Genomic DNA, 57671 nt, shown 5'->3' with positions numbered 1-57671 from the left:
GATGCCGTCTTTTTCAATATCGACACCAGCTTTTTTCATTTCTGCAACTGGCCATACATAGCCGGCAGAAGAAGTTACGTCTTGCGTCGCGATTTTTTTACCTTTCAGATCTTTCAAGTCTTTGATTTTGCTGCCTTTTTTGACAATTACCATCGAACGGTAAGAGTCTGTTAATTTATCTGTCGATTTTCCGCCTGGTTGTTTGATACCGAAACGTTCTGCTTGAAGAAGCACTTTTGCATTGCTTTGTTCATGTGCTAAAACATAAGCATTTGGAGGTAGGAAACCTACATCGACTTGTTTTGAGTCCATAGCTTCGATGATTGTATTATAATCTGTTGAGACACTTACTTTTACTGGAATATCCAGTTGATCAGACAATAGTTTTTCTAAAGGTTTTGCTTTTGCTTCAAGCGTTTCTGCGGATTGCGATGGAACAAACTGCACCTTTAACTCTTTCGGCTCATAGCCGTCTTTGCTGCTTGCTTGTTTGTCGCCTCCACATGCTGTCAGCACGATGGCAAGGATTAATCCAAGCGCCATAATGGTTGCCTTTTTGAAACTATTCATGAATAAATTTCCCCCTTTGGAATGTAGGAAAGATTTCTTTCCCATTACAACTATGTAATTTTATGTAATAAAATCACTACTCAAATCTTACCAAAATTTAAAAGAGATAGCCAGTTTTTTATTGTAAATTTTCGATGGATAGTTCGTGTTTTTATGTAAATTATATTAATTATGGTAAATATTGAGCAAAGTAACCCTTTTCATTTTCTTCGGCGTGCGATATGTGATAAAAATAATGTATTTTAATGAATAATATAACATTGAATGTTCGCTTTTTAGAAACGGAGTTGGAGAAGCATGACATCTACACCACAAATACGCTGTCATCACAATGACATCTGCGAATATCATTTTCTTCTGTATTATGTGCGCAAAAATACGTTTATTCTGTTAAAATAAAAAAGGACATGTAAAGTTAATTCAACTTTTTTAAGTAAAATGCTTTTGCTAATGCTTTTTTTTTAGTAAAATAGATACGATGGATAGAGCGTAGCCTTATCTATGTAGTAGATTATAAAAATGGAGGTTATTATGGATACCCCGAAATACAAACGTGTAGTATTAAAATTAAGTGGTGAAGCCCTTGCTGGAACAGATGGTTTTGGAATCAACCCAGGTGTTGTCAATTCGATTTCAGCACAGGTAAAAGAAGTAGTGGAACTAGGTGTAGAAGTTGCCATCGTCGTTGGAGGCGGAAATATCTGGCGCGGCAAATTAGGCAGCGAGATGGGAATGGATCGTGCAGCAGCAGATTATATGGGAATGCTTGCAACGGTCATGAATTCCTTATCTCTTCAAGATTCCTTGGAAAATATTGGGGTAGCAACACGTGTACAAACTTCTATCGATATGCGCCAAATCGCTGAACCTTATATTCGCCGGAAAGCAATCAGACACTTGGAAAAAGGACGTGTCGTAATCTTCGCTGGTGGTACGGGAAATCCATATTTCTCGACAGATACAACTGCAGCGCTTCGGGCAGCAGAAATTGAAGCAGACGTGATTTTAATGGCGAAGAACAATGTGGATGGCGTTTACAATGCAGATCCGAAATTAGATGCTAACGCTGTTAAATATGAAGAACTTTCCTATTTAGATGTTATCAAAGAAGGACTGCAAGTGATGGACTCTACCGCTTCGTCGCTTAGCATGGATAATGATATCCCACTTATTGTCTTTTCGTTTGAAGAGAAGGACAATAATGTCAAACGTGTTATTTTAGGTGAAAAAATCGGTACAACTGTCAGGGGGAAATAAAAATGTCAAACGAAGTTATCACACAATCAAAAGCAAGAATGGAAAAAGCGGAACATTCATTAAGTAAACAATTGGGAACTATCCGTGCCGGACGGGCAAACGCTTCTTTGCTTGACCGTATCACAGTAGATTATTACGGTGCACCAACACCGATCAATCAAATCGCATCGATCAGCATCCCAGAAGCACGCCTCCTTGTGATCACACCATTTGATAAAAATAGTTTGGAAGATGTGGAAAAAGCGATCTTAAAATCAGATCTTGGGCTATCCCCAAATAATGATGGTACAGTTCTACGCTTATCGATCCCACAACCAACAGAAGAACGCCGTCGCGAACTTGTAAAAGAAGTGAAAAAAGAAGCAGAAGAAGCAAAAGTAGCGATTCGTAACATTCGCCGTGATGCCAATGAAGAGTTGAAAAAACTAGAGAAGAGTGGCGAGATAACAGAAGACGATCTTCGTTCTTACGGAGAAGACGTTCAAGCGATCACAGATGAAAGCATCAAACGCATTGACGAAATCGCGAAAAATAAAGAAGCAGAAATCATGGAAGTTTAATCTAAACAGATAGACGTGGTCCTGAGAAGCAAACAATTGATCACCGTAAAGCATTCCGGTTTCTTTCCATTAAATAATGGGAAGGGAATGCTTTTTCTTTTTTAGATTTCTCATAGAACTCTAATGGATCACAGCAAATTTTTAGTACATTAATCACTAGATTTTTGGTATGATAGGGTTAGACATGCTTTGAGAAAAAGTGGCGTAGCACGAAACGCTCAAAAAGATAGTGATGAAGCATTCTCTAATTGGAGGATATGAAATGTTTAAAAAGTTATTTCGACAAGACGATTTGATAAATATAGAGCTTTCCAATGAATTGCCGATGCCGAAACACATTGCGATCATTATGGACGGCAATGGCAGATGGGCAAAAAAGCGATTTTTGCCGCGGATAGCCGGACACAAAGAAGGCATGGAAGTAGTCAAACGGATCACGAAATTTGCAAGCAGATTGAAAATCGACGTATTGACGCTCTATGCTTTTTCTACGGAAAATTGGAAACGACCGGAAGAAGAGGTGGATTTCTTAATGAAACTGCCTGTAGAGTTCTTTGATACTTTCGTTCCCGATCTGATCGACCATAATGTTCGCATCAATGTGATGGGCTATCGTGAAAACCTGCCAGCCCACACGCTGCAAGCAGTGGAGAATGCGATTCGGGATACCGCTCACTGCGATGGCTTAACACTGAATTTTGCGCTCAATTATGGCGGCCGGTCAGAGATCGTTTCTGCGATGAAAGCAGCAGCAACAGAAATGCTGAAACAAGGGAAGAGCATCGACAGTCTGAATGAAGAAGACATTGAAGCGCATTTGATGAGCAATGGTCTTGGCGATCCCGATCTATTGATTCGAACCAGCGGAGAACTACGCTTAAGTAATTTTATGTTATGGCAACTTGCGTACAGCGAATTTTATTTTACGGAAACACATTGGCCGGATTTTTCAGAAGACGACTTGACGAAGGCAATCATGGAATACCAACAGAGGTCTCGCCGTTACGGCGGTCTATAGGAGGAAAAGGGAATTGAAAACACGAATTATCACAGCGGTTGTAGCATTGATTGTTTTTTTACCATTTGTGTGGATCGGGGACCTGCCATTTGAGATGATGAGCATTCTACTGGCAACGATCGCCATGTATGAAGTGCTTAAAATGGCAAAACAAACCGTTTTTTCAGTAAATGGTGTGTTAGCCTTTCTGTTGATGTGGCTCGTTACTGTGCCGGATCATTATCTCGATTGGCTGAAAGATCTTTATATCACAAAATGGGAAATCTTGTTTTTACTAGTTGCATTGCTTTTAGCTTATACTGTTTTTTCTAAAAACAAATTTCATTTTGATCAAGCAGGTGTTGTTTTTATCGCCGCTTTTTATGTAGGTTTTGGCTTCCATTATCTTGCACCAACAAGAGAGGCAGGGCTAAGCTACGTTATTTTTGCACTATTGATCGTTTGGTCGACGGATACAGGTGCGTATTTCATCGGACGCGCGATCGGGAAAGCTAAACTGGCGCCACATGTCAGCCCGAATAAAACAGTTGCTGGTTTTGTCGGTGGAATCGTTTGTGCAGTTGTTATCGCGGGTGGTTTTTATTACTTTGCTGATCTAGGTATCAGCTGGGTATTGATACTTATCCTACTCATTATTCTTTCTGTCTTCGGACAATTGGGCGACTTAGTGGAATCAGCACTGAAACGCTATTACGATGTGAAAGACTCCGGGAAAATACTGCCAGGTCATGGCGGGATCTTAGACCGGTTTGATAGTTTGCTTTTTGTATTGCCGCTATTACATATACTTCAAATTATCTAAATGGAGCGATGAAAAATGAAAAAAATTATTTTACTTGGAGCAACAGGTTCGATTGGCACCCAGACACTAGAGGTCATTAGAGAACATCCGGATCTTTTTCAAGTTGTCGCTCTATCATTTGGCGGCAACATTCTATTAGGAAGAAAAATCATCCAAGAATTTCGCCCCACATTAGTAAGTGTTCAAAATAAAGCGGATGCAGAAACATTAGCCAGTGAATTCCCGGAAATCAAATTCGTATACGGAATGGAAGGACTGCGCGAAGTAGCGGTTCATCCAAATGGCGATGTTGTCCTCACAGCAGTTATTGGAAGCGTTGGTTTATTACCAACGCTTGATGCGATCGAAGCCGGTAAACAAATCGCGATCGCCAATAAAGAAACATTAGTTACAGCGGGACATCTTATTACGGAAGCCAGCAAACGTAAGGGCGTGACACTACTGCCGGTAGATAGTGAACACTCGGCCATTTTCCAGTGTTTGCAAGGCGAAAATAATCAGTATGTGGAAAAACTGATCTTAACGGCAAGCGGTGGCAGTTTTCGCGATAAAACGCGGGAAGAGCTTAGACGCGTTACGGTAAAAGAAGCATTGCAACATCCGAATTGGCACATGGGAAATAAGCTGACGATCGACTCAGCGACAATGTTCAATAAAGGCCTCGAAGTAATCGAAGCCTATTGGCTATATGGGATTCCATATGATAATATAGATGTTGTTATCCACCGCGAAAGCATCGTGCATTCCATGGTCCAATTCGCAGGTGGTAGTATTATGGCACAGCTTGGAGCAGTGGATATGCGGGTGCCGATCCAGTACGCACTGACGTATCCAGAAAGAGCACCCTTGCATTTCGATTCCGAATTCGATATCACGAGTTTGACTGCACTGCATTTTGAAAAATTAGATTATCAGCGGTTTCCAGCGCTGCGATTGGCGATCGATGCTGGGAAAATTGGTGGCACGATGACAACAGTCTTGAATGCTGCTAATGAGATCGCAGTGGCAGGTTTCTTGAATGGCCAAGTTGCTTTTCATAATATCGAAGCATTGGTTGAAAATGCGATCCACAATCATCAAGTAATCGATTCACCAAATTTGGAAACGATTTTGGAAGTTGACAAAGAAACGAGAGCTTACGTGAAAACACTATTTTAGAGGTGAATTTATTTGATAACTATCATTGCGTTTATATTTGTCTTTGGTCTGATTGTCTTTTTTCATGAATTTGGTCATTTCTTATTTGCGAAACTATCAGGCATCATGGTGAAAGATTTTTCGATCGGTTTTGGACCGAAAATATTTGCTTACCGAAAAAAAGAAACCCAATATACGATTCGTCTTTTGCCGATTGGTGGTTTTGTTCGTATGGCGGGGGAAGACGGTGAATCTTTAGAATTAAAGCCAGGTACCAGAGTTGGCTTAGAACTTTCACCAGATGAAAAAGTTACCAAGATCATCGTTAGTGGACGCGATCAGTACGTGAACGCGCAACCTTTAGAAGTATCAGCGAGTGATCTGCAGAAGAACCTTTTTATTGAAGGCTATGAAGATTATGACGAAACGAAATTGGTTCGCTATTCGATCCAAGCAGATGCAACGCTTATCGACGGTAAATTAGAAGAGCAGATCGTTCCTTATGAACGCACGTTTGGCGCGAAATCGCTTGGCAAACGCGCAATCACGATTTTTGCCGGTCCGCTATTCAACTTTGTTCTTTCAGTTTTGATCTTCACGATTTTAGCCTTTGCACAAGGCGGTGTCGTGAAACAAGATAACGAACTTGGCAAGATCACGCCAAAAAGCCCGGCAGCAGCCGCGGGCTTGAAACAAGGCGATAAAGTCCTTGCGATCGATGGTAAAAAAACAAAAGATTGGCAGGCGGTCGTTACAGAGATCGCGAAACATCCAGACAAGCAAGTCGCTTTTGACATCAAACGAAGCGGGAACGATCAAACTATCGCTGTTACGCCGGAAAAAGTAAAAGCAGATGGCAAAGAGATCGGTAGGATTGGTGCGGAGGTTCCGATCGATCATTCTTTTGGAGCTAAAATCACGCATGGCGTTACGCAAACGATCTTTTGGATCAAACAAATCTTTACGATCCTGGGCAATATGATTACAGGCGGATTCTCCTTGAATATGCTGAATGGACCAGTTGGTATCTATACCAGCACGCAACAAGTCGTCCACTACGGCTTCTTGACCGTACTAAATTGGACAGCCGCTCTGAGTATCAACTTAGGGATCGTCAACTTGCTGCCTTTACCGGCACTAGATGGCGGAAGATTATTATTTTTCTTGTATGAATTGATCAGAAGAAAACCGGTCGATCCGAAAAAAGAGGGAATTATTCATTTTGTCGGATTTGCTTTACTGATGATCCTAATGATATTGGTGACCTGGAACGATATCCAGCGAGCCTTCTTTTAAAAAGTTAGCTAACAAAAAAATGGGGTGTGAACATGCGTCAGTCAATGACATTTATTCCGACGTTAAAAGAGGTACCAGCAGATGCTGAAGTGAAAAATCACCAACTGCTTTTACGTGCGGGTTTTATTAGACAAACTGCCAGTGGTGTTTATAGTTATTTACCGCTTGCAACATTAACATTACGAAATATCGAACGAATTATTCGCGAGGAATTAAATAAAGTAGGTGCATCGGAAATTTTGATGCCGGCATTACAACCCGCTGAATTATGGGAAGAATCAGGACGTTGGGCGGATTATGGTCCGGAACTCATGCGTCTGAAAGACCGTAACAATCGAGATTTCGCTCTTGGTCCGACCCACGAAGAAGTGATCACTGCATTGCTGCGCGATGAGATCAAATCATACAAGCGTTTACCACTGACACTTTATCAGATTCAAACAAAGTTCCGGGATGAAAAACGTCCGCGCTTTGGTTTGCTCCGTGGGCGCGAATTTATCATGAAGGATGCCTATTCCTTTCACGCTGACCTTGAGAGCTTGGATAAAACCTATCAAGATATGTATACCGCTTATTCCAATATCTTTACGCGTTGCGGGCTTGATTTCCGTGCGGTAATTGCTGATTCTGGTTCAATTGGCGGAAAAGAAACCAAAGAATTTATGGCTTTATCAGCAATTGGCGAGGATACGATCGCATACAGTGATACGTCGGATTACGCAGCTAATATCGAAATGGCGCCTGTTCTTTATATGGAAAAGAAATCGCACGAATTACTGGCAGACCTAGAAAAAGTGGCTACACCGGATCAGCGTTCGATCGCAGAAGTCGTAACGTATTTAGAAGTGCCGATCGAAAAAACGATCAAAACACTTGTTTACCAAGTAGATGAAGAAGTCGTAGTGGCGCTTGTGCGAGGGGACCATGAAGTAAACGATGTGAAAATCAAAAACGCATTGGATGCAACAACAGTGGAAATCGCTTCCGAAGAGGCTGCCAAAGCATTGTTTGGTGCTGATTTCGGATCACTGGGACCAATCGGCCTACCGGAAGGAACCAAGATCCTTGCAGATAATGCTGTCCGTGATATGACAAATAGCGTAGTGGGTGCTAATGAAAATGGCTATCACTATAAAAATGTTAACCTGGATCGAGATTTTACAGTTTCCAACTTCTTGGATCTACGAATGATCCAAGAAGGCGACCTTTCTCCAGATGGCGAAGGAGTTATTCGATTTGCGGAAGGAATCGAAGTAGGCCACATCTTTAAACTAGGAACGAAATATAGTGACGCGATGAAAGCTAACTTCTTGGATGAAAACGGACGTGCTAATCCAATCATCATGGGTTGCTACGGAATCGGCGTTTCGCGTGTGCTTTCTGCGATCGCCGAACAAAATGCCGATGAAAATGGTCTGGTCTGGGATCGTGAAATCAGCCCGTTTGATCTGCATTTGATCCCAGTCAATATGAAAAACGAAGAGCAGGCTTCTTTCGCGGAAGAACTATATGTTTCCCTACAAGAATCTGGATTTACCGTCTTATTCGATGATCGTGCAGAACGTGCCGGCGTCAAGTTCGCCGACGCTGATCTAATCGGTTTGCCGATTCGTATCACAGTAGGTAAAAAAGCTGATGAGGGAATCGTAGAAGTGAAAATTCGTAAAACAGGCGAAATGATCGAAGTGAAAAAAGAAGAACTGCTGAACACATTACCAATTTTATTTAGATAACAGGACATTATAGATGCCAGATGCTTTCCAGCTTTTTTGGAGATCATCTGGCTTTAGAAATAATTCGTCTTATGCCGATGAAAAAGGAGTGACAGAGATGGCTGCCTCAGAAAATGAAAAAAAAGAACGTTTTAAGCTGCTCTTACAACAGATCGGCTTATCAGAACTGACGACTTATCAAGATTTCACGGATGAAATGAAAATCGACAAATTAGTGGCTGATAAAACAAATAAAAGCTGGGAATTTCATATCGATGCTCCGCGTATATTGCCAGCAGATTTTTTCCAAATGTTGGATCTAGGTATTACACAAACATTTCGGGAGATCGCTGCAACAACACTTAAACTGCAAACTGCTGACAGCCAATTATCCGAAGAATTGATCCAGTCTTACTGGAATATGATCGTCGAACCGATCTTCAAGCAGTCGCCCATGATCGGCCAACTGCTTTTAAATCAAAAACCAGAATTTGTGGAACCGCATTTTATTCAGATCGCGGTGCATAATGATATGGAAGAAGATACGATCAAGCAACGCTTTCAAGCTACCTTATTGGAAAGCTATGGAAGAATGGGCTTCCCGCGATTAGCATTGAAAGTAAAGAAACTAGATCAATCAGAGACTGAGGCTTTCAAAGCATTTGCAGAAGCGAAGGAAGCGGAAGATGCTGCCAATGCTGCCAAAGCGGTGGAAGTCATGCAAAAACGACAGTCTGAAGTACAAAATGGCGATCTTGCAATCAAAACAGGACCATTCCAAATCGGCTATAAGATCAAAGACGATGAAGAAATTAAACGTCTTGGTGATATTTATGATGAAGAACGGCGCATAACCGTGCAAGGCTATGTTTTTGCCACTGAAATACGTGAACTTCGCAGCGGAAGAAGTTTGCTGCAATTTAAGATCACTGATTATACTAGCTCGATCATTATCAAAATGTTTTCCCGGGATAATGAGGATGCTGCGATGTTTGCCCAAATGAAAAAGGGAATGTGGGTAAAAGTCCGAGGCAGTGTCCAAAATGATACCTTTGTCCGTGATTTGATCATGATGGCGCAAGATATTAATGAGATCAAAGGCGAAATGCGCCCAGATACCGCGGAAAACAAACGTGTGGAATTGCATTTGCATACGCCAATGAGCCAAATGGATGCGACCAGCTCGGTAGATAGTTTGTTCAAACAAGCGGCTGATTGGGGACATAAGGCAATCGCCATAACGGATCATGCTGCAGTGCAGTCTTTCCCGGAAGCTTATAATGCTGGTAAAAAATACGGTTTAAAAGTAATTTACGGGGTAGAAGCAAATTTGATTGATGACGGTGTTCCGATTGCGTATAATGATCAGTCTATTGATTTAAAGGAAGCGACCTACGTTGTTTTTGATGTCGAAACCACTGGTCTATCAGCTGTTTACGATACGATCATTGAACTTGCGGCTGTAAAAATGGAGAACGGACAAGTCGTCGATACATTTGAGTCTTTTATCGATCCTGGGCGTCCACTCTCGGCAACAATCATTAATTTAACAGGGATCACTGATGATATGCTGAAAGGTTCGGACGATATCGAAACCGTTTTAAAGCGGTTTAAAGAGTGGTGCGGCGATGCTGTCCTTGTTGCGCACAACGCATCCTTTGATATGGGGTTCTTGAACACAGCGTATTCCAAAGCAGGAATCGATAAAGCAGAAAATGCCGTTATCGATACACTAGAATTAGCACGTTTTCTATACCCGCACTTTAAAAATCACCGTTTGAACACATTGACAAAGAAATTTAATATTGTATTAGAACAACATCACCGTGCCGTTTTCGATGCGGAAGCGACTGCTTATTTGGCTTGGAAACTGATCAAAGATGCGAATGAGATGCACGAGATCACCAACCACAATCAATTGAATAACTATATGGGAGAAGGCGAGGCTTATAAACGAGCACGACCTTTCCACGCAACAATCTATGCACAAAATGCAGTTGGCTTGAAAAACCTATTCAAGCTGATTTCACAGTCGAATATCAATTATTTCTTCCGTGTACCACGAATCCCGCGTTCGCAGCTTAAAAAACTGCGAGAAGGCTTGATCATCGGAACTGCCTGCAACCAAGGGGAACTATTCGAAGCGATGATGCAAAAAGGGATGCAGGAAGCAGAGCGTGTGGCCGAATTTTACGACTTTATCGAAGTGCAGCCCAAACCAGTCTATGCACCATTGATCGAACGCGAATTAGTACGCGATGAAAAGGCGTTAGAAGAGATCATCAAAAATATCGTAAAAGTAGGCGAGAAAACAGGAAAACCAGTTGTTGCGACGGGAAATGTCCATTATAAAGATCCACATGACAAAATTTATCGCAAAATCTTGATTTTCTCGCAAGGTGGGGCTAACCCGCTGAACCGCGCCGAACTTCCAGAAGTCCATTTCCGTTCGACAAGCGAAATGCTGGAAGAGTTTGCCTTTCTTGGCGAGGAAAAAGCAGAAGAGATCGTTGTGACAAATTCTAATTTGGTCGCTGATTGGATCGAAGACGTCAAACCGATCAAAGACGAACTTTACACACCGAAGATCGAAGGAGCCGAAGATGAAGTAAGGAATATGAGCTACGACATGGCGCATCATCTTTATGGAGAAAATTTGCCGGAGATCGTTGAAGCAAGGCTTGAAAAAGAACTGAAAAGTATTATCGGACACGGTTTCTCCGTTATCTACTTGATTTCGCATAAGTTGGTTAAAAAATCACTGATCGATGGTTATTTGGTTGGTTCACGGGGATCAGTTGGTTCTTCTCTAGTCGCCACGATGATGGAGATCACCGAAGTAAATCCATTAGCGCCACATTATTTATGTCCAGAATGTAAACATGCCGAGTTCTTTGATGACGGCTCGATCGGTTCTGGTTTTGATTTACCGGATAAAAAATGTCCGCATTGCGGAGCAGAATATCAAAAGGAAGGACAGGATATTCCGTTTGAAACTTTCCTTGGATTCAAGGGGGATAAAGTTCCCGATATCGATTTGAACTTTTCAGGCGAATACCAACCCGTCGCCCATGCCTATACCAAAGAACTCTTCGGGGAAGATTATGTTTATCGCGCTGGAACGATCGGAACAGTTGCCGAAAAAACTGCCTTTGGTTTCGTCCGCGGTTATGAACGCGATAATGGTCTCACGATCCGCGGCGCAGAAGTTGATCGGCTAGTGGCTGGTTGTACAGGAGTAAAACGAACGACAGGACAGCATCCGGGAGGTATCATTGTTATTCCGGATTACATGGATGTTTATGATTTTTCGCCAGTCCAATTCCCAGCAGATGCCACTGATTCTGAATGGAAAACGACCCACTTTGATTTCCACTCGATTCATGACAATGTATTGAAACTCGATATTCTGGGACACGATGATCCGACCGCTATCCGGATGCTACAGGATCTAAGCGGTATCGATCCAAAAACGATCCCAACTGATGATGAAGAAGTGATGAAATTATTCGGCTCCACTGAATCGCTTGGTGTAAAACCAGAAGATATCGACTCGAAAACAGGTACACTTGGGATCCCAGAATTCGGGACGCGCTTTGTCCGACAAATGTTGGAACAAACAAAACCGACGACTTTCTCAGAACTCGTTCAGATCTCCGGATTATCGCATGGTACTGATGTATGGCTTGGAAATGCAGAAGAATTGATCAAAAATAAGATCTGTGAATTACCGGATGTTATCGGTTGTCGGGATGATATCATGGTGTTCCTGATCTATCAAGGACTTGAAAGTTCTTTAGCCTTTAAGATCATGGAATCTGTCCGTAAAGGGAAAGGCTTAACAGAAGAAATGGAACAAGCGATGATCGAGAATAAGGTGCCGGATTGGTACATCGATTCTTGTAAAAAAATCAAATATATGTTCCCGAAAGCCCATGCAGCAGCTTATGTTCTAATGGCTGTTCGGATCGCTTATTTCAAAGTCCATCATCCACTGTTTTTCTATGCTACTTACTTCACCGTTCGTGCAGACGATTTCGATCTGACCGCGATGGTCAATGGTCGGGAAGCGGTCAAAGCACAAATGAAAGAAATCAATAGCAAGGGAATGGAAGCTTCTACCAAAGAAAAAAACCTGCTTACTGTTCTTGAAATCGCCAATGAAATGCTAGCACGTGGTTATCATTTCAAAAAAGTGGATCTTTACAAATCATCCGCAGATGAATTCATTATCGATGGTGATGCACTTATCCCGCCATTCAATGCTGTTCCAAGCTTAGGGACCAACGTTGCTAAGCAAATCGTTGCAGCTCGTGAAAATGGTGAGTTTTTATCGAAAGAGGACTTGCAACAACGCGGAAAAGTTTCAAAAACAATTATTCAATACTTGGATGATCAAGGTTGTTTGGAAGGTCTGCCAGATCAAAATCAACTATCCTTATTTTGATCATTTAAAAAGAGCCAGAAGGCCAAGTTAGCTTAAATCTAACTTGGCCTTCTGGCTTTAAATTGGTCTGCATGCAATCTTTTCTTGGTCGAATGAATTTTATGGTTCTGGTATGAAACCAACATCTGTGGAGAGCGTGTAAGTGATAACAGTATTTGGTTGTGTGACTGTCCCACTAACATTAGTGGGGACTCTACTGCCATTACTTAAACTAAAGATCTCGTGACCAGCACTATTTTCATCGTAATAATGTAATTCCTCTACACGGTTCCCATTTGGATCCAAGATATAAAATCTTACTTTATCAGGAAGGGTATAGCTGTCACCGATTTTTGTAGGCACAGTTATATCTGGAATCGTGCTGTTTTGTAGATGAATGGATTGATCATAATCTAATTGATAACTGTATTGTTCTAGATTTGGATATTCCGCAGAGAGGCTTCCATCGCCAAACGTGGTCAAGTCATATGCTTGGTAAGGATTGCCGTTTACATCCGTAAATCTGATCGTAATAGTAGCATCTTCGGCCTCATACACATAAGTGACCGTTTGCGGCTGATCTGTCAATGTGCCAGTTGCATTAGTAGGCAATTGAGTTTGGTCTAGCGTATAGCCGTCGATTGCAAGTTTATACTCAGAAGTGGAGGCATCATAGTTATCCCCGACATTTCCGCTGATAGTTTTAGCATCATGGATCGTATTGCCGTCACCGTCAATGTAGCGAATGGTGACATCGCCAGCAGGAACAGGATCTTGCTCATACACATAAGTGACCGTTTGCGGCTGATCTGTCAATGTGCCAGTTGCATTAGTAGGCAATTGAGTTTGGTCTAGCGTATAGCCGTCGATTGCAAGTTTATACTCAGAAGTGGAGGCATCATAGTTATCCCCGACATTCCCGCTTATAGTTTTAGCATCATGGATCGTATTGCCGTCACCATCAACATAGCGAATGGTGACATCGCCGGCAGGAACAGGATCTTGCTCATATTGTGGTTGATCCGTCAATGTGCCAGTTGTATTAGTTGGTAAACGATCTTGATCCAATGTATAACCATCAATGATCAATTTGTACTTGGAAGTAGAGACATCAAATGCTTCGCCGATATTTCCTTTCAAAGTTTGAGCGGCATGGATTTCTACCCCGTTTTCATCGACATAACAAACGGTGATACCTGCAGCTGTGACTGGGTTCTTTTTGTATATATAAGTAACGGTTTGTGATTTATTTGAAAAAGTACCTGTCGCATTATTTGGCAATTTGTCTACATCCAATGTATAACCATTGATTTTCAATTTATAGGCAGTAGTAGAAGCATCGTATTTCGCTCCGTATTCGCCCTTCAGTGTTTGGGGGTCATGAATATGTTTGCCATTTTCATCCACATAGTTGATCGTAACAGGTGCAGCTGTGTCTTTGTCACTATTAAATATCGGGATATAGCCAACATAATCAAAACCGTTTATTTTTTCTGGTTGATGGGTGAAGGGTTGATTTTGCGGAACCGATGCGGATGTAGCTGATTTTATAGAGGAAGTTTTCTCTGCATCAGCAACTGGACTGATAAAAAAGAGACTGGAGAAAACAACGAAAGCAAGCAGAAAATGGAACCATTTTCCTTTCCGCAGTCCAATGAATAAAGCAGAGACGATGAAAACCAAGCTAAAAATAAGCAATGGAAGAGAGCGTGTGCTGTCTCCCGTAGCTGGTAAGAGATGGTGGCCATTTTGATTTGTACCAGCAGTGCTTCCTTGTTTTTGATACACAAGTTGATATGTTTCGTTCTCATGGGTGGCAGAAATCAACGGTTTTTTGGGGATATCTTGACTTTTTCTGCTGCCGTCAATTCTGCGTAATCTACATATTCATAGGTGAGATGTGTTGTTGCTGCCGAGGCATGGAGCGTTTGTGAGGTAGAGATACTAAGGAGTGAAAAAAGTAAAATAAAACCAACTAACCATTTTTTCATAGAGACCCTCCTAAACTTTTTTAGGGCTGCACGCCGACCACCTACACATGATAGGAGTAATGGTTAAAGTGTGAGTCATAACGAATGTTAAGAGTAGCCTGATTGCGATCGAAATAATCGATTTCCCTTACAGCATTAATACCCTAAATATTACTTTCAGAACAACGAAAATATAAAAATAATACTTTTTGTTTGCAGGAAATAGGCTTGTTTGCTAAAAAGGGAATAGTATGGTACTATAAATATAGAAAAACGTCGATAACTCAGCCAAGCGTGGGCCAAATGCCCACGCTTTCGTTATGCGAATGAGCATAGGAGTGCTTGATGTTATCCCCAGTAAGGAGGCCAGGTATGAGTAAAGTCACCGACCAAGTCGAAGCAATCGTCTTACCGATCACAGAGGAACTAGGTGTAGAGTTAGTAGATATCGCTTATGAAAAAGAAGGTAAAAATTGGTTTCTACGTGTATTTGTAGATAGACCAGGCGGGATCGATATCGATGAATGTGCTGCGGTTAGTGAAAAGCTAAGTGAAAAAATGGACGAACAAGATCCAATCTCGGAGAATTATTTTCTTGAAGTTTCTTCACCAGGAGCGGAACGACCATTGAAAAAAGAAAAAGACTTTGAAAATGCAGTCGGCAAGTATGTTCACGTAACCAGCTATGAACCAATCGACTCACGCAAGATGTGGGAAGGTACGCTGGAAGCTTATGACGGCGAATATCTCACAATTACTGTAAAAGATAAGACGCGCACACTGACATGCAAAGTGCCAAAAGAAAAAGTGGCGAAAGCAAGACTTGCAATTCAATTTTAAAATCGAGATAAGGAGTGGAAAAAATGAGCTCAGAACTTATGGAAGCTCTCTACGTATTAGAAAATGATAAGGGGATTTCGCGCGAGGTTTTAGTAGATGCGATCGAAGCAGCACTTGTGTCTGCTTATAAACGCAACTTTGATAAAGCAGAGAACGTTCGTGTCGATTTAAACATGGAAAATGGCTCGATCCGCGTTTTAGCTAGAAAAGACGTTGTCGATCAAGTATTCGATTCCCGCTTAGAAATTTCACCAGAAGAAGCGCAAAAAATCAATCCCGTTTATAATGTCGGGGACGTGGTAGAATTAGAAGTAACGCCGAAAGATTTTGGCCGGATCGCCGCGCAAACGGCAAAACAAGTTGTAACGCAACGTGTTCGCGAAGCAGAACGCGGCATTATCTACGATGAATTCATCGACCGTGAAGACGATATCATGACAGGGATCGTAGAACGTCAAGATTCCCGCTTTATCTATGTAAACTTAGGGAAAATCGAAGCGATCTTATCTCAAAATGAACAAATGCCGAATGAAACATACCGCGCACATGATCGTATCAAGGTTTACTTGACGAAAGTAGAAAAAACAACAAAAGGCCCGCAAATCTTTGTTTCACGTACGCATCCGGGATTATTGAAACGCTTATTTGAAATGGAAGTACCTGAAATTTATGAAGGCTCCGTTGAGATCAAGTCTGTAGCACGAGAAGCAGGGGATCGTTCAAAGATCTCTGTTTATACAGCAAATAAAGAAATCGACCCGGTTGGGGCATGCGTTGGACCAAAAGGTGCACGTGTCCAAGCGATCGTCGATGAACTAAAAGGCGAAAAAATCGACATCGTGGAGTGGTCAGAAGATCCATTCACATTTGTGGCCAATGCACTTAGCCCTTCTAAAGTACTAGATGTTATCGTGAATGAAGCAGATCAAGCGACGACAGTTGTCGTTCCTGATTATCAATTATCGCTTGCAATTGGGAAACGCGGTCAAAATGCTCGTTTAGCAGCAAAATTGACTGGTTGGAAAATCGATATCAAGAGCGAAACTGTTGCTAGAGAACTGGGTATCTTCCCACGCGAAGCTGCTGAAGAATTAGAAGTAGAAGAAGAACCGGAAGAACAAGAATAAAAGGAGAAAATTGTCATGCGAAGTAAAAAAATACCACTTCGGAAGTGTATCGTCACAAATGAACGGTTGCCAAAAGGTGAACTGCTTCGAATCGCGTACACAAAAGATGGAGAGCTAACAATCGATCCAACCGGCAAAGCGCCAGGACGAGGTTTTTATATCAAAAAAGATGTAGGAGTCTGTGAAAAGGCGAAAGCAAAAAACAGTGTTTTTCATCAGTTGAGAATTCCTGAACAGCCTGGCTTCTATGATGAACTCATTGAATATGTAAAGAAAATCGCAGGTAACGAAAATGACTAAGAAATTTCTTTCATTACTAGGACTTGCTAATCGAGCTAGAAAACTCACTACTGGTGAGGAGCTAACATTAAAGGCAATCAGAAATGAGCAGGCTAAACTTGTTATCATTTCAGAAGATATATCTGAAAAGACCGAGAAAACAATCCAAAATAAATGTAAGTACTACAATGTGACCTTGCTGAAAGTCGGTACCAGAGAAGAGTTAGGAGGTGCCATTGGCAAAGAGTCGCGCGCTATCATTGCAGTGCTTGATAAAGGATTTGCGAAACAATTAGTCGCATTACTCGGTTGAAATCTATCGCGGAGGTGTAAGACATGAGTAAAGTACGCGTATATGAATATGCAAAAAATAATCAAGTATCTAGCAAGAAAGTAATCGAAACACTTAAAGGTCTAGGTATCGAGGTCGCGAATCATATGTCAATGATCAATGAGAACGCGCTGAGACAGCTAGACAATACGTTTAAACAATCCAATAAACCGACGACATCTGAGAAGAAACAACCAACTACAGAAGCAGGTAAAAGTAAGGGGCAAGACAAACCAAATATGACGAATTCTAAAAATACAGGAACTTCAAAACCAGCAAATAAACCAAGCACGACAACGCCAACAAGCACAAATACGGCACAACGTCCTGCTGCTAAACAAGAAAATAAAAAACCAGCCGGAAACAACAACAATAAATCCAATTTCAACAATAAACGCGGTCAATCCGGTGGTAATCGCAACAACAATTTCCGTAACAAAGGAAAAAACACTAAGAAAAAAGGTAAAGTAAACTACAGTACAGTAGCGCCTACACCGCCAAAACCAAAAGAATTACCAGCAAAGATCGTTTTCAGCGAATCCTTGACTGTTGCTGAACTTGCGAAAAAATTATACCGCGAGCCTTCAGAAATCGTAAAAAAATTATTCATGCTTGGTATCGTAGCGACGATCAATCAAAGTCTGGATAAAGATGCGATCGAACTTATCTGTGCCGATTACGGTGTAGAAGTAGAAGAAGAAATCAAAATCGATATTACCGATCTAGATGTATTCTTTGAAAACGAAAATGAAGAAATCGATACTTCTAAATTAGTTGAACGTCCACCAGTTGTTACGATCATGGGACACGTTGACCATGGTAAAACGACACTACTGGATTCACTAAGAAATACCAAAGTGACGCTTGGCGAAGCAGGCGGTATCACGCAACATATCGGTGCTTATCAATTAGACGTAAGTGGCAAGAAAATCACTTTCCTTGATACACCAGGACATGCTGCATTTACGGCAATGCGTGCACGTGGTGCGCAAATCACAGATATTACGATCTTAGTCGTGGCTGCCGACGATGGTGTTATGCCACAAACGATCGAAGCGATCAACCATGCGAAAGCAGCTGGGATGCCAATCATTGTTGCAGTCAATAAGATCGATAAACCACAAGCAAATCCAGACCGCGTGATGCAAGAATTAACAGAATATGAATTAGTTCCAGAAGCATGGGGCGGCGATACGATTTTCGCTCCGATCTCTGCAAAATTCGGAGAAGGCTTGGATAACTTGTTAGATATGATCCTGCTTGTATCTGAAGTAGAAGAATTAAAAGCAAACCCAGAACGCCATGCAATCGGCACAGTCATCGAAGCAGAACTCGACAAAGGGAAAGGCCCTGTAGCGACCTTGCTTGTTCAAGACGGTACGCTCAACATCGGGGATCCAATCGTTGTCGGAAATGCTTTCGGACGTGTTCGTGCGATGGTAAATGACTTGGGACGCCGCGTAAAACGTGTTGGTCCAAGCACACCAGTGGAAATCACAGGGCTTAACGAAGTTCCACAAGCCGGCGATCGTTTTGTTGTCTTTGAAGATGAAAAAACAGCCCGCAGTGTTGGGGAAACTCGTGCGAGCCGTGCATTGGTCGCACAACGTTCAGCGACTAACCGCGTAAGCTTGGATAACCTGTTTGAACACATGAAAGCTGGCGAAATGAAGGAAGTCAATGTTATCATCAAAGCGGATGTACAAGGTTCGGTAGAAGCATTAGCAGCCTCCCTTCGTAAAATCGAAGTAGAAGGTGTCAACGTCAAGATCATTCATACTGCCGTTGGTGCGATCAATGAATCAGACATTACGCTGGCAGCTGCATCGAATGCGATTGTAATCGGGTTCAACGTTCGTCCAACGCCACAAGCACGCGAAGCAGCCAACAGTGAAAGCGTAGATATCCGAACTCACCGCGTTATCTATAAAGCCATCGAAGAAATCGAAGCAGCGATGAAAGGTATGCTTGATCCAGAATTTGAGGAAAAAATCATTGGTCAAGCACTTGTTCGTCAAACTTTCAACGTATCTAAAGTTGGTACGATCGCCGGCTGTTTCGTAACAGACGGAAAAATCACGCGTGACAGCGGCGTTCGCTTGATCCGTGACGGCATCGTCGTTTTTGAAGGCGAGCTATCGACATTAAAACGTTTCAAAGATGATGCCAAAGAAGTAGCAAATGGCTACGAATGTGGGATCACTATCGAGAACTTCAATGATATTAAAGAAGACGATACGATCGAAGCATTTGTAATGGAAGAAATCGAAAGAAAATGATCTATCACGTTGAGGCAGAATTTTTTCTGAGTACCCCTCAAAATTTGAAAGAAAAACGAGCAATTTTACAGCGAATTCTGTCCCGCACGAAGCAGAAATTTAATGCTTCGATCGCGGAGACAGGATTTCAAGATAAATGGCAACGCACAGAAATAAGTTTTGTGATTATTTCTGGCACCTCCACTCAGTCAGAAAAAGAGGCTTACCAGGTACTTGATTTCCTCGATTCTTTCCCGGAATGGGAACGAACAAATACGCATATGGAGCATATATAAACGAGGTGAAAGGTAATGAACGTAAGAGCTAATCGAATAGCTGAACAAATGAAGAAAGAACTTGGGGATATTTTGAACCGCAAACTCAAAGACCCAAGACTTGGATTCGTAACGATCACGGATGTAGAGATCACGGGTGATTTACAGCAAGCAACGATCTACATTTCCGTCTTAGGAGAAGAAAAAGAACGTGAAAACACATTATTAGCTTTGGAAAAAGCACATGGTTTTATTCGTTCCGAGATCGGCAGCCGAATCCGCCTTCGCAAAGTTCCTGAATTGCAGTTTGCACTAGATGGTTCGATCGAATACGGTAATCGTATCGATGAATTGCTACGCGATCTTCATAAAGGGGAATAAAACCACTAAGGATAGAGCAGCACTTGCTCTGTCCTTTCTTTGCGTCATGAATGATCCAGAATGGAGGAAAAGGGTATGGAAGGCATTATCCCCTTGTGGAAAGAGCCGGGAATGACAAGTCATGATTGTGTTTTTCGACTGCGAAAGATACTACACACTAAAAAAGTCGGACACACAGGCACATTGGATCCTGACGTGGCTGGCGTCTTACCGATCTGCATTGGTCGGGCCACCAAGCTGGCAGAATATGTGACAGCAGAAGGAAAAACCTATATCGCCGATGTTTCTATCGGCACAGCAACAACGACAGAAGATGCCTCGGGAGAAATCATTGCAGAAAAGGCCGTCTCCGAGATATCCGCCGAGCAAATAGAAGAAGCGATCCATCAGTTAGAAGGCGAGATCGCACAAGTACCACCAATGTATTCTGCGGTTAAAGTGAATGGCAGAAAACTTTATGAATATGCACGCAATGGGGAGACGGTGGACCGGCCCGTACGCAAAGTACAGATCCACGCCATCAAACGCTTAGACGCCCCGCAATCGATTACAGCAGAAGCGCCTACTTTTACTATTGAGATCAGTTGTGGGAAAGGCACTTATATCCGTACCCTTGCCGTCATGATCGGCGAGATACTTGGCTATCCGGCCCATATGTCTGCCTTAAAAAGAACCCGCAGCGGCTACTTTGAAACCGAACACTGCTTCCGACTAGCCGAGATCGAAGCAATGATGAAAGCAGAGGATCAGCATTTTCTGCTCCCACTTGAAAAGGGAATCGCAGAAATGCCCCGTATAGAAGTAAATGCAGCCGTTCATAGTGAGATCCTAAACGGCAAAGTGATGCCAGAATATTTATTCGCTGCGGTTAATAACGAAGCTCGTGTAGCCGTTTTCCATGAAGGAAAGCTCGTGGCGATCTATAAACCACATCCTGAAAAAGCCGCATGTTGGAAACCCGAGAAAGTCATCGAACTACGGCCAGGAAATTTAAATTAAAATAAAGGAATGTGAAAGCAAGCTATGGAAACGATTTATTTGCATGAACCTAATACGATTCAAGTAGAACAAGAACCAAAAGTCATCGCGCTAGGTTTCTTCGACGGTGTGCATCTTGGCCACCAAGCTGTTATTCGTTCCGCAAAAAGTATTGCAGATGCAGCAGGAATCAAAACAGCCGTATTGACGTTTGATCCGCATCCTTCTGTTGTACTGAGTAAAAAGCGGAATAAGGCGAAATACCTTACACCAATCGAAGAAAAAGCTCGCAAAGTAGAAGCAATGGGCGTGGATTATTTTTACGTCGTCCGCTTCACTACGAAATTTTCCGAACTCGAACCAAAAGATTTCGTTCAAAAATACTTACTTCCGCTCGGCGCTGTGCATATCGTAGCCGGATTTGACTACACCTACGGCCGCCTTGGAGCCGGAAAAATGGCAGATATGGAAACTTATGCAGAAAACAAACTGCAAGTTACGATCGTTGATAAGCAAGAAGCAGACAATCAGAAAATCAGTTCGACTGCGATCCGTCAAGCAATTGAAGAAGGTAGCATGGAAGAAGCAAACAAACTGCTAGGCGAACCTTATACAACTAAAGGAACCGTTATTCATGGTGATAAACGCGGTCGCACGATCGGATTTCCAACGGCAAATATTTTAGTGGAAGAAGACTATCTCATTCCCAAACTAGGCGTTTATGCAGTTAAATTCAAGATCGGCAACGAAACGCATCTTGGCATGGCAAGTATCGGCTATAATATTACATTCAAAGATGATCAATCCTTATCGATCGAAGTCTACATCCTTGATTTCAACCGTGAGATATATGGCGAAGAGGTAGAAATCGAATGGTTCCAATATTTCCGCCCAGAGCTAAAATTTAGCGGAATGGAAGGCTTGATCAAACAATTGGAAAAAGACGAACAAGATACTCGCGAATATTTCCAAAAAAACAAGTAAACAGAGATTAAGACTTGCTTTTAAGCAGCAAATAGTGTATCTTTAAACCTGTACGAAATGAACCTATACTTGGCTGATCTGCGAATCACCAACGCTTAGCTCAGTATATGGGGATAGAATAGAAGGAGGTGGAAAGAATGGCATTAACAAAAGAACGTAAAAACGAAATTATTGCTGAATACCGTGTACACGATACAGACACTGGTTCTCCAGAAGTCCAAATCGCTGTATTAACTGCAGAAATCAATAGTTTGAATGACCACGTTCGTGTACACAAAAAAGATCATCATTCTTACCGCGGATTAATGAAAATGGTAGGTCACCGTCGTAACTTACTTACTTATCTGCGTAAAAAAGATGTTCAACGTTACCGCGAACTTATTGGGCGTTTAGGTTTACGTCGATAAAAACCAACCAAAAGCGGGATGATATGTCCCGCTTTTTTTTAAAATCATCGGAAAGCTGGCACAGGCAGATAAACTTTATCGCATGAATCCAAAAACGTGACCCAAAGCAATTTGACTTAGGTTTTTGGATTTATGTGTGCCTTTGAATGAAGGTGTGCGTGAAGCATATTATGCAAGATAAAGTTTAGACCGTGAGCCATGCGTTTCCTAAAGGAGCGTAAAAATGACAAACGAAAAACAAGTTTTCAGTACAGAATGGGCAGGTCAGAAACTGTCTATCGAAGTAGGACAACTAGCAAAACAAGCAAGCGGCGCAGCACTTGTCCGCTACGGCGACACTGTTGTTTTAACAGCAGCAGTAGGTTCTAAAAAACCAAGACCGGGCGATTTTTTTCCACTTACAGTCAATTATGAAGAAAAAATGTATTCCGTTGGTAAAGTACCAGGCGGATTTTTAAAACGTGAAGGACGTCCAAGCGACAAAGCAACATTGACGGCACGCTTGATCGACCGCCCGATCCGTCCATTATTTGCAGAAGGCTTCCGTAACGAAGTACAAATCACTTCTACAGTTTTCAGTGTGGATCAAGATTGCTCACCAGAAATGGCTGCTATGCTTGGATCATCTATCGCCTTATGCATTTCCGATATTCCATTTGATGGTCCGATCGCAGGCGTTGATGTTGGTTTGATTGACGGGAAATACGTGATCAATCCGACCCCAGAACAATTTGAGAAAAGCGATATCAATTTAACAGTTGCCGGAACATACGAAGCAATCAACATGGTAGAAGCTGGTGCAAAAGAAGTTTCCGAAGAAGCAATGCTAGAAGCGATCATGTTTGGACATGAAGAAATCAAACGTCTATGCAAATTCCAAGAAGAAATCGTTCAAGCAGTCGGTAAAGAAAAACGTGAAATCGAACTTTTTGTCAGCGATCCAGAACTTGAAGCAGAAGTCAAAGCAGCGAGCGAAGCTAAAATGAAGACTGCTATCAAAACAGAAGAGAAAAAAGCACGCGAAGCAGCAATCGAAGACGTCAAAGAAGAAATTTTAGAAACTTATAAAGCAAAAGAATTAGAGGATGAAGCTGCTGTTCTTGCTGAAGTAGCTCACATTCTTGAAATGATCGAAAAAGACGAGATGCGTCGTTTGATCTCTCAAGACAAAATCCGCCCCGACGGCCGTAAAGTAAATGAAATCAGACCATTATCTTCCGAAACCGGTCTGCTTCCACGTGTCCACGGCTCCGGTCTATTTACTCGCGGACAAACCCAAGCGCTTAGTATTTGTACCTTGGCACCGTTACGCGAACATCAAATCATCGACGGACTCGGTACAGAAGAATATAAACGCTTTATGCACCATTATAACTTCCCGCAATTCAGCGTAGGGGAAACAGGACCAAGACGAGCACCAGGACGTCGTGAGATTGGTCACGGAGCTTTAGGAGAACGCGCACTTCAATACGTTATTCCTTCCGAAGAGGAATTCCCGTATACGATCCGTTTAGTATCCGAAGTATTGGAATCAAACGGTTCAAGCTCGCAAGCAAGTATTTGTGGCTCTACACTGGCAATGATGGACGCGGGTGTTCCGATCAAAGCACCAGTAGCAGGTATCGCAATGGGACTTGTAAAACTTGGTGATGACTATACGATCTTGACAGACATCCAAGGGATGGAAGATCACTTCGGCGACATGGACTTTAAAGTTGCTGGGACAAAAGATGGTATTACCGCCTTGCAAATGGATATCAAAATTGATGGTCTAAGCCGTCAGATCCTGCACGAAGCATTGGAACAAGCAAAAGAAGGTCGTTTGCACATCCTCGAGCATTTAAATGCGACAATCGCCGGCCCTCGTGAAACATTGTCACCATATGCACCGAAAATCGTTACACTATCTATTAAACCAGAAAAAATCAAAGATGTTATCGGACCAGGTGGTAAACAAATCAATAATATCATTGATGAAACTGGCGTGAAAATCGATATCGAACAAGACGGTACAGTATATGTAGCTTCTCAAGATGAAGAAATGAACAAAAAAGCCATCCAAATCATTGAAGATATCGTCCGCGAAGTAGAAGTAGGCGAAATCTACACCGGTAAAGTCCGCCGTATTGAAAAATTCGGAGCTTTCGTTGAACTCTTCAAAGGGACAGATGGCCTCGTTCACATCTCTGAATTAGCTCACGAACGTGTCGGAAAAGTGGAAGACATCTTGAAACTCGGCGACGAAGTCAAAGTTAAAGTCATTGAAGTCGATCACCAAGGTCGCGTCAATCTTTCCAGAAAAGCATTGATCGAGAAAAAAGAAGGCGAAGAAACAAAATCAGACAGTAAACCATTTACGAAAAAGCCTCCTTATAAAAAAGAATCGAAATAAATGTAAAAAAGCCTGCATGAAACAATTACGCTCATGCAGGCTTTTTTATAATGTTTGTTTCGACAATGAAAACCATAATAAAAGCTGCCAACAAACGGAATACTCCGTGCTCATTGGCAGCTTTTAATTAATTTTTATGCGCTAAGATCTTCGCGATTTTTTCATAACTCATATCACTGGATAGTTTATATTTACCATCGCGAACATATTTTTCATAGTCATTTTTACGCAAGAATTTATCGAAATCCTTAGCACTCTTGATGATTCCTTCACTTTCCAAAACTTCTCCAGCTTTAGAAGAAGGGTCACCTTTGGCAATTCTAAGGGTATATTTTTTCACTTTATTTTTTTCAGCTTGTTCTTTTTTTGACGCATCTTGCTTTTTAGCATCCGCTTGTTTTTGTTCTTCTTCTTTTTTAGCAGAATCTTCAGCTTGTTTCGTTTTTTCAAGCTCTTGTTTTGCTAATAAATCCGAATATTTTTGTTTCCATTTTTTAACTTCTGTACTATTAGCAGTATCTTTCTTTTGATTGGCTTGCGTATCTGTAGAGAAGAACTGCACATAGACAAACAGTAGCAAAGCAGAAATCAAAAAACCCAATGCTAGCATTTGTAGATTTTTTTTCACGCAAGGATCCTCCTTTTTAATATTTATCTTTTACTATCAATGCCGCAAATATTCTTCTATAATCTCATCTACTTCTTGCTTAGAAAGCTCGGATTGTTCAGCGATTTCAGAAGCAATCACGCCAGAAGTATACAAGGTAATAACTTGTTTTTTTAATAATTCACGAACACTTGGAGTGATTGGCGTCTTATCAGGAATAATTTCTTCTTGTGATTCCAATTTAAGCGCCTTTTCTAAATCAGTTACTCTTTTTCTGAGTTCAAAATTCTCAAACATCCATTGGCCAGCAATTTCATCTATCTTGTCATCTATATGTTTGTTCTCGTTCTTTTGGAAGAATGATAGAATGAAAAAGAGAACAGCTGCTACCAACAAAATAATGATTACGGAAGTCATTTTTATTTACACCTCTCTTCCTTAAACCCTAATAATAGTTATAGCATAAATCAGTAGAAAACGCTATCTGAAATCTAATTTATAAAAAAATTGAAAAGAAAGTTATAGAGTTCTTGCATGAACGCAATAAAAATGATATTATAATACAGGTTGAATAATATATACAGTCAGAGTTGGAGGGGAAAAGCATGCGTGTCAATATCACATTAGAATGCACAGAGTGTGGCGATCGTAATTATATCACTACTAAAAATAAACGTGAAAATCCGGAACGTATTGAACTTAAAAAATATTGTCCAAGATTACGTCGTGTAACATTACACCGCGAAACAAAGTAAGCAACAGGAGAACCAGCCTGTTGTTTTTTTGTAGAAGGAGATAATGATGAGCGAAAAACAAGAAATAAGAAATTCCGTTTTAGAAGAGCTGCATAAAATCGACAGGCATCTACATAGAACGCGCAGTTTACATTTAGTCGGGCAACTCTTCGCCACGGAAGAATGGAAAGAAGCACAGACAATTGCAACGACCCTAGCGAGACATCCCGAAATTGCGACAGAAGCTATTATTTTGAAAGCGCTACAAGAAGGAAAACAAATCGTGTTGCCAAGAACATACAACGCCACAAAAGAAATGATTTTTAAAAAATATAGCGAAAATGATGCTTTAGAAAAAAAGAAACTTAGCTTGCTAGAACCACTTGAAACAGCTGAAACAGTCTCCCCAACAGATATTGATCTCGTTGTGGTACCAGGAGTTGTTTTTAACGCCGAAAACTACCGCATTGGTTTTGGTGGGGGATTTTATGACCGTTTTCTGGCAGATTATCAAGGGACTAGCATATCTTTGTGTTTAGATGAGCAATACCATTCTTTTCAACCGGAAGCTCATGATATTCCTGTAACCTTTTTAATAAGAGAAAATCAGTAGATGAAAGTTTACAAGCCTGTTTTTTTTGCGTATAGTATTAATAGGTAAAGTAGCAATAATATAAGAAAGCAGGTAATTTTTTGAGCTTCCAAGATCAATATATTTTTTGGCATCTAACAAATTATTTTTTAACTAGTGAAAATTATCGTTTGATTCATTTACATGAAGAAAGCCAAGAATTATGGTTGGATAATCCTACTAAAAAGACGCGCCCGATTATTAGGATGCAAATGAAAGAGCTTAGCTGGGCAAACGCTGCAAATCGAGATGTTTTTCAAACGCTCCGTATTGCAGACAATATCCGAAAACAATTAGGCAAACCCAAGATCTCATTATTTAATGTATATATTACACCTTTTCCACCACACGGTGATACGGGAGAATTATTTCATACACAAGTGCAATCAAAAAATAAAAAAGTAACTGCTGAAAATATTTTGATAACCCAAGAGAACACCGACCAGCAATTAACTGACTTCGCTGAGAAATTAGGAATACCAAAAGAACAGCTCGCGATTCCTGAAACTATTACAGAAGAAATGGTAGAAGAGGCAAGAACACAAGTTATCAATTATATTACGATGCGTGTTCAAGAGGAACAGCATCAAGCACGGAAAGAGAAGCCTTATGTGACATATACCTTTATCGGCTTACTCGTGCTGATGTTCCTTGTTTTAACATTTACAGGCGGTTCCACTAATTCCTTTAATTTAATCAAATGGGGCGGTAAATTCAATCCTCTCATATATGCTGGAGAGTGGTGGCGACTCATCACGCCGATGTTTCTTCACAATGGTTGGATGCACATTGCCGCAAATGCAGTAATGCTCTATATCGTTGGACCTTGGGCTGAAAAAATCTATGGGAAATGGCGTTTTGCTCTAATTTTGTTGATCGGCGGTTTTGCAGGGAACCTTGCTAGTTTTGTATTAAATAACCATTTATCTGTTGGCGCAAGTACATCTGTATTTGCAGTCTTTGGAGCCTTGCTTTATTTAGTTGTTTTAAAACCCAACCTTTATGCCAAAACAATTGGTACCAATGTTGCAACACTTGTCGTGGTAAACATTTTGATCGGGTTGTTTTCAGCTGAGATCGATATGATGGGCCATATCGGCGGCTTAGTAGGTGGATTCTTGATCGCCGGCAGTATTTCCTTGCCAAATCAATATTTCAACTGGAAGCGGGCGTTATATAGCCTGAGTTCTTTGGTACTGATCGGGCTATTTCTTTATGCAGGCTATCAAAATGGTACAAAGCCATATGATCCAGCCCTGAGCAATGCTGTTATCCAAGACGACCTTAATAAAGGCGAGTATAAGAAAGCAGATAGACTAATTAATACATTGATCAGCAGCAACAGTGCAGATGAATATACGTATGTGTTTGCTGGTGCTATTGCCCAACATGAAAAGAATTTAGAGTCACTCGGGATTTATGCGAAAAAATCCATTGAGCTGAATCCAGAAATGCCAAATAGCCATTACTTGTTGTCGCTCCACTATTTAGAAACAGGTAACCGAAAAGCAGCATTACGCGAAGCAAAACGCGCAAATCAACTTGCTGATAACGATATCTATAAATCCTATTATGAAAGCTTAAAAAATACTGAAAAATGAGGCAATGCCAATGCGAACGGTTTATGATGTAGCTCAATTATTAAAAAAACATGGTATCATCGTTTATCTCGGAAAAAGAGAATATGATATCGAAATGATGGAGTTTGAACTGACAGAACTTTTTAAACATAATATTCTCGATCGAGATCTTTATGGTACAGCACGTGGTATTTTGAAACAAGAATTGTTAAAAGAGAAAAAGCAAAACAATCATATAAAACATTCATTAAAAGGAGAATAGTGGTATGGACAAAAAAATCATTGGAGTCGACTTGGGTGGAACAACAGCTAAAATAGCTATTTTGACAAAAGACGGTGATATCGAAAAGAAATGGACAGTAGATACCAATATCGATAATGGCGGCGAAAATATCGTAAAAAATATTGGGGAAAGCATCAATAAAGCACTTTCTGAAGCTGATATTGCCAAGGATTCCATTTACGGAATCGGGATGGGAACACCTGGAACTGTCAATTATGAAACGGGTACTGTTAAAGGTGCCTATAATCTTGGCTGGGCCGAAGAGCAAAATGTAACAGAAGATTTGTCAAAATTAACTGGACTACATGTACTGCTTGATAATGATGCGAATGTGGCGGCGCTGGGTGAACGTTGGAAAGGCGCTGGAGAAGGCGGCGAGAATGTCGTTTTTGTTACATTAGGTACAGGCGTAGGTGGAGGAATCTTTGCTGAAAATCAGATTTTGCATGGTGTTCGTGGTGCTGCTGGTGAAGTAGGTCATATAACAGTGGAAGCCCATAATGGTTACCAATGTACTTGCGGAAAAACGGGTTGCCTAGAAACAGTAGCATCCGCCACAGGAATCGTGCGCGTCGCAAAAGATATGGCCAAAGAATTTGCTGACGATTCTAAACTAAAGCAAAGTATTGAGAGCGAAGAAAAGATTACTTCTAAATTAGTATTTGAATATGCTTCTGAAGGCGATGAATTAGCCAAAAAAGTCATTGATCAAATCTCTTTCTATCTAGGATTAGCTCTTAGCCATATCGGCAACATGTTAAATCCTGAAATGATCGTTATTGGCGGCGGTGTATCTGCTGCTGGCGATGCACTCTTAGGACCAGTTAGAGAATATTATGAAAGCATGGTTTTCCCAACTGTACTTGAGTCGACAAAATTGTCCATCGCAACAAAAGGAAATGATGCCGGCGTTATTGGGGCAGGTTGGCTTGTATTACCTAAAGAATAAAATTTTCAAAAAGCGGTGATAGCGTTACAAGGCTATTGCCGCCTTTTTTTGTTTTATTTCCTCTTCTGACGGGTAAAAAAGAATAGCATCAAAATGGGGGGCGTAAGCAATGAAGAAGAAATGGCTATTACTTACGCTTGTTGTATGCAGTTGTACATTGTTTTTTGTTAGCGGGTGTTCCAAGGAAAGAGAGAAACCGAAGCCTTCGTTACCAAAAAAAGAAAAAAGAATACAATCTTTTAAGACGAATAATGTGAACTTTAAGCGAGTTATTGGTTGGTTATCTAATAGCACTGTACTGATACAAACAAGTGAGAAGAATACTACAAAACTATACACGTATCAGCTCTATACGGGAAAACAGGAGCAAATTTATCAAACAAAGAACTTAGTTGCAGATGTTAAAATCAGCCCTGATAAAAGTGCTCTATTGATTTATGATTCTGCTAATAAAGAGACGTCTACTATCCGTATTATTGATATTCATAGTAAAAAAGAGATGGCTTCCAAGGAATTAAAACCAACAAACAATACTTTTATTTGGAATGCGGAGTCGCCGAACAAAATCTTATTGATAAATTACGACCAAAACTGGGGATTTAAGGCCTTTTTATGGGACTATAATTCTAATCTAACAAAACATATTTATGCAGGGTCGCCTTTTTTAACCTGGTATACGGATAATCTTGTTCTATATAATAGCAAAAAACAACAAGAAGATGAGGGGGACCTATATCTACAAGACATCCGAGATACATCTATCAAAAATTTGATTGCCGAAAATGTGTTGGAATTTGCTAGTAATAAATCGAGCTTGGTCACTATTAGTAATTTTAGTGATGATAAGCGATTGCTTTATGATTTTAAAAATATTGGTTTTGAAACATTGAGTGAATATAAACCACCTCGTACCTATGACGAGGCAGGGAGTTTTGTTCCTTATTTTGATATCAATTTCACCTCCGATCTTTTCTTGACTTTTACACCCTATGAGAACGGAAAAATGAAAAATGGATTGGAAGAATATCAATTGGTACAAGTGGATCCTAAGACAGGGAAGCACCGGAAGTTGCTTGACCTAATGGATAATGCTCCTTTATTGTCAAATGAGGATAAGCATCTCGTTTTATATGGGTATGATTATGGGAAAGTAATAGATCTGAAGACAAATAAGGTATATCAAATCTTAGAAAAAGATAGCGATAAATTTTAATCAAAAGTGAATAACTTTTTTGTTTTTATCCCAATAAAAGGTTAAATTAACGGACTGTTCTTTTGGGAGTTTCACGATAGCCTGGAAAGTATAATACTGTTCGGTACTTTCTTCTAGCTGACATCGGATAATATTTTTGGCATACTCTACAGTGAAATTTGTGGTGCCAGTGGAAAGCTGTTTTTGATGGTTTTCTAAGCCAAGTCGTAAATGGCTTTTTGCTTGGTACTGTTTTTGGATTATTTTCTCGGTGCGATATTGAATTTGAAATAGTTGAGCAGTGCCCTGAAAAGCAATTAGCAATAGAAGAAGTAAAAAGAGCGTTAGTGGCAAAGAAAAACCATTTACTTTCATTAGCTTCCTTCCTTTCTTAATGGGGTGTGATAGCGTGTCAATCGTTCCTTTCCGTTAGTCATGGTGATTTTTAAGAGTAAATAATTATCAATATGTTGAAAATAGATGGCTTGCACATCCAGCAACAAAGGTTCATGGCCTTTTCCTTCTGATTGCTTGCGAAATGTCGTTTTGTGTAAATTATATTGAATAATTTTATTATCAGGCTGCGTAATGAATAATTGATTCTCTTTCACTTCGATCTTTTTATAAAACTGCATGTCTTTTTGAGATTGTTGCAAAAATAATTCCCATTGGGCAGTTAGATCTAATTCCGATTGTTGTACGACCCGTTCGAATAGATGGTGAATAAGCGGATAGAAAGATAGTAATAGAGCTGTGATCAAAAGAGCAAGTAGTGCTTCGAGAAAGGTGAAGCCATTTGCTTTTTTATTTTGTACAGATTTTCTTAGTGGGTGTTGCTGCACAAAGCACCAGCTCCTTTTCTATTTGTTCGCTAGTGATTTGCAGTTCTACCGACTTAAATGATTTTTGAGGGAGCAGTAAACTATGCTCGTATAACTGCTGATAGAGATAAGTGCTTTGTTTTTGATCGCTGAGCTTATTAACGGTATGGATGGAGAAAGATAGAAATAGTGTTAGGAAGGTTGTTAGTAAGAAAAGAGAGAATAAACTTTCCAAAAGTAAGAAACCATTATTTTTCTTCAATTCTAAATCGTCCTTTCCCGATCTGGAAGATAAAGCGATATTCCCGATTATGGCCGTGAAGCTTTATGCTGCCAAACTTGTTGATATTTCCATTTTGACCAGAGAACTTCATAGAAACAGCATTATTGGCGGTGAGTTTTAAGTGTGGGGACAGGGCGATAGTGTTTAAAGTGGTTTGTTTGCCTGAGGCAGAAAAACAATTTGCTTTATTATCAAAGATTATGGTTGCATCTTCCTTTGAAGAAAGCGCGTAAAGTTGCGTATAAATGATAGTGCTCCGGATCTCGCTGATTAATTCTTTTTCTGCCAATCTTGCCAGTAAATCTGCGGCAGGGAAAAAGGAACAAATAAAAATGATACTTACTACTGCTAAAACAAGCAAAGTTTCTATTAGAGTAAAACCATTCTTATTAAGAGGTTGTCGACACGCGGCCGTCTTTGTCAATGATGATATTGTTCCCGTTAGGACATGTTTGTTGTTCATCCTTAATGTATCCTCCTTGTACAAGTTCGCTGAGAGAGGGAACTTTATTTTTTTCTAGCTTATAGGTCTGTACTTGTCCCTCTAACATAGTAACTAATGCTTTGCAGCCTTTATTATTGATCGATTTACTTTGGTTAACGATATTTGGAAGCATTAATAAAAGAAGCACACTTACAACTAACAGAACAATCAGCATCTCCACTAGCGTAAAACCATTTATTTTTTTATGTTTCATTGTATCACTCCTCTAAAGTTGATCTACTAAGCTGAACATTGGAAAAAGAATTGCCAAATAAGTTAGAACAATGAATGTTCCTATCAGTAAAAATATGCTCGGCTGGATGTATGTGAAAAGGCGTTCTAGTCGGCGAGTGCTATTTTCTTGACTGTGCTTATAATAAAATAATAATTCTTCTGCAAGTTTCCCATTAGTTTCGCCATGCTGAATGATATAGATCAGTTCTTTTTCGAAAAATAAAAATTGACTGCACACAATATGAATCGGAACACCGGAATCAAGCGCTTTTTTTAACGACTGCGATAATTGCTGTAGAAATAGTGGGGAATGGGTTTCTGTAAAAACAGCTAAGATATCATGAAGTGATAATCCGCATTTGCTCAAGTAGCCGATTTCTCTTGCGAATATTTGGGAATGCTGTGCTTGAATAAAGCGTTTCAATATAGGTATGTGTGATAAGAGAGTGATTTTGTCTAAATAACTTTTTCGTTTTTGTTGAAAAAATAAAAATGTAATCAGTAATGCGGATATAAACATGATAACTCCAATTAGAAGTGGCAGTTTTTCTAATAAAAAATAGAGGAGAGAAGTTGTAGCTATATCCTGCTTTTGAAGTTGATTAAAAAGCAGGTCGAATTTTGGCAGCAAGAATAAGCGTAAAAGAATAAAGACAGTGGAGAGCGTCACGCAAAGAATCACAGGATATTGAAATGTTTTTCTAAGCTTCTTTAATTCATCCGCTTTTCTGAGCATATGCTCACCAGTTTCGCGCAATGTAGTGATAAAGTAGCCGTGCCGATTAGAATAAAAAATCTGTGCACAAATAAAGTCAGGGAACGAGGCGTTTTTCAATGAAACAGCAAATTCCTTGCCAGCTCGCAATTCCGCGATTATATATTGAAATCGTGCTCTTTCTTTTGGTAAAGTTATACTCAAAAAACTGATTGCTGTTTCTAATGGCAGTCCTTGTTCCAATAATTTGGCTATCCGAATCAAGAAATCTCCACCTGTTTTCCAGCTGATTTTACGAAAGATAGCCATATGTAACTCCCTTCTGGTAGGTGAATTTTAGAGAACCTTGCTCATATTGCTGAAATCCATTTCCAATGAAGTCTTGGATTTCTTTGTTCGTTAAGCATTCATAGAGGACGGTTTGTTTATTTGGATAGTGATTACAAAGGCGATGACACTTTCCATTACAAAGTGGACAAAAAAGAGCGTATATCTTTTGATAGCTTACTCCTAATAAGACCTGCCCGATTTCTTGTTGCGTGATACCTAGCTCTAAGAGACGTAGAATAATTCCGTAACGATTATTAGCATGGAGCGTGGTAATAACAAGTTGCCCAGTCAAAGCGGCACGAAAAGCCATTCTTGCGGTATTTAAATCTCTTATCTCTCCTATTATCAATAAGTCGGGATCGTGTCTTAATGTTGCTTTAATGGCAGTTTCGTAATTTAAACCGGTTTTCTCATTGGTGTTTATCTGCAAGTAATCCGGACAAAATTGTTCCACAGGATCTTCAATCGTAATAACTTTTGTAGATTTTTTATCAGAAACAATCTGACGGATAAGGCTATACATTGATGTAGTCTTTCCGCTTCCTGTGCTCCCGGCAAATATATACAAGCCAACTTTATCAGTGCATAGTGTTGAAATGAGATTGGGCTGATGCGCAAAAATGGAAGAATTTCCGAAAGAAATGGCTTTTTTGTGGGTGAAAATCCGCATAACTGCCGACTCATAGAAACGATAGTCTGGAATGATTGAGATCCGCAACAATACTTCTTGTTCTGCTAACTGCATTTTATATATTCCGGTTTGAGGAAGTTTTGCTTCCCCAATCTCCATACCGGATTGGAATTTAAAATGAGCAATCAACTGCTTGGCATCTGGTTTAGATAGGGTCACTAGCGTAGTAAGCTCACCGTGTATTCGTAATTGTACGGAATAGCGTTGACCATTTAATTGGAGATGGATATCACTTGCCTGGTAGGCGAGCGCTGCTTGAATAATAAAGGTAATTAATTCTTCCCACATAATCATGCCTCCTTGCTTATTATTTTCTCCTTTGATAGCAAAATTCCTTTTTGAATAAAACCAAGATATTATGTTGATTTATTTAGGAGAGACTCGTTTTATCGGGATATGCTTTAAAAAAACAAAATTAAAGTTGAAAAAACAGAAAATAAAAATAAAAAAGTTTTAAAAAGCGTTTCATTTTAAACCGTACGATATATTCATAAAATGCCAATTAAACCCCTTACAAAGCGAACCAATTGCTAGAAAAAAGCGATAAAATAGGTATGAGGAAACAATTGCCGAACGATGCGAGACGTGGTACTCTATATTTAGAGGCAAAACATACTACATATTGGCGGATGAAGATAATCAGAGAGACTGTTTGTAACAGCGCCGACGGGGAAAGCACGATAGTGTGAAACTCTCAGGCAAAAGGATGATTATTGGACGCAACTCTGGAGGTTTTCGACAGGGCTTATTTTCTATACATAAGCCTTTTTCTTATGGAAACTTTTAGGGGGGATCATGAATGAGTGAGCGCAAACAAACACCGTTATTTCCTATTTATGCGAAATACGGGGGGAAAACAATTGATTTTGGCGGATGGGATCTGCCAGTTCAATTTACAAGCATTAAAGACGAACATTTAGCTGTGAGAAATGAAGTAGGACTTTTTGATGTTTCTCATATGGGAGAGATCGAGATTTCAGGAGAAAAAAGTGTTGCTTTTTTACAGCATTTATTGACAAACAATATTGAAAAATTAGCAATAGGGAGAGCGCAGTATACGATTATGTGTTATCCCGATGGCGGGACAGTGGACGATCTCGTTGTCTATCGCCTTGCAGAAGATAAGTTCTTAGCAGTTGTGAATGCAGCCAACATTTCGAAAGATTGGGAATGGATGATTGGGAATAACGGAATTGGAGCTGAGTTAAAAAACCGGTCTGGGGAAATCTCTCAACTGGCATTACAAGGACCAAAAGCGGCAGAACTGTTGCAAAAAGAAGTATCTATTGACATCGCTAAGATCCCGTTCTTTGGTTTTCAAGAAAATGTAGAGTTATTCGGCTGTCAGGTACTGCTTTCTAAAAGTGGATATACAGGCGAGGATGGCTTTGAGATCTATTTGAATAATGAAGATGCGATTTCTGTTTGGGAAGCACTTGTTGCGAAAGGAGCAAAACCGATTGGTCTTGGTGCGCGTGACACCCTTCGTTTAGAAGCAGTTTTGGCGCTATATGGCCAAGAACTATCGCAAAACATTTCACCATTAGAAGCAGGGCTCTCCTTTGCTGTAAAATTGCAGAAAGAAGCAGACTTTATTGGTAAAGAAGCCTTAATAAAACAAAAAAATGACGGCTTAAAGCGTAAATCAGTCGGGATCGAAATGATTGATCGGGGGATCGCACGCCATGGCTATCCAGTTTATGATGCAGCTGGTGAAAAAGAAATAGGTGAGATTACTTCTGGGGGACCATCTCCTAGCTTAGATAAAAATATTGCCCTAGCATTGATTGAAAGCGACTATGCACAAGAAGGCGAAGAATTAGTGATAGGAATACGTGCTAAAAAATTGAAGGCGAAAATTATACCAACGCCATTTTATAAGCGTTCAAAATAAGGGGGATAAAAATGAGTGTACATCGTTATTTACCAATGACTGAAGCGGATCAAAAAGAGATGATGGCAACGATCGGTATTGATTCGATAGAGGAATTATTTGCGGATATTCCGAGTTCCATCCGCTTCGATCGCGAATTTGATTTGCAGCCGGCTAAATCAGAACCGGCGTTATTAAAAGAATTGACGAAATTAGCTGCTAAAAATGTAAACACCCTCGAGGCGACATCGTTTCTAGGTGCGGGTGTCTATAATCACTATATCCCAACGATAGTTGATCATGTGATTTCAAGATCCGAGTTTTATACGGCTTATACTCCTTATCAACCAGAGATCTCGCAAGGTGAATTACAGGCGATTTTTGAGTTTCAAACGATGATTGCAGAATTGACAGGTATGGATTTAGCAAATTCTTCTATGTATGATGGCGGAACAGCATTGGCAGAAGCGGCTATGCTGGCAGCAGGTCATACCAAGCGGAACAAGATATTAGTTGCCGCTACCCTACATCCCGAAACTAAAAACGTCATTAAGACCTATGCGAAAGGCCAGCACATCCGTGTTGAGGAAATACCTGAAAAAGACGGACTTACAGATATAAGTGCCCTTGAGTCAGCAATATCTGACGAAGTAGCAGGGGTAGTTTTGGGGTATCCTAATTTTTATGGACAGATAGAACCGTTAGCAAAAGTGGAAAAAATTATCCATGCAAACAAAAGCCTCTTTATCGTAGCTTCCAACCCGCTGGCTTTAGGGATTTTGACGCCTCCAGGAGCATTAGGTGCTGATATTGTAGCAGGAGACACGCAGGTGTTCGGTATCCCTGAATCCTTTGGTGGACCACATTGTGGTTATTTTGCAGTTACTTCCAAACTGATGCGCAAGGTACCTGGCAGATTAGTAGGTGAAACAGTAGATGAAAATGGGAAAAGGGGATATGTGCTGACGTTACAGGCTCGGGAACAACATATCCGTAGAGATAAAGCAACTTCCAATATCTGCTCCAATCAGGCTTTAAACGCACTTGCTTCCTCCGTAGCAATGGTAGCATTAGGTAAAAGTGGTTTACAGCAAATGGCGAAGCAAAATCTGGATAAAGCGCATTATGCAAAAAATAAATTCAAAGAAAGCGGTTTTGAGGTTTTATTTGCTGATAGCTTTTTCAATGAGTTTGTGGTTCGACTGGCAAAACCGATTTCTGAGATCAATAAAGAACTCGTTCACCACGATATTATTGGTGGCTATGATTTAGGCCGCGACAATGCCAAATATGATCATCATATGCTAGTTGCAGTGACCGAAATGCGTACAAAAGAAGAAATAGATGAATTTGTGGCTAGTTTGGAGGGGTTCAAATGAATAAAGAAGAAGTAATGCCATTAGTATTTGAACGTTCTGTTGCAGGACGAATCGGGTTTAGTTTGCCAGAAAGTGATGTTCCAGAGATCGACTTGAGTAGTGTGGTCGATGCGGCTTATATTCGCAATGATCCTGCAGACTTGCCGGAACTTAGCGAGCTCGACATTATGAGACATTATACGAATCTTTCCAATCATAATTTTGGGGTGGACTCAGGCTTTTATCCGCTAGGCTCCTGTACCATGAAATACAATCCGAAAATCAATGAGAAAGTGGCACGTTTTCCTGGATTTGCACACATTCATCCTCATCAGCCTGAAGAAACAGTCCAAGGTGCCATGGAATTGATGTTTGATCTACAAACAAGCCTGAGAGAAATAACGGGAATGGATGAAGTGACCTTGCAGCCCGCTGCCGGAGCACATGGAGAATGGACGGGATTAATGCTGATCCGAGCATTTCATGAAGCTAACGAAGACACCAAACGAACAAAGGTGATCATTCCGGATTCGGCACATGGAACTAATCCAGCATCCGCAACCGTGGCAGGATTTGAAGTTGTAACAGTGAAATCAAATGAAAAAGGACTAGTAGATGTAGAAGATTTGAAACAAGTAGTGGGTGAAGATACTGCAGCACTCATGTTGACCAACCCAAATACGTTAGGATTGTTTGAAAAGGACATAGTAGAAATCGCAAAAATCGTTCATGAAGCTGGCGGAAAGCTATATTATGATGGCGCTAATCTGAATGCGATCATGGCGAAAGTTCGTCCTGGGGATATGGGATTTGATGTTGTCCATTTGAATCTGCATAAAACCTTTACTGGACCACACGGAGGTGGGGGACCAGGTTCTGGACCGATTGGCGTGAAAAAGGATTTACTACCGTTTTTGCCGACTCCGGTATTGAAACAAACCGATATAGGTTATACCTTTGATTATAATTACCCGCAATCCATTGGAAGAGTTAAGCCGTTCTATGGTAATTTTGGCATCAATGTGCGTGCTTATACGTATATTCGTTCCATGGGATCGGATGGATTGAAGAAAGTCACAGAATATGCGGTGCTGAATGCTAATTACATGATGAGACGCTTAGAAGAAGCTTATGACTTGCCATTTAATCAGATCTGTAAACATGAGTTTGTGCTCAGCGGAAACAGACAAAAAGAGCTTGGCGTGCGAACGGTTGATATTGCCAAGCGCTTATTAGATCATAATTTCCATCCGCCAACGGTTTATTTCCCGCTGATCGTCGGAGAGGCAATCATGATCGAGCCAACAGAAACTGAGTCGAAAGAAACACTTGATCGTTTTATCGAAACGATGCTCAAGATAGCGAAAGAAGCGGAAGAGAATCCGGAAATCGTCCAAGATGCGCCATACGATACTTATGTCAAACGGCTAGATGAGACGAGGGCGGCGCGAAAACCGATTTTACGTTATCAAAAATCTTAAAAGGGTATAAAAAACACCAGCTGATTAAGCTGGTGTTTGCTTTATTTCTTTTTAGTCTTGCCTGTCCATTTTTTGTAGCCGCCTTTTAATTGATAAATCTCGTGGTAGCCGCGACGGTAAAGCATGACTGCTGCTCGAGTGCTCCGTTGAGCGCTTTGGCAATATAAATATACAGGTTGATCTTTGCGAATCTCGCTTGTGCGTTGTTTTAATTGTGTCACCGGGATGTTTCTTGCTCCAAGAATGTGACCGGCGTTGAACTCATTAGGTTCACGTACATCAATCAATTGTGCCTTGCGATATCCTTCTTTAAATTTTTCTTCGTTCAATACCTTTAATGCTTTTCTACGCATGATGAATTGATAGGTTTCATAACCAAGTAGAACAAGCAAAATAAGGACAGCGATTATCCAACTAGCCAAAGTAGTATACCCCTTTCTTTCTATAAACATTCGTTTCTATTATACCTTATTTTTTCCCACCTTCAATAACTTTGAAAGGAGATTTCTTTTTTTTCGCTTTTGTTTGTTGTTTTTGTTTTTTCTTCTGTTGTTTCAGAGCTTTTCGATAGGCGGGATCCGGTCCTTTTCGGATAAAGAAAAACCAGAAGATGCTGGTCAAAATAACCGCCACAAAAAGAATCTCCAAAAGAAATAGTAAAAAACTAGAAATGCCATTTAGAAAAATCCCGATCACAACTAATGCTAAAAGAATGATGATAATAAGTGGTGTACGTTTCAAAATTAGCCTCCTAATCTAACAGTTCTAGGTTCTCAGGGAGTTTTTCGGTGCTTTTTACAGGAACGCCTTCTTTTTCCACGCGAAGCAGTTCTTGGAAAGATGCAATGGCAACTTCCACTTGGCTATCGTCAGGCTCTTTTGTGGTCAGCAGCTGCAGCCATAATCCTGGATAACCGAGAAAGCGCAGTACAGGAATATTGCGGCATTTATTTGTTAGTTGCAAAACTTCAAAGCTAACGCCGAGTACCACTGGGATCAGCAAGATCCGGTCGACGATTCTGAGCCAGAATGGATCAGTAGGGACAAGTAGGTAAATAAACATACCGACAAGAACAGTGAATAAAATAAAACTGCTGCCGCAACGATAATGCAGGCGTGATTGCTTTTGAACATTGGCGACTGTTAAAGGTTCGTTTGCTTCGTAACAGTTGATTACTTTATGCTCGGAGCCATGATATTGAAAAACACGTTTAATGAGTGGTGTTTGCGAGATGGCATAAATATATACTAACAGTAACGTTAATTTAAAGGCGCTTTCCAGCAATACTTGGGCTACATCGCCCGGCAAGAGAGGACGAAACAGTTCAGCTAGAAAAACCGGGATGAGCGTCATTGCAAACTTCGCAAAAATAAATGAGATGATTCCAATAACGGCAACTCCAAGCCACATGGCTAGTTTAGATTCCTTCTTTTCTTCTTTCGGTGCTTCCTCCTCCTCTTCTTCGGCATAATGATCCGTAGCAAAGGAAAGATGTTTCGAACCAATCGCGCTCGACTCCACGAGTGCAACGATCCCGCGTAGGAAAGGAATGCGTTTTAGTCGTGTTACCCAAGTAGGGGAGGTTTTTTCCAAATAATAATATTCTAAAGAGCCATCTTTTTTACGGATCGCAGTAACTGTTTGCTTTTTGCCGCCAAACATGACGCCTTCAACTACTGCTTGACCGCCATAAGTGGCCTGTCTATTATTTACCAAATTTTCACACCAGCCTTCTAAATTTCTACTTTACATTTTACGCTAAAAGAGCGATTTCGTACACAAAAAACATTTCATATCAGTTATTTTCAAAAAATTGTGTTAAAATAAAGTGGATGAGCCATTGGGCTAAATAAAGTTATCTATAGACTGTGAGGTAGAATAAATGTCAAAATTAGAAAAAATCCAAACGGAGCTTCAGGCTAAGCATATTGAAGCTGTTTTAGTAACGAGTGAATATAATCGGAGATATGTTTCCGGTTTTACAGGAACAAGTGGTGTAGCGTTAATTCTGCCGAATAAAGCATATTTTGTTACTGATTTCCGTTATACGGAGCAAGCTGCTAAGCAAGCACAAGGGTATGAAGTGGTGCGTCATGTAGGCCCGATTTATGAAACCGTAAACCAACTGCTTGAAAAAGATGGGGTCTCGCGCCTAGCTTTTGAAGAAGCGTATGTGACTGTTGCTGAATTCCATCAATTAGAAAAGCAGATCCAAGCGAAATTAGAACCGATCGCTGGGTTCTTTGAAGAAATGCGCCATTTCAAATCGGAAGAGGAACTTCAAGCGATTCGTAAAGCTTGTGAAATCGCGGATGCGGCATTTGCGCATATTCTTACTTTCATTAAACCGGGGATCACGGAATTAGAGGTTTCTAATGAATTAGAATTCTTTATGCGCAGACAAGGAGCAACTTCTTCTTCTTTTGATACGATCGTAGCTTCTGGGCTTCGTTCAGCTCTACCACATGGCGTTGCTTCTGAAAAAGTATTGGAAAAAGGCGACTTTATCACCATGGACTATGGTTGTTATTATGATGGCTACTGCTCGGATATGACGCGTACGGTCGCACTTGGAGAGCCTAGCGAGAAACTGAAAGAAATCTATCAAGTGACATTAGAGGCACAATTGAAAGTGATCAAAGAATTGAAGCCTGGCATGACAGGGATCCAAGCCGACAAGATCGCGCGGGATCATATCGCTGCTCACGGATATGGTGAAGCATTCGGTCACTCGCTTGGACACGGTATTGGTCTTGAAATCCATGAAGGACCTAATCTATCTGTGAAAAGTCCGGCTGCACTTCGTCCTGGGAATGTCGTAACGGACGAACCGGGAATCTATTTACCAGGGATCGGCGGGGTTCGGATCGAGGATGACCTTTTGATCACCGAATCCGGCAATGAAGTATTGACAAAAGCGCCGAAAGAATTGATTATTTTATAAAATTCCTTTGTAAGTTGGCTGTTTTTATGGTTAAATATAAAAGGAATATTGGAATTCTAGAAAAAGTATCCGTGAAAAATGGATTACAGGAGGAATAATATGATTTCAGTAAATGACTTTCGTACAGGTCTTACTATTGAAGTAGATAATGGTATTTGGCGTGTTTTAGATTTTCAACATGTAAAACCAGGTAAAGGCGCGGCATTCGTTCGTTCAAAACTTCGTAATTTACGTACTGGTGCGATCCAAGAAAAAACATTCCGTGGTGGCGAAAAAGTAGCAAAAGCGCAAATCGACAACCGTAAAATGCAATATCTTTATGCAGATGGCGATAACCACGTGTTCATGGATAACGAAAGCTATGAGCAAATCGAGTTGCCAGCTAGTCAAATCGAATATGAATTGAAATATTTGAAAGAAAATATGGAATTATCGATTATGATGTATCAAGGCGAAACGATTGGTGTAGATCTTCCGAATACCGTCGTGCTTGAAGTAACAGCAACCGAACCTGGAATCAAGGGAGATACTTCTTCTGGTGGTTCCAAGCCTGCAACTTTAGAAACTGGTTTAGTGGTACAAGTACCATTTTTCGTTAACGAAGGTGACAAACTGATCATTAACACCGTCGAAGGATCTTACGTTTCCAGAGCTTAAAATAAGACACCGAAGTGCTTGTTTATTATTAAACAAGTGCTTCTGTTTTTTTGTGCAAAGCAGGGGTATCCTCTTTCCCTTTTGATTGGAAAGTGTGATACAATTACATCATGCATTACTATATATTTTTTTAAAATGGTTGAAGGAGTGTAAAATAAAAATGCTTTCTATTGAAGAAATCAAACAACTGATCGAGCTAGTGGATGCATCAAAACTAGACGAATTAGAATTAGAGGTAAAAGATACAAAACTTAAATTAAAGAAAAACAAAGAAGTGACAGAGGTCGTTAGTAGCGCACCAGTTGCCGCTCCAGCTGCCCCGACGCCGCAGACAACAGCACCAAGACAGGCTGCCGTTGAAGAAACGCCTGCCGCAGAATCGGAAAATTTAGAAGTCATTACTTCACCAATGGTAGGGACTTTTTATGCGTCTAGAACTCCGGAAGATGCACCTTTTGTCAATCCTGGTTCAAAAGTAGCAAATGATTCGATCGTATGTATTATTGAAGCAATGAAACTGTTCAATGATATCACAGCAGATATCGATGGCGAGATTGCAGAAGTATTAGTAACAAACGGAGAATTGGTGGAATTTGGCCAACCGTTATTTAAAGTAAGAAAAAAATAAGGAGTAGTGAACATGATTAAAAAAGTGCTGGTAGCGAATCGCGGCGAAATCGCTGTCCGTATTATTCGTGCTGCGAAAGAAATGGGAATTGAGACAGTTGCGATTTATTCGGAAGCAGATAAAGAAGCGTTACATATTCAACTTGCTGATGAAGCATATTGCGTAGGGCCTGTTTCGTCGAAAGAAAGTTATTTAAATATGTCTAATATCATTAGTGTCGCAGTTTTGACCAATTGTGACGCTGTTCATCCGGGATACGGATTTTTATCAGAAAATCCGGATTTTGCTGAACTATGCGAAGACTGCAATATCACATTTATCGGACCAAGTGCAGCAGCAATCGCGCAAATGGGAACGAAAGATGTAGCCCGCGAAACAATGCGAAAAGCAGGTGTTCCGATCGTTCCTGGTTCTCAAGGAATCATTGCAACGGTCGAAGATGGTAAAAAAATCGCGAAGAAAATCGGTTATCCGGTTATCATCAAAGCGACTGCAGGTGGCGGCGGTAAAGGGATTCGTGTTGCAGAAGACGAAGAAAAATTGGTATCCGGGATTCAAATGACTCAGCAAGAAGCAGAAGCGGCTTTTGGTGATCCAGGTGTTTATATCGAAAAATATATCCAAGATTTCCGCCACGTGGAGATCCAAGTACTTGCTGACAATCATGGCAATGTGATCCACTTAGGAGAACGTGATTGTTCCGTACAGCGACGTTTGCAAAAATTGATCGAAGAGAGCCCTTCTCCGGCAATCGACGAAAAAATGCGTCAAAAAATGGGGAAAGCAGCGGTAAAAGCTGCCAAAGCTGTTGATTATTCGGGTGCGGGGACGATTGAATTCATTTATGATCATCATGAGCATAAATTCTATTTCATGGAGATGAACACACGTATCCAAGTAGAACATCCGGTGACGGAACTGGTTACTGGTGTGGATTTGATCAAACAACAATTTTTAGTTGCCTCTAATGAGAAATTGGAGCTAAAGCAAGAAGATATCGTGATGAAGGGTTGGGCAATGGAATGTCGGATCAATGCTGAAAATCCGGCGAAGAATTTCATGCCAGCACCAGGAGAAATCAAATTTTATCTAGCACCGGGCGGCCCAGGAGTTCGCGTTGACTCTGCCGCTTATCCGAATTACAAGATACCGCCATTTTATGATTCAATGATCGCTAAGTTGATCTGTTATGGTGAAACACGAGAAGAAGCAATCCAAAAAATGAAACGAGCACTTTCGGAATTTGCGATCGACGGTATTCCGTCTACGATTCCTTTCCATATGAACGTGCTGAACAATGATGTTTTCCTATCTGGAGACTTCAATACAAAATTCTTAGAAGAAAACGACGTCTTGAGTAGTTTATCTAAGGAGGGATAATATGTCTGAAAAGAGCAATTGGAAAGATACATCAGAAGAAGTATCGCTGGGGAAAATCGAGATCGCGCCGGAAGTTATCGGTGTGATCGCGGGACTTGCAGCCAGTGAAGTAGAAAGCGTAGCATCCATGCAAGGCGGATTTGCAACAGAAGTCCGCGAACGGTTTGGCAGTGTCAACCATCGTAAGGGTGTGAAAGTAGTTATTACAGAAGAAGGCATTGCGATCGAACTATATTGTACGATTGCCTTTGGCGCTTCTATTCCGCTTGTGGCGCAAAACATTCAAGATGCAGTCAGAGAAACACTTTACCACACAACGGGCCTCCAAGTAGCAGAAGTAAATGTGCATATCGTAGGGATCGAGTTCGATAAAACGGAAACCTTCTCACTTGACGATTTTAATTTGTAGCATAAAGGAGAACAAGGAATGAAAAGAAGAGAAGCCCGAGAGGTAGCACTTCAAGCGCTATTTCAAATGGAATTGAATGAAATGTCATTTGAACAGGCTGTCAGTAATGTAATGCCAGAAGAACAGGATGACTATGTCAAAAAACTCGTTAGCGGTGTAGATACGCATAAAGCGGATATCGACACGGCGATCGAAGCGCATTTGGACAACTGGCGGAAAGACCGCTTAAACAAGGTGGATCTTTCTATCTTGCGTCTAAGCGTCTTTGAAATGAAGTATTGTGAAGATATACCTGATCGCGTTAGTTTGAACGAAGCGATCGAGATCTCAAAAGTATATAGTGATGAAAAGTCTAGTAAATTTATTAATGGTGTTTTGGCAAATATCGTGCAAGAGAGCGATGACAAATAAACTATTTGAAGTAAAAATATTCTGGGAAACAGCCAAATACGAGTGATTCGTGGAGTGGGTTTCCCAGTTTTTTACTTTTCAAGGGGGCATTTTGGTAAATGGGAAAAGTAATCGACGGTAAAAAAATTGCAGCGGAGATCCAAGCGAAAATAGAAAAAGACGTAGCAGTTTTAAAAGAACGAGGAAAACAACCAGGCCTAGCAGTAGTTTTAGTAGGCGATAATCAAGCGTCTCGTACATATGTTCGTAACAAACAAAAGCGAACAGAAGCAGTCGGAATGAAATCTGTCTTGATCGAATTGCCAGAGACGGTATCTGAAAAAGAATTGTTGGAAACCGTAGAAACACTGAATCACGATGATACGATCCATGGCATTTTAGTTCAATTGCCGCTCCCTAAACATATCTCTGAAGATAAAGTCATCGACACGATCAGCAGTGAAAAAGATGTGGATGGCTTCCATCCGCTTAGTGTCGGTAACCTTTTTATCGGAAAACCAACTTTCCTCCCATGCACGCCAGCTGGGATCATCGAACTTATTAAATCCACGGGCGAATCGATCGAAGGAAAAAAAGCGGTCGTGATCGGTAGAAGTAATATCGTTGGAAAACCAGTTGCGCAACTACTTTTACAAGAAAATGCCACGGTTACGATCGCGCACAGTCGTACGCGTGACCTGGAAAAAGTAGCCAGTGAAGCTGATATTTTGGTTGTAGCGATCGGGATCGCGAAGTTTATTAAAAAAGAAGCAGTCAAAGAAGGTTCGATCGTGATCGACGTCGGAATGGACCGCGATGAGAATAATAAGCTGTGCGGCGATGTGGATTACGATGACGTTGTTAGTAAAGCAGGCTATATCACTCCTGTTCCAGGCGGCGTAGGTCCAATGACGATCACGATGTTGTTAGCAAATACACTGCGGGCGGCCAAACAGATCTGGGAAAAAACAAACTAACTGGAAGTGAGCAAATGGAACAAGATAAATATTTAAGCGTCATTGCACTGACGAAATATATCGAGCGCAAATTCGATGCGGATCCGTATTTAAAGCATGTATATGTCAAAGGGGAAATCTCGAATTTAAAGAAACCGGCAAGCGGACACATTTACTTTACCGTCAAAGATGATTTAGCAATGATTCGCTGCGTGATGTTTGCTAAATCGGTAGCAAAGCTTGGATTTGATCCTGAAGACGGTATGAATATACGCTTACAAGGTCGTGTGAACGTCTTTACAAAAGCTGGACGCTATCAGTTCTATGCAGAAGAAATGGAGCCGGATGGCGTTGGTGCTTTATATGTGAAATTAGAACAGTTGAAAAGCAAGCTTACTGAGGAAGGACTGTTTGCGGATAGTCATAAAAAACCGCTGCCCCTTTTTCCGGCAAAAGTCGCGGTTGTTACTAGCCGGACTGGCGCAGCGATTCGGGATGTTATCACGACGATCCAAAGACGCATGCCGACCACGCAGATTTTGGTTTATCCAACCGTTGTTCAAGGCGACCACGCAGGAAAGACGATTGTCGCAAATATTGAGCGAATCAATCAACGTAATGACATTGATGTGATTATTACGGGTCGAGGCGGTGGTTCATTGGAAGAATTATGGGCTTTTAATGAAGAACCCGTCGTCCGAGCTGTCTATCATTCTGATATCCCGATTATTTCGGCAGTCGGTCATGAAACAGACTTTGCCTTAACAGATTTCGCAGCTGACGTCCGAGCCGCTACTCCAACTGCAGCGGCAGAACTAGCCGTTCCGGATCAGCGTGATCTGAAAGAAAGACTCCTGGAACGCCATTACCGATTAGTGAACCAAATGAATCGTGTGGTCGAGCGGAAAGAAGTCCAAATGAAACGTCTGCAAGACAGGCTAAAGCTATTGACCCCTAAACGACAAATGGAGCAGCAAGCGGAAAAGATCGATTATTTTTCGGAACGCTTGGTCCGCGCTTTGCGAACACAAGTAACGCAGAAGAGGACAGACTGGCAGCAGCTTGCTTATCGCATCGAACACGTCGAGCTGGCAAAGGATATCCGCGCCGAGCGAGAACGCCTAGAACTGCGGGAACAAAGTCTGAAGCGCGCCCTTCGTACCCAGATCGACCGCAAGCGGGAAAGCTTTTTCCGGCATGTGCAAGCACTGGAACATCTAAGTCCGCTAGCATTGATAAAACGCGGCTACGCTTTGCCGTATAAAGAAGGCCAAGTTATCCGTTCTGCAAAAGAACTGACTGTCGGCGATTCATTCTTGCTGAAATTGCAAGACGGACAAATAAAAGCAGAAGTGACAGCGAAGGAGGAAGACTAATGGCAGAGAAAAAACAAACATTTGAAGAAGCAATGAAGGAACTCGAAACAATCGTTGAAGCGCTTGAAAACGGCAATGCAACATTAGAAGAGTCTTTAGATATGTATCAAAAAGGTATTGAACTAACGAAATTATGCCAAGCAAAACTGCAAACGGCAGAAGAAAAAATGGCAAAAGTAGTTGGCGATGACGACGTAGAAAAACCTTTTGAAGTGGAAGGAGAATAGTTTTGCAGCCACTGGAGCAATTTTTAAAAACAAGCAAACAACTCGTTGATGAACAGCTGCTCGCGGAAGTTGATGCACGTGTGATCACGCCGACATTGAAAAAAGCAATGCGGTATTCTTTGGAAGCGGGCGGAAAACGAATTCGTCCGATTTTACTGTTCGCTACACTGATTTCCTTGAGAACAGAGCTAGAAAAAGGTAAAAAGACAGCGGCGGCTTTAGAAATGATCCATACCTACAGTCTGATCCACGATGATCTTCCAGCTATGGATAACGATGACTACCGTAGAGGAAAATTAACTAATCATAAAGTGTTTGGCGACGCTACGGCGATCCTCGCAGGAGATGGACTGTTGACTCTTGCATTTTCACTTTTATCAGAAGAAGAAGCGCTCCCTGCGGAAAGTCGTGTGAAGCTGATCCAATTGTTTGCGGAACATGCCGGTCCAGAAGGCATGGTCGCGGGTCAACAAGCGGATATCGAAGCAGAAGATCGGTCCGTAACCTTAGAAGAATTAGCTGCTATCCACCGTAAGAAAACAGGAGCTTTGCTGAAAAGCGCAGTTTTGGCAGGCGCGATCATTGCTAATGCCGACGCAGAAACATACGAAAAATTGAATATTTATGCAGACAACATCGGAGTTGCTTTCCAAATCGCCGATGATATCTTAGATGTTGTGGGTGACGAACAGAAACTCGGTAAAAAGATTGGGATGGACGCCATTATGCATAAAAGCACTTATCCAGGCTTATTGACGCTGGTAGGCGCACAGGAAGCTCTAAACGACCATGTTTCTCGTGCAAAAGAAGCAGTTAGCGGACTCTCTTTGACAAGTAATTACTTGGTTGAACTGGCAGATTTGATTGCTGGAAGGGATCATTAATTTCCCTTTTTATCATTTAAAATTAAAAAGCGGTTGCAAAGTAGAAAGATTAGTGGTATATTTACATTAACATTATTTTTGTAGGTGAAAGATATGATTGTTATATACATTCCATCTCGTGCCGTTAAGCAAGAATAGTTAATATTTTGTGTGCAAAACACACGAGGAGGAATTTTTAAATGGAAACAGGTACAGTAAAATGGTTTAACGCAGAAAAAGGCTTTGGTTTTATCGAACGCGAAAACGGTGACGATGTATTCGTACACTTCAGCGCTATCCAAGGTGACGGGTTCAAATCTCTAGACGAAGGTCAAGCAGTTTCTTTTGACGTAGAAGAAGGACAACGCGGACCTCAAGCTGCTAACGTTCAAAAAAACTAATTTGATTTAACCATATAGATTAAGCTGTAAACAATTTGTTTACAGCTTTTTTATTGTCTTCATTTCCAGACAGGATTGGTTTATTTCCCAACTAGATGATATAATGACTACATTGATTTTTGCTTGGGATAAGAGGAAAGCGAGTGATGAATGTGGATCTTTTACAAATCAAGGATCCTTCCTTTATAAAAAAGATGAATCAGTCGGAAATGAAGGAATTAGCAGCAGAAATCAGGAGATTCTTGATTGAGACTACTTCCAAAACGGGAGGACATATCGGACCAAATCTAGGTGTTGTGGAACTTACGATCGCGATGCACCATGTGTTTGAGAGCCCTAAAGATACGTTCATTTGGGATGTCGGCCATCAATCGTATGTGCATAAGATTTTAACGGGGCGGGCACCGGAATTTACCCAACTTCGTCAATATAACGGATTGGATGGATTTCCCAAGCGGAAAGAATCAGACCATGATATTTGGGAAACCGGTCATAGTTCGACGTCGCTTTCTGCTGCAGCTGGTATGGCGATCGCACGTGATATCAAGGGAGAAACATTTTATGTGCTGCCTGTGATCGGTGACGGAGCGCTTACTGGTGGGATGGCTTTAGAAGCACTGAATCATATCGGTGATTTAAACACGAACATGATCGTCGTTCTAAATGATAACAATATGTCGATCGCACCAAATGTAGGCGCCATTCACAATGTGCTTGGAAAATTACGCACTTCCGGTAAATATAAACATGCAAAAAAAGATATCGAAGCCGCTATGAAGCGAATGCCAGCGGAATATCGATTGGCAACGACTGCCGAGCGAATCAAAGACAGCGTGAAGTATTTATTAGTGCAGGGCACTTTCTTTGAAGAAATGGGCTTTACGTATTTAGGTCCAATCGATGGTCATGACTTGAATGACCTGATCACCAACTTCGAAATCGCGAAAAAAACGAAAGGACCTGTGCTGATGCATGTTATCACGACAAAAGGAAAAGGTTATCATCCAGCTGAAACTGATACACGCGGAACTTGGCATGGCACGGGGCCATATAAGATCGATACAGGAGATTTCATTTCCGAAGAGATAAATACGCCGACATGGAGCGAAATCGTCAGTGAGAACGTCCTTGAGCTCGCTCGAACGGACAAACGGATCGTTGCGATCACGCCAGCAATGCCAGTCGGCTCCAAACTAGAAAAATTTGCAGCCGAATTTCCAGACCGTTTTTTTGATGTTGGAATCGCAGAACAACACGCGGTAACGCTGGCGGGCGGTTTAGCTGCGCAAGGGATGAAACCATTTTTGGCAATCTATTCTACTTTTCTGCAGCGTGCCTATGATCAAGTCGTCCACGATATTGCCAGACAAAAACTAAATGTATTGATCGGAATTGATCGTGCTGGTTTAGTTGGTGCAGATGGGGAAACACATCAAGGTATTTTTGATATCAGTTTTTTAAGGAGCATTCCTCATTTAGTGATCGCAATGCCGAAAGATGAGAATGAAGCGGGTAAATTGATCCAAACGGCGTATGAATACGAAGAAGGACCATTTGCCCTGCGTTATCCGCGTGGGAATGGGAAAGGTGTGCCGGTAGAACCGCGCGAAAGTGTTTTGATCGGCAGTTGGGAATATATTCATCAGCCGGAAAAAATCCAGCTCGCGATCTTGACATTCGGTACCACGATTCCCATGGCCGTTCAAGCGGCAATGGCATTACAGGTAGAAGGTATTACTGTAGCAGTGGTCAATGCTCGCTTCATCAAACCAGTGGATGAGGAGATGCTGACAGACCTATTAAGTCGAGAGATCCCGATCCTAACTGTCGAAGAGGCGTTATTGCAAGGCGGTTTCGGATCTGCTATATTGGAGTTTGCAGAACAAACAGGCTATACGCGTTCGCAGATCAATCGGATCGGTCTGCCGGACAAATTCATTGAGCAAGGTTCAGTGGAACAAGTATTAACAAACTATGGGATCTCAGCTCCATCGATCCAAGCAAAAATAAAAGAAATACTCGCGCAAAGCGAACATAAAAGGGCGAAGTTATAATGACAATAAAAAAAGAACGCGTAGATATCCTGTTGGTAGAACAAGGACTCGCAGAAACAAGAGAAAAAGCAAAACGGGCAATTATGGCAGGAATCGTTTATAATGGCGAAGAACGTGTCGACAAACCAGGTGAAAAAATCCCCGTCGATAGTAACTTGCAAATAAAAGGCAAGCAGCTGCCATATGTGAGTCGCGGTGGCTTGAAGCTTGAAAAAGCACTGCAAGTATTTGATTTTGATGTAAAAGGTAAAAAAATGCTTGATATCGGTGCCTCGACTGGAGGGTTTACGGATTGTGCGCTGCAAAACGGCGCGATTCATTCCTATGCACTGGACGTCGGCTACAATCAGCTAGCATGGAAATTGCGAAATGATGAGCGCGTAACCGTTATGGAGAGAACGAATTTTCGGCATACACAGCCTGCTGATTTTACAGAAGGATTAGCAGAATTCGCAACGATCGATGTATCCTTTATTTCCTTGCGGCTGATCCTACCTGTATTACGGGACTGTTTAGTACCCGGAGGAGATGTGATGGCGCTTATCAAGCCTCAGTTTGAAGCCGGTAAAGAACAAGTCGGTAAAAAAGGCATTATTCGTGATCCCAAAGTCCACTTTGATGTGTTGAAACAGATGACCAGCTTCATGCGGGAACAAGGATATCTACTTAAAGGCCTTGACTACTCGCCAATCACAGGAGGCGAAGGAAATATCGAATTTATTGCTCATTTAGTCTGGACAGGGGAAAAAGAAGCTGTTGAAGAAAATCTATTTCCAGATGAAAAATTGAAAGCATTGATCGATAATGCGCATCAGCAGTTGGATAAATAAAAAAAGACTTGATAGGGAAAAATAACCTATCAAGTTTTTCATTTCGCGCTGAAAATGGAATAATGCAATTATTTCGTGACTTTATGCATTATTTCGTATAAACTATAGGTAGTAAATACACGTGAGGTGAGAAAAATGAACAAAGGTCATCGTCATATCATTATTCGAGAATTAGTTACATCCAATGAGATCGAAACACAAGAAGAATTAGTCCAGTTGTTGCTTGACAGAGATATCCAAGTGACACAAGCCACGGTTTCTCGTGATATCAAAGAATTGCATTTAGTAAAGGTCCCTACACAGAATGGCGTTTATAAATACAGCTTGCCGGCTGACAATCGTTTCAACCCGTTGCAAAAACTAAAACGAGCACTGATCGATTGCTTTATCAGTGTAGATCGCGTCCAATTCATGATCATCATGAAAGTAATGCCGGGCAACGGCAACTCCGTTGGGGCACTTATGGATAACTTGGCATGGGAAGAAAAAGTCGGCACACTATGCGGCGATGATACTTGTTTGATTATCTGCCGTTCGGAAAAAGATGCGGAAATTGTAGCACAACGTTTTATTGAAATGCTTTAATAAGCGGAGGTGAAAGAAGTGCTTCAAGAATTAACTATTAAAAACTTTGCGATCATTGACTCGCTTGCATTGTCGTTTGAAGAAGGCATGACAGTTCTAACCGGGGAGACAGGAGCAGGGAAATCGATTATTTTTGATGCACTGGGACTTTTGATCGGCGGGCGTGGGTCTGCCGATTTTATTCGTCATGGTGAGCAGCGTTTGGAGCTGCAAGGATTGTTCTCGTTTCATGAAACGAATACAGCATGCAAAGAACTATTGGACGAAAATGGTATTGAATTCAATGACAATGAAGTGATTTTAGAAAGAAGTTTGCATAAAAGTGGCAAAAACACTTGCCGAATCAATGGTAAATTAGTAACTACCACTTTCTTACGTCAATTGGGATCACGGCTGCTCGACATCCACAGCCAACATGAACACCAAGAATTAATGGATGAAAATTATCATTTGCCACTATTAGACCGTTTTATCGGTAATAAAATAGCAAAGCGGCTGGAGAATTACCAAACAGCCTATGAAAACTATCAAGCTTTACAAAAAGAATGGCAAAACTGGACAAAAAATGAGCAGGAAATCGCGCGACGCATCGACATGCTCCATTTTCAGCAAGAAGAGATCCAAAATGCAGAACTCACTCTAGAAGAGGAAGATCAGCTTTTGGAACAAAAGACACTCTTAATGAATTTTGAAAAAATCAATGACAGCCTACAAGGGGCTTATAATGCCTTACTAGGTGAACCGGGCGGGATCGAATATATCGGCGAAGCGATGCAACAAATGCAAAGTGTCGCCGATCTGAATACCGATTATCAGGCACTTACGGAATCTGTCTCTTCCAGTTTCTATATTTTAGAAGACGCAGCCAGTCAGATCCGTCAATCGCTAGATCAACTCGAGTATCAACCGGGAACATTGGAACAGATCGAGGTACGGCTGAATGAACTAAATCAGTTGAAACGAAAATACGGTAAAACGATCGAAGCAATCATTCAATATGAAGAAACGATCAGCACCGAGTTAGAAAAACTCACCAATAGTGAAACGCATATCGATCAATTGGAAGAAAAACTTGCGAAACAAAAAGTGGCTTTGGAACAGCAAGCAGAAGAAATGACAGTGCTCCGCAAAAAAGCTGCGCTGGAATTAGAACAGCAGATTCAAGCCGAATTAAAAGAGCTTTACATGGAAAAAGCAGTTTTCCAAGTTCAATTTTTGGAAGGGAAGACACTTGGACCACTTGGTCAGGATCATATTGCTTTCTATATCACTACGAATCCGGGGGAACCACTCAAATCGCTTGCCAAAGTTGCTTCAGGCGGAGAACTTTCTCGCATGATGTTGGCACTGAAAACGATTTTTTCCAAACATCAAAGTGTCACCTCGATCATATTCGATGAAGTAGATACAGGTGTGAGCGGCCGCGTGGCACAAGCAATCGCAGAAAAGATCTACGGCGTATCGATTGGGTCGCAAGTGCTTTGTATCTCCCATTTGCCGCAAGTAGCAGCAATGGCAGACCATCATTATTACATCACAAAACATACGGAAAACGATCGGACATCTACCAAAGTAGAGATATTAGAAGAAAATGAAAAAATCGATGAGATCAGCAGAATGATCGCTGGTATCGAAGTAACCGAATTGACGCGTAATCACGCCAGAGAAATGATCAGCCAAGCGGGAAAAGTCAAAACCGCTGTTAAATAAAAAGATTTCGCTTGCAAATTTATTTGTTTTTGCTTAAAATGAATTGGTAATCAAAAATTATTACCAGGTCATAAAAACAACTACTAATAAATTTGCAAGCTTTTTTGTCTGCAAAACGAAATTTACACAAAAATTTGAATTAAAAGACTTTTTATCGACTGGCCCAAACCGCTCTATTATCAAAAAAAGACATGTTACAATAATACAGAAAGCGGTTTATTTGAAACTGAAAGATTTGAAGGAGGCTATTTAATGGCTACGGAATATGATGTTGTCATTCTAGGGGGCGGCACAGGAGGTTATGTCGCGGCGATCCGCGCAGCAAAACTTGGTAAAAAAGTGGCTGTTGTAGAAAAAGACAAATTAGGCGGAACATGCTTGCACCGCGGCTGTATCCCCACGAAAGCACTGCTACGATCTGCAGAAGTTTTGCAGACTGTCAAAAATGCGGGAGACTTTGGAATCGAACTAGGCACACAGGCTGTCGGTGTCAACTTTATCCAAGCACAACTGCGTAAACAAAAGGTGGTCGATCAACTTGAAAAAGGGATCCATCAACTATTCAAACAAGGAAAGATCGATCTATATGAAGGAACAGGGACGATCTTAGGCCCTTCGATCTTCTCGCCAACTGCGGGAACGATTTCTGTAGAGCCAGCTGACGGTTCCGAAAATCAAATGCTGATCCCCAAAAATCTGATCATCGCAACTGGTTCAAGACCACGCTCCTTACCTGGTCTGACAATCGACGAATCGCAAGTGCTCTCTTCGGATGGTGCACTTCGCCTTGAAGAACTTCCTAAGTCGATCGTGATCGTTGGTGGCGGTGTGATTGGAATGGAATGGGCATCCATGTTGCACGATTTCGGTGTTGAGGTTACTGTTTTGGAATATGCAGATCGCTTGCTTCCTTTAGAAGACAAAGAAATTTCCAAAGAGTTGACACGCCTTTATAAAAAGAAAAAAATGACGATCGTGACCAGCGCAGAAGTGCAAGCGGACAGCCTAGAAAAAACGGCTGAACACGTGACGATCAAAGCGATCGTTGGTGGCGAAGAGCAAAGCTTTACCGCTGAAAAAATGTTAGTTTCTGTAGGAAGGGCAGCGAATATCGAATCGATCGGCCTGCAAAATACAGATATCGTTGTTGAAAAGGGTTTTATCAAAGTAAATAGCAACTACCAAACTAAAGAAAGCCATATTTATGCGATTGGTGATTGTATCCCGACACTCCAGCTTGCTCATGTAGCTATGCACGAGGGAACGATCGCCGCAGAACATATCGCAGGCCAGTCACCGGAAGCTTTGGATTATGACTTGGTACCAAGATGTGTCTATACTGCGCCAGAAATCGCAAGCGTCGGCATTTCCGAAGAAGAAGCTAAAAAACGTGGTCATCAAGTGAAAAAAGGTAAATTCTTTTTCCGAGGTATTGGCAAAGCGCTTGTATTCGGTGATTCAGACGGCTTTGTAAAAATCATTGCTGATAAAGAAACAGAGGATATCCTCGGCGTTGCGATGATCGGTCCACATGTGACGGATCTGATCAGTGAAGCTGCGCTAGCACAAGTATTGGACGCTACTCCATGGGAGATCGGCAATACGATCCACCCGCACCCTACGCTTTCAGAGGCGTTGAATGAAGCTGCTCTGGCAGTAGACGGAAATGCGGTTCACGGATAAAGATCAAAGGAGGGACAGAAACAAATGAATTTGAAAGATATTGATTTATCAAAAGAAAAAGCCGTGGAAATGTATCGGGTGATGCTACTTTCACGTAAATTAGATGAACGGATGTGGCTGCTTAACCGTTCCGGGAAGATCCCGTTCACGATCTCCGGACAAGGACAAGAAATTGCACAGATCGGTGCTGCTTTTGCCTTTGACTTTGAAAAAGATTATGCACTTCCGTATTACCGCGATCTAGCTGTAGTACTTGCTTTTGGGATGACCGCTAAGGAATTGATGTTATCTGCTTTTGCAAAAGCAGAAGACCCAAACTCCGGTGGCAGACAAATGCCTGCTCATTTTGGCCAAAAGAAAAATCGAATCGTCACTCAAAGTTCGCCAGTAACGACGCAATTCCCGCATGCAGCAGGAATCGGTCTGGCAGCAAAAATGAAAAAAGAGGATATTGCGATCTATACTTCTACAGGGGAAGGATCTTCCAACCAAGGCGATTTCCATGAAGGGATCAACTTTGCGAGTGTACATAAATTGCCAGTCGTTTTTGTGATCCACAACAATAAATATGCGATCTCCGTTCCAGCAGAAAAACAATATGCTGCCAAAACATTAGCAGACCGGGCGATCGGTTACGGCATTCCTGGCGAAAGCGTGGACGGCAATGATATGGCAAGTGTATACAGTGCTTTCAGACGTGCCGTTGAACGCGCTAGAAATGGCGAAGGACCAACATTGATCGAAACCGTCTCGTATCGATTTACACCGCATTCTTCCGATGACGATGATCGTTCTTACCGTTCCAAAGAAGAAGTAGATGCAGCGAAAACAAAAGATCCGCTTAAAATATTTGAACAAGAATTGATTGAAGCCGGCTTTTTAGATGAAGCAGCTATTGAAACAATGGAAAAGGCCATCAATCAAGAAGTCAATGAAGCAACAGATTATGCCGAAAATGCTGCCTATGCAGCTCCAGAAGATACACTACGTCATGTCTATGCAGAAGACGCGAAGTAAAGGAGGATACAAACAAATGCCTGTCATATCATATATCGATGCCATTAGAATGGCGTTGCGCGAAGAAATGGAGCGCGACGATAACGTTTTTATTTTAGGAGAAGATGTCGGTAAAAAAGGAGGCGTCTTTAAAGCGACGGTTGGTCTTTATGACCAATTTGGCGAAGACCGCGTTTTAGATACACCGCTTGCCGAATCAGCAATAGCAGGGGTTGGGATCGGTGCAGCAATGTACGGATTGCGTCCTGTTGCCGAAATGCAGTTTGCCGATTTTATCCTACCAGCAGTCAACCAAATCATTTCCGAAGCATCGC

At 41.2% G+C, this 57671-nt stretch carries 61 protein-coding genes and 1 riboswitch (2 of these 62 running past the window's edge); of the genes, 46 read left to right on the top strand and 15 right to left on the bottom strand.

Annotated features, from left to right (window positions below; translation table 11 throughout):
• On the bottom strand, positions 1-570 hold the 5' portion of the coding sequence (locus tag HMPREF0556_RS04905; protein ID WP_040486486.1) for a phosphate/phosphite/phosphonate ABC transporter substrate-binding protein. It extends 357 nt beyond the left edge of the window; only the first 570 of its 927 coding nucleotides appear in the window; its start codon is at positions 568-570; its stop codon lies beyond the left edge, outside the window.
• Positions 571-1101: 531 nt separating this feature from the next.
• On the opposite strand from HMPREF0556_RS04905, the gene pyrH reads away from it, so the two are divergent.
• From pyrH to HMPREF0556_RS04865, 8 genes are all read left to right on the top strand, one after another.
• Entirely contained in the window at positions 1102-1827 is a 726-nt protein-coding gene (gene pyrH, locus HMPREF0556_RS04900; protein ID WP_040486485.1) for a UMP kinase, read from the top strand.
• A 2-nt stretch (positions 1828-1829) separates the two neighbouring features.
• Positions 1830-2387, top strand: a complete 558-nt coding sequence (frr, locus tag HMPREF0556_RS04895; RefSeq protein ID WP_003756113.1) for a ribosome recycling factor — start codon at positions 1830-1832, stop codon at positions 2385-2387.
• Between the two features lie 262 nt (positions 2388-2649).
• Entirely contained in the window at positions 2650-3405 is a 756-nt protein-coding gene (locus HMPREF0556_RS04890; RefSeq protein ID WP_040486484.1) for an isoprenyl transferase, read from the top strand.
• Between the two features lie 13 nt (positions 3406-3418).
• Positions 3419-4207 (top strand): phosphatidate cytidylyltransferase, encoded by a 789-nt coding sequence (locus HMPREF0556_RS04885; RefSeq protein ID WP_003756110.1) that lies wholly within the window; start codon positions 3419-3421, stop codon positions 4205-4207.
• 15 nt (positions 4208-4222) lie between these two features.
• Entirely contained in the window at positions 4223-5365 is a 1143-nt protein-coding gene (locus tag HMPREF0556_RS04880; RefSeq protein WP_003756109.1) for a 1-deoxy-D-xylulose-5-phosphate reductoisomerase, read from the top strand.
• 12 nt (positions 5366-5377) lie between these two features.
• Entirely contained in the window at positions 5378-6640 is a 1263-nt protein-coding gene (rseP, locus tag HMPREF0556_RS04875; RefSeq protein WP_003756107.1) for an RIP metalloprotease RseP, read from the top strand.
• Positions 6641-6672: 32 nt separating this feature from the next.
• Positions 6673-8373 carry a proline--tRNA ligase gene (locus HMPREF0556_RS04870; protein WP_003756106.1) on the top strand — a complete coding sequence of 567 codons (1701 nt, stop codon included), beginning with the start codon at positions 6673-6675 and terminating at the stop codon, positions 8371-8373.
• Positions 8374-8470: 97 nt separating this feature from the next.
• Entirely contained in the window at positions 8471-12799 is a 4329-nt protein-coding gene (locus tag HMPREF0556_RS04865) for a PolC-type DNA polymerase III (protein WP_040486483.1), read from the top strand.
• A 99-nt stretch (positions 12800-12898) separates the two neighbouring features.
• Here the strand turns inward: HMPREF0556_RS04865 and HMPREF0556_RS12995 are convergent, their stop codons facing one another.
• Positions 12899-14566, bottom strand: coding sequence for a MucBP domain-containing protein (locus tag HMPREF0556_RS12995; protein ID WP_139028047.1), 1668 nt, complete (start codon positions 14564-14566; stop codon positions 12899-12901).
• 35 nt (positions 14567-14601) lie between these two features.
• Positions 14602-14769 carry a hypothetical protein gene (locus HMPREF0556_RS13400; RefSeq protein WP_003756100.1) on the bottom strand — a complete coding sequence of 56 codons (168 nt, stop codon included), beginning with the start codon at positions 14767-14769 and terminating at the stop codon, positions 14602-14604.
• Between the two features lie 351 nt (positions 14770-15120).
• On the opposite strand from HMPREF0556_RS13400, the gene rimP reads away from it, so the two are divergent.
• From rimP to pnp, 11 genes are all read left to right on the top strand, one after another.
• A complete protein-coding gene (gene rimP / locus HMPREF0556_RS04855; RefSeq protein ID WP_003756098.1) occupies positions 15121-15588 on the top strand; it encodes a ribosome maturation factor RimP in 468 nt (155 codons plus the stop codon).
• 23 nt (positions 15589-15611) lie between these two features.
• A complete protein-coding gene (gene nusA, locus HMPREF0556_RS04850) occupies positions 15612-16715 on the top strand; it encodes a transcription termination factor NusA (protein WP_003756096.1) in 1104 nt (367 codons plus the stop codon).
• Positions 16716-16730: 15 nt separating this feature from the next.
• The gene (gene rnpM / locus HMPREF0556_RS04845; RefSeq protein ID WP_003756095.1) at positions 16731-17015 is read left to right on the top strand and encodes an RNase P modulator RnpM; all 285 of its coding nucleotides are present in this window, start codon (positions 16731-16733) and stop codon (positions 17013-17015) included.
• Positions 17008-17307 (top strand): YlxQ family RNA-binding protein, encoded by a 300-nt coding sequence (locus HMPREF0556_RS04840; RefSeq protein ID WP_003756093.1) that lies wholly within the window; start codon positions 17008-17010, stop codon positions 17305-17307. Before rnpM ends, HMPREF0556_RS04840 begins: the two co-directional genes overlap by 8 nt.
• A gap of 23 nt (positions 17308-17330) precedes the next feature.
• Positions 17331-19604, top strand: coding sequence for a translation initiation factor IF-2 (infB, locus tag HMPREF0556_RS04835; RefSeq protein ID WP_003756092.1), 2274 nt, complete (start codon positions 17331-17333; stop codon positions 19602-19604).
• Positions 19601-19879 (top strand): DUF503 domain-containing protein, encoded by a 279-nt coding sequence (locus tag HMPREF0556_RS04830; RefSeq protein WP_003756090.1) that lies wholly within the window; start codon positions 19601-19603, stop codon positions 19877-19879. The genes infB and HMPREF0556_RS04830 overlap by 4 nt, the downstream gene beginning before the upstream one ends.
• A 15-nt stretch (positions 19880-19894) precedes the next feature.
• Positions 19895-20239 (top strand): 30S ribosome-binding factor RbfA, encoded by a 345-nt coding sequence (rbfA, locus tag HMPREF0556_RS04825; RefSeq protein WP_003756088.1) that lies wholly within the window; start codon positions 19895-19897, stop codon positions 20237-20239.
• Positions 20240-20314: 75 nt separating this feature from the next.
• The gene (truB, locus tag HMPREF0556_RS04820; RefSeq protein WP_040486482.1) at positions 20315-21238 is read left to right on the top strand and encodes a tRNA pseudouridine(55) synthase TruB; all 924 of its coding nucleotides are present in this window, start codon (positions 20315-20317) and stop codon (positions 21236-21238) included.
• Positions 21239-21262: 24 nt separating this feature from the next.
• On the top strand, positions 21263-22201 hold the full coding sequence (locus HMPREF0556_RS04815; protein WP_003756085.1) for a bifunctional riboflavin kinase/FAD synthetase: 939 nt from the start codon (positions 21263-21265) through the stop codon (positions 22199-22201).
• 137 nt (positions 22202-22338) lie between these two features.
• Positions 22339-22608, top strand: coding sequence for a 30S ribosomal protein S15 (rpsO, locus tag HMPREF0556_RS04810; protein WP_003756084.1), 270 nt, complete (start codon positions 22339-22341; stop codon positions 22606-22608).
• Between the two features lie 223 nt (positions 22609-22831).
• Positions 22832-25000: a polyribonucleotide nucleotidyltransferase gene (gene pnp / locus HMPREF0556_RS04805; RefSeq protein ID WP_003756082.1), complete on the top strand. Its 2169-nt coding sequence runs from the start codon at positions 22832-22834 to the stop codon at positions 24998-25000.
• Between the two features lie 127 nt (positions 25001-25127).
• On the opposite strand, the gene HMPREF0556_RS04800 is transcribed toward pnp, so the two are convergent.
• Positions 25128-25628: an endolytic transglycosylase MltG gene (locus HMPREF0556_RS04800; RefSeq protein WP_003756079.1), complete on the bottom strand. Its 501-nt coding sequence runs from the start codon at positions 25626-25628 to the stop codon at positions 25128-25130.
• Positions 25629-25664: 36 nt separating this feature from the next.
• On the bottom strand, positions 25665-26024 hold the full coding sequence (locus HMPREF0556_RS04795) for a hypothetical protein (protein ID WP_003756077.1): 360 nt from the start codon (positions 26022-26024) through the stop codon (positions 25665-25667).
• 188 nt (positions 26025-26212) lie between these two features.
• On the opposite strand from HMPREF0556_RS04795, the gene rpmG reads away from it, so the two are divergent.
• From rpmG to HMPREF0556_RS04765, 6 genes are all read left to right on the top strand, one after another.
• A complete protein-coding gene (gene rpmG, locus HMPREF0556_RS04790; RefSeq protein WP_003719608.1) occupies positions 26213-26362 on the top strand; it encodes a 50S ribosomal protein L33 in 150 nt (49 codons plus the stop codon).
• 46 nt (positions 26363-26408) lie between these two features.
• Positions 26409-26954 (top strand): 5-formyltetrahydrofolate cyclo-ligase, encoded by a 546-nt coding sequence (locus HMPREF0556_RS04785; protein ID WP_040486481.1) that lies wholly within the window; start codon positions 26409-26411, stop codon positions 26952-26954.
• Between the two features lie 80 nt (positions 26955-27034).
• Positions 27035-28573, top strand: a complete 1539-nt coding sequence (locus HMPREF0556_RS04780; RefSeq protein ID WP_003756073.1) for a rhomboid family protein — start codon at positions 27035-27037, stop codon at positions 28571-28573.
• A 10-nt stretch (positions 28574-28583) separates the two neighbouring features.
• Positions 28584-28814, top strand: a complete 231-nt coding sequence (locus HMPREF0556_RS04775) for a YqgQ family protein (RefSeq protein ID WP_036104282.1) — start codon at positions 28584-28586, stop codon at positions 28812-28814.
• Positions 28815-28818: 4 nt separating this feature from the next.
• Positions 28819-29784, top strand: coding sequence for an ROK family glucokinase (locus HMPREF0556_RS04770; protein ID WP_003756069.1), 966 nt, complete (start codon positions 28819-28821; stop codon positions 29782-29784).
• Positions 29785-29893: 109 nt separating this feature from the next.
• The gene (locus HMPREF0556_RS04765; RefSeq protein ID WP_003756067.1) at positions 29894-30997 is read left to right on the top strand and encodes a YqgU-like beta propeller domain-containing protein; all 1104 of its coding nucleotides are present in this window, start codon (positions 29894-29896) and stop codon (positions 30995-30997) included.
• On the opposite strand, the gene HMPREF0556_RS04760 is transcribed toward HMPREF0556_RS04765, so the two are convergent.
• Genes HMPREF0556_RS04760 through comGA form a run of 7 tightly spaced genes read right to left on the bottom strand, consistent with a single transcriptional unit; the run spans position 30998 to position 34822 of the window.
• Entirely contained in the window at positions 30998-31351 is a 354-nt protein-coding gene (locus HMPREF0556_RS04760; RefSeq protein WP_003756066.1) for a hypothetical protein, read from the bottom strand.
• The gene (gene comGF / locus HMPREF0556_RS04755; protein WP_003756062.1) at positions 31351-31818 is read right to left on the bottom strand and encodes a competence type IV pilus minor pilin ComGF; all 468 of its coding nucleotides are present in this window, start codon (positions 31816-31818) and stop codon (positions 31351-31353) included. Before comGF ends, HMPREF0556_RS04760 begins: the two co-directional genes overlap by 1 nt.
• Positions 31781-32059, bottom strand: coding sequence for a hypothetical protein (locus HMPREF0556_RS13310; RefSeq protein WP_003756060.1), 279 nt, complete (start codon positions 32057-32059; stop codon positions 31781-31783). The genes comGF and HMPREF0556_RS13310 overlap by 38 nt, the downstream gene beginning before the upstream one ends.
• Positions 32046-32543, bottom strand: a complete 498-nt coding sequence (gene comGD / locus HMPREF0556_RS04750; protein WP_077904782.1) for a competence type IV pilus minor pilin ComGD — start codon at positions 32541-32543, stop codon at positions 32046-32048. The genes HMPREF0556_RS13310 and comGD overlap by 14 nt, the downstream gene beginning before the upstream one ends.
• Positions 32470-32778: a competence type IV pilus major pilin ComGC gene (gene comGC, locus HMPREF0556_RS04745; protein ID WP_003756059.1), complete on the bottom strand. Its 309-nt coding sequence runs from the start codon at positions 32776-32778 to the stop codon at positions 32470-32472. Before comGC ends, comGD begins: the two co-directional genes overlap by 74 nt.
• A 12-nt stretch (positions 32779-32790) precedes the next feature.
• Positions 32791-33822 (bottom strand): competence type IV pilus assembly protein ComGB, encoded by a 1032-nt coding sequence (gene comGB, locus HMPREF0556_RS04740; protein ID WP_003756056.1) that lies wholly within the window; start codon positions 33820-33822, stop codon positions 32791-32793.
• Positions 33806-34822 carry a competence type IV pilus ATPase ComGA gene (gene comGA, locus HMPREF0556_RS04735; RefSeq protein ID WP_040486479.1) on the bottom strand — a complete coding sequence of 339 codons (1017 nt, stop codon included), beginning with the start codon at positions 34820-34822 and terminating at the stop codon, positions 33806-33808. The genes comGB and comGA overlap by 17 nt, the downstream gene beginning before the upstream one ends.
• 341 nt (positions 34823-35163) lie before the next feature.
• Positions 35164-35254, top strand: a riboswitch (glycine riboswitch).
• A 79-nt stretch (positions 35255-35333) separates the two neighbouring features.
• On the opposite strand from comGA, the gene gcvT reads away from it, so the two are divergent.
• The 3 genes from gcvT to gcvPB are packed head-to-tail and all read left to right on the top strand — an operon-like array spanning position 35334 to position 39246.
• Positions 35334-36428, top strand: a complete 1095-nt coding sequence (gcvT, locus tag HMPREF0556_RS04730; protein WP_003756052.1) for a glycine cleavage system aminomethyltransferase GcvT — start codon at positions 35334-35336, stop codon at positions 36426-36428.
• Positions 36429-36439: 11 nt separating this feature from the next.
• Entirely contained in the window at positions 36440-37786 is a 1347-nt protein-coding gene (gene gcvPA, locus HMPREF0556_RS04725) for an aminomethyl-transferring glycine dehydrogenase subunit GcvPA (protein ID WP_003756051.1), read from the top strand.
• Complete coding sequence (gene gcvPB / locus HMPREF0556_RS04720) at positions 37783-39246, top strand: aminomethyl-transferring glycine dehydrogenase subunit GcvPB (protein WP_003756048.1); 1464 nt, start codon at positions 37783-37785, stop codon at positions 39244-39246. Before gcvPA ends, gcvPB begins: the two co-directional genes overlap by 4 nt.
• A gap of 41 nt (positions 39247-39287) precedes the next feature.
• Here the strand turns inward: gcvPB and HMPREF0556_RS04715 are convergent, their stop codons facing one another.
• Genes HMPREF0556_RS04715 through HMPREF0556_RS04705 form a run of 3 tightly spaced genes read right to left on the bottom strand, consistent with a single transcriptional unit; the run spans position 39288 to position 40909 of the window.
• On the bottom strand, positions 39288-39668 hold the full coding sequence (locus tag HMPREF0556_RS04715; RefSeq protein ID WP_040486478.1) for a rhodanese-like domain-containing protein: 381 nt from the start codon (positions 39666-39668) through the stop codon (positions 39288-39290).
• Between the two features lie 46 nt (positions 39669-39714).
• Positions 39715-39987 (bottom strand): hypothetical protein, encoded by a 273-nt coding sequence (locus HMPREF0556_RS04710; RefSeq protein ID WP_003756043.1) that lies wholly within the window; start codon positions 39985-39987, stop codon positions 39715-39717.
• 10 nt (positions 39988-39997) lie between these two features.
• Positions 39998-40909, bottom strand: a complete 912-nt coding sequence (locus HMPREF0556_RS04705) for a DUF1385 domain-containing protein (RefSeq protein ID WP_050777008.1) — start codon at positions 40907-40909, stop codon at positions 39998-40000.
• A gap of 220 nt (positions 40910-41129) precedes the next feature.
• Here HMPREF0556_RS04705 and HMPREF0556_RS04700 point away from each other — a divergent pair, with 220 nt between their 5' ends.
• From HMPREF0556_RS04700 to HMPREF0556_RS04615, 18 genes are all read left to right on the top strand, one after another.
• The gene (locus tag HMPREF0556_RS04700; protein WP_003756040.1) at positions 41130-42191 is read left to right on the top strand and encodes a M24 family metallopeptidase; all 1062 of its coding nucleotides are present in this window, start codon (positions 41130-41132) and stop codon (positions 42189-42191) included.
• Positions 42192-42290: 99 nt separating this feature from the next.
• Positions 42291-42848: an elongation factor P gene (gene efp / locus HMPREF0556_RS04695; RefSeq protein WP_036104245.1), complete on the top strand. Its 558-nt coding sequence runs from the start codon at positions 42291-42293 to the stop codon at positions 42846-42848.
• Positions 42849-43008: 160 nt separating this feature from the next.
• Positions 43009-43476, top strand: a complete 468-nt coding sequence (accB, locus tag HMPREF0556_RS04690; RefSeq protein WP_003756037.1) for an acetyl-CoA carboxylase biotin carboxyl carrier protein — start codon at positions 43009-43011, stop codon at positions 43474-43476.
• Between the two features lie 12 nt (positions 43477-43488).
• Positions 43489-44856: an acetyl-CoA carboxylase biotin carboxylase subunit gene (accC, locus tag HMPREF0556_RS04685; protein ID WP_003756035.1), complete on the top strand. Its 1368-nt coding sequence runs from the start codon at positions 43489-43491 to the stop codon at positions 44854-44856.
• Position 44857: 1 nt separating this feature from the next.
• Positions 44858-45265, top strand: coding sequence for an Asp23/Gls24 family envelope stress response protein (locus HMPREF0556_RS04680; RefSeq protein WP_003756033.1), 408 nt, complete (start codon positions 44858-44860; stop codon positions 45263-45265).
• 18 nt (positions 45266-45283) lie between these two features.
• Positions 45284-45676: a transcription antitermination factor NusB gene (gene nusB / locus HMPREF0556_RS04675; protein ID WP_003756031.1), complete on the top strand. Its 393-nt coding sequence runs from the start codon at positions 45284-45286 to the stop codon at positions 45674-45676.
• Positions 45677-45774: 98 nt separating this feature from the next.
• Positions 45775-46632 (top strand): bifunctional methylenetetrahydrofolate dehydrogenase/methenyltetrahydrofolate cyclohydrolase FolD, encoded by an 858-nt coding sequence (gene folD / locus HMPREF0556_RS04670; protein WP_003756027.1) that lies wholly within the window; start codon positions 45775-45777, stop codon positions 46630-46632.
• A 14-nt stretch (positions 46633-46646) separates the two neighbouring features.
• Positions 46647-47987, top strand: a complete 1341-nt coding sequence (xseA, locus tag HMPREF0556_RS04665; RefSeq protein WP_003756025.1) for an exodeoxyribonuclease VII large subunit — start codon at positions 46647-46649, stop codon at positions 47985-47987.
• Positions 47987-48214, top strand: coding sequence for an exodeoxyribonuclease VII small subunit (xseB, locus tag HMPREF0556_RS04660; protein ID WP_003756023.1), 228 nt, complete (start codon positions 47987-47989; stop codon positions 48212-48214). Before xseA ends, xseB begins: the two co-directional genes overlap by 1 nt.
• Before the next feature lie 2 nt (positions 48215-48216).
• Positions 48217-49098 (top strand): polyprenyl synthetase family protein, encoded by an 882-nt coding sequence (locus tag HMPREF0556_RS04655; RefSeq protein WP_003756021.1) that lies wholly within the window; start codon positions 48217-48219, stop codon positions 49096-49098.
• 179 nt (positions 49099-49277) lie between these two features.
• Positions 49278-49478: a cold-shock protein gene (locus HMPREF0556_RS04650; RefSeq protein WP_003756020.1), complete on the top strand. Its 201-nt coding sequence runs from the start codon at positions 49278-49280 to the stop codon at positions 49476-49478.
• Positions 49479-49624: 146 nt separating this feature from the next.
• The gene (gene dxs, locus HMPREF0556_RS04645) at positions 49625-51532 is read left to right on the top strand and encodes a 1-deoxy-D-xylulose-5-phosphate synthase (protein WP_003756018.1); all 1908 of its coding nucleotides are present in this window, start codon (positions 49625-49627) and stop codon (positions 51530-51532) included.
• A complete protein-coding gene (locus HMPREF0556_RS04640) occupies positions 51532-52362 on the top strand; it encodes a TlyA family RNA methyltransferase (RefSeq protein WP_003756016.1) in 831 nt (276 codons plus the stop codon). Before dxs ends, HMPREF0556_RS04640 begins: the two co-directional genes overlap by 1 nt.
• 135 nt (positions 52363-52497) lie before the next feature.
• On the top strand, positions 52498-52947 hold the full coding sequence (ahrC, locus tag HMPREF0556_RS04635; protein ID WP_003756015.1) for a transcriptional regulator AhrC/ArgR: 450 nt from the start codon (positions 52498-52500) through the stop codon (positions 52945-52947).
• Positions 52948-52965: 18 nt separating this feature from the next.
• Positions 52966-54657, top strand: coding sequence for a DNA repair protein RecN (recN, locus tag HMPREF0556_RS04630; protein ID WP_040486477.1), 1692 nt, complete (start codon positions 52966-52968; stop codon positions 54655-54657).
• A gap of 252 nt (positions 54658-54909) precedes the next feature.
• Complete coding sequence (gene lpdA, locus HMPREF0556_RS04625; RefSeq protein ID WP_003756010.1) at positions 54910-56340, top strand: dihydrolipoyl dehydrogenase; 1431 nt, start codon at positions 54910-54912, stop codon at positions 56338-56340.
• Between the two features lie 24 nt (positions 56341-56364).
• Positions 56365-57357 carry a thiamine pyrophosphate-dependent dehydrogenase E1 component subunit alpha gene (locus HMPREF0556_RS04620; protein WP_003756008.1) on the top strand — a complete coding sequence of 331 codons (993 nt, stop codon included), beginning with the start codon at positions 56365-56367 and terminating at the stop codon, positions 57355-57357.
• A 16-nt stretch (positions 57358-57373) separates the two neighbouring features.
• Positions 57374-57671, top strand: the 5' end (the start) of a protein-coding gene (locus tag HMPREF0556_RS04615) for an alpha-ketoacid dehydrogenase subunit beta (RefSeq protein WP_040486476.1). 686 nt of this gene lie beyond the right edge of the window; only the first 298 of its 984 coding nucleotides appear in the window; the start codon lies at positions 57374-57376; its stop codon lies off the right edge, out of view.

This window comes from Listeria grayi DSM 20601 (assembly GCF_000148995.1).
GTDB classification, from domain to species: domain Bacteria; phylum Bacillota; class Bacilli; order Lactobacillales; family Listeriaceae; genus Listeria; species Listeria grayi.
The sequence above is the reverse complement of the archived record's forward strand: the minus strand, read 5'-3'. Positions and strand labels throughout refer to the sequence as shown.

What these genes read in the sequence shown, in the direction of transcription:
- pyrH (WP_040486485.1), top strand. Translation starts at nt 1,102, where the DNA reads ATGGATACCCCGAAATACAAACGTGTAGTATTAAAATTAAGTGGTGAA.
- frr (WP_003756113.1), top strand. Translation starts at nt 1,830, where the DNA reads ATGTCAAACGAAGTTATCACACAATCAAAAGCAAGAATGGAAAAAGCG.
- HMPREF0556_RS04890 (WP_040486484.1), top strand. Translation starts at nt 2,650, where the DNA reads ATGTTTAAAAAGTTATTTCGACAAGACGATTTGATAAATATAGAGCTT.
- HMPREF0556_RS04880 (WP_003756109.1), top strand. Translation starts at nt 4,223, where the DNA reads ATGAAAAAAATTATTTTACTTGGAGCAACAGGTTCGATTGGCACCCAG.
- HMPREF0556_RS04870 (WP_003756106.1), top strand. Translation starts at nt 6,673, where the DNA reads ATGCGTCAGTCAATGACATTTATTCCGACGTTAAAAGAGGTACCAGCA.
- HMPREF0556_RS04865 (WP_040486483.1), top strand. Translation starts at nt 8,471, where the DNA reads ATGGCTGCCTCAGAAAATGAAAAAAAAGAACGTTTTAAGCTGCTCTTA.
- HMPREF0556_RS13400 (WP_003756100.1), bottom strand. Translation starts at nt 14,769, where the DNA reads ATGAAAAAATGGTTAGTTGGTTTTATTTTACTTTTTTCACTCCTTAGT.
- rimP (WP_003756098.1), top strand. Translation starts at nt 15,121, where the DNA reads ATGAGTAAAGTCACCGACCAAGTCGAAGCAATCGTCTTACCGATCACA.
- nusA (WP_003756096.1), top strand. Translation starts at nt 15,612, where the DNA reads ATGAGCTCAGAACTTATGGAAGCTCTCTACGTATTAGAAAATGATAAG.
- rnpM (WP_003756095.1), top strand. Translation starts at nt 16,731, where the DNA reads ATGCGAAGTAAAAAAATACCACTTCGGAAGTGTATCGTCACAAATGAA.
- HMPREF0556_RS04840 (WP_003756093.1), top strand. Translation starts at nt 17,008, where the DNA reads ATGACTAAGAAATTTCTTTCATTACTAGGACTTGCTAATCGAGCTAGA.
- infB (WP_003756092.1), top strand. Translation starts at nt 17,331, where the DNA reads ATGAGTAAAGTACGCGTATATGAATATGCAAAAAATAATCAAGTATCT.
- HMPREF0556_RS04830 (WP_003756090.1), top strand. Translation starts at nt 19,601, where the DNA reads ATGATCTATCACGTTGAGGCAGAATTTTTTCTGAGTACCCCTCAAAAT.
- rbfA (WP_003756088.1), top strand. Translation starts at nt 19,895, where the DNA reads ATGAACGTAAGAGCTAATCGAATAGCTGAACAAATGAAGAAAGAACTT.
- truB (WP_040486482.1), top strand. Translation starts at nt 20,315, where the DNA reads ATGGAAGGCATTATCCCCTTGTGGAAAGAGCCGGGAATGACAAGTCAT.
- HMPREF0556_RS04815 (WP_003756085.1), top strand. Translation starts at nt 21,263, where the DNA reads ATGGAAACGATTTATTTGCATGAACCTAATACGATTCAAGTAGAACAA.
- rpsO (WP_003756084.1), top strand. Translation starts at nt 22,339, where the DNA reads ATGGCATTAACAAAAGAACGTAAAAACGAAATTATTGCTGAATACCGT.
- pnp (WP_003756082.1), top strand. Translation starts at nt 22,832, where the DNA reads ATGACAAACGAAAAACAAGTTTTCAGTACAGAATGGGCAGGTCAGAAA.
- HMPREF0556_RS04795 (WP_003756077.1), bottom strand. Translation starts at nt 26,024, where the DNA reads ATGACTTCCGTAATCATTATTTTGTTGGTAGCAGCTGTTCTCTTTTTC.
- rpmG (WP_003719608.1), top strand. Translation starts at nt 26,213, where the DNA reads ATGCGTGTCAATATCACATTAGAATGCACAGAGTGTGGCGATCGTAAT.
- HMPREF0556_RS04785 (WP_040486481.1), top strand. Translation starts at nt 26,409, where the DNA reads ATGAGCGAAAAACAAGAAATAAGAAATTCCGTTTTAGAAGAGCTGCAT.
- HMPREF0556_RS04775 (WP_036104282.1), top strand. Translation starts at nt 28,584, where the DNA reads ATGCGAACGGTTTATGATGTAGCTCAATTATTAAAAAAACATGGTATC.
- HMPREF0556_RS04770 (WP_003756069.1), top strand. Translation starts at nt 28,819, where the DNA reads ATGGACAAAAAAATCATTGGAGTCGACTTGGGTGGAACAACAGCTAAA.
- HMPREF0556_RS04765 (WP_003756067.1), top strand. Translation starts at nt 29,894, where the DNA reads ATGAAGAAGAAATGGCTATTACTTACGCTTGTTGTATGCAGTTGTACA.
- HMPREF0556_RS04760 (WP_003756066.1), bottom strand. Translation starts at nt 31,351, where the DNA reads ATGAAAGTAAATGGTTTTTCTTTGCCACTAACGCTCTTTTTACTTCTT.
- comGD (WP_077904782.1), bottom strand. Translation starts at nt 32,543, where the DNA reads ATGAACAACAAACATGTCCTAACGGGAACAATATCATCATTGACAAAG.
- comGC (WP_003756059.1), bottom strand. Translation starts at nt 32,778, where the DNA reads ATGAAACATAAAAAAATAAATGGTTTTACGCTAGTGGAGATGCTGATT.
- comGB (WP_003756056.1), bottom strand. Translation starts at nt 33,822, where the DNA reads ATGGCTATCTTTCGTAAAATCAGCTGGAAAACAGGTGGAGATTTCTTG.
- comGA (WP_040486479.1), bottom strand. Translation starts at nt 34,822, where the DNA reads ATGTGGGAAGAATTAATTACCTTTATTATTCAAGCAGCGCTCGCCTAC.
- gcvT (WP_003756052.1), top strand. Translation starts at nt 35,334, where the DNA reads ATGAGTGAGCGCAAACAAACACCGTTATTTCCTATTTATGCGAAATAC.
- gcvPA (WP_003756051.1), top strand. Translation starts at nt 36,440, where the DNA reads ATGAGTGTACATCGTTATTTACCAATGACTGAAGCGGATCAAAAAGAG.
- gcvPB (WP_003756048.1), top strand. Translation starts at nt 37,783, where the DNA reads ATGAATAAAGAAGAAGTAATGCCATTAGTATTTGAACGTTCTGTTGCA.
- HMPREF0556_RS04705 (WP_050777008.1), bottom strand. Translation starts at nt 40,909, where the DNA reads ATGTTTGGCGGCAAAAAGCAAACAGTTACTGCGATCCGTAAAAAAGAT.
- HMPREF0556_RS04700 (WP_003756040.1), top strand. Translation starts at nt 41,130, where the DNA reads ATGTCAAAATTAGAAAAAATCCAAACGGAGCTTCAGGCTAAGCATATT.
- efp (WP_036104245.1), top strand. Translation starts at nt 42,291, where the DNA reads ATGATTTCAGTAAATGACTTTCGTACAGGTCTTACTATTGAAGTAGAT.
- accB (WP_003756037.1), top strand. Translation starts at nt 43,009, where the DNA reads ATGCTTTCTATTGAAGAAATCAAACAACTGATCGAGCTAGTGGATGCA.
- accC (WP_003756035.1), top strand. Translation starts at nt 43,489, where the DNA reads ATGATTAAAAAAGTGCTGGTAGCGAATCGCGGCGAAATCGCTGTCCGT.
- HMPREF0556_RS04680 (WP_003756033.1), top strand. Translation starts at nt 44,858, where the DNA reads ATGTCTGAAAAGAGCAATTGGAAAGATACATCAGAAGAAGTATCGCTG.
- nusB (WP_003756031.1), top strand. Translation starts at nt 45,284, where the DNA reads ATGAAAAGAAGAGAAGCCCGAGAGGTAGCACTTCAAGCGCTATTTCAA.
- folD (WP_003756027.1), top strand. Translation starts at nt 45,775, where the DNA reads ATGGGAAAAGTAATCGACGGTAAAAAAATTGCAGCGGAGATCCAAGCG.
- xseA (WP_003756025.1), top strand. Translation starts at nt 46,647, where the DNA reads ATGGAACAAGATAAATATTTAAGCGTCATTGCACTGACGAAATATATC.
- xseB (WP_003756023.1), top strand. Translation starts at nt 47,987, where the DNA reads ATGGCAGAGAAAAAACAAACATTTGAAGAAGCAATGAAGGAACTCGAA.
- HMPREF0556_RS04650 (WP_003756020.1), top strand. Translation starts at nt 49,278, where the DNA reads ATGGAAACAGGTACAGTAAAATGGTTTAACGCAGAAAAAGGCTTTGGT.
- dxs (WP_003756018.1), top strand. Translation starts at nt 49,625, where the DNA reads ATGAATGTGGATCTTTTACAAATCAAGGATCCTTCCTTTATAAAAAAG.
- HMPREF0556_RS04640 (WP_003756016.1), top strand. Translation starts at nt 51,532, where the DNA reads ATGACAATAAAAAAAGAACGCGTAGATATCCTGTTGGTAGAACAAGGA.
- ahrC (WP_003756015.1), top strand. Translation starts at nt 52,498, where the DNA reads ATGAACAAAGGTCATCGTCATATCATTATTCGAGAATTAGTTACATCC.
- lpdA (WP_003756010.1), top strand. Translation starts at nt 54,910, where the DNA reads ATGGCTACGGAATATGATGTTGTCATTCTAGGGGGCGGCACAGGAGGT.
- HMPREF0556_RS04620 (WP_003756008.1), top strand. Translation starts at nt 56,365, where the DNA reads ATGAATTTGAAAGATATTGATTTATCAAAAGAAAAAGCCGTGGAAATG.